The sequence below is a fragment of the Methylocapsa palsarum genome (assembly GCF_900114285.1).
Classification (GTDB): Bacteria; Pseudomonadota; Alphaproteobacteria; order Rhizobiales; family Beijerinckiaceae; genus Methylocapsa; species Methylocapsa palsarum.
The window spans coordinates 114,418-172,088 of sequence record NZ_FOSN01000004.1; the positions used below are offsets into that span (position 1 = coordinate 114,418).

The 57,671-nt window shown below is 63.3% G+C and carries 50 protein-coding genes (2 of these 50 only partly in view); 29 read left to right on the forward strand and 21 right to left on the reverse strand.

Features of this window, described 5'->3' with window-relative positions:
- From gap to BM177_RS06335, 10 genes are all read left to right on the forward strand, one after another.
- Positions 1 to 301, forward strand: partial view of a type I glyceraldehyde-3-phosphate dehydrogenase gene (gene gap / locus BM177_RS06280; protein ID WP_091679997.1) — the final stretch only. 707 nt of this gene lie to the left of the window's left edge; the window shows 301 of its 1,008 coding nt (coding positions 708-1,008); its start codon lies beyond the left edge, outside the window; its stop codon occupies positions 299 to 301.
- The gene (locus BM177_RS06285) at positions 298 to 1,518 is read left to right on the forward strand and encodes a phosphoglycerate kinase (RefSeq protein WP_091680000.1); all 1,221 of its coding nucleotides are present in this window, start codon (positions 298 to 300) and stop codon (positions 1,516 to 1,518) included. Before gap ends, BM177_RS06285 begins: the two co-directional genes overlap by 4 nt.
- Positions 1,519 to 1,806: 288 nt before the next feature.
- A complete protein-coding gene (locus tag BM177_RS06290; protein WP_091680290.1) occupies positions 1,807 to 2,664 on the forward strand; it encodes an outer membrane protein assembly factor BamD in 858 nt (285 codons plus the stop codon).
- A gap of 97 nt (positions 2,665 to 2,761) precedes the next feature.
- Complete coding sequence (gene recN / locus BM177_RS06295) at positions 2,762 to 4,450, forward strand: DNA repair protein RecN (protein ID WP_091680003.1); 1,689 nt, start codon at positions 2,762 to 2,764, stop codon at positions 4,448 to 4,450.
- Between the two features lie 372 nt (positions 4,451 to 4,822).
- Complete coding sequence (gene ligA / locus BM177_RS06305) at positions 4,823 to 6,934, forward strand: NAD-dependent DNA ligase LigA (protein ID WP_091680010.1); 2,112 nt, start codon at positions 4,823 to 4,825, stop codon at positions 6,932 to 6,934.
- Between the two features lie 200 nt (positions 6,935 to 7,134).
- The gene (locus BM177_RS06310) at positions 7,135 to 7,389 is read left to right on the forward strand and encodes a hypothetical protein (protein WP_091680015.1); all 255 of its coding nucleotides are present in this window, start codon (positions 7,135 to 7,137) and stop codon (positions 7,387 to 7,389) included.
- A 731-nt stretch (positions 7,390 to 8,120) separates the two neighbouring features.
- Entirely contained in the window at positions 8,121 to 9,578 is a 1,458-nt protein-coding gene (locus tag BM177_RS06320; protein WP_091680293.1) for a circularly permuted type 2 ATP-grasp protein, read from the forward strand.
- A 134-nt stretch (positions 9,579 to 9,712) separates the two neighbouring features.
- A complete protein-coding gene (locus tag BM177_RS06325; RefSeq protein WP_091680022.1) occupies positions 9,713 to 10,672 on the forward strand; it encodes an alpha-E domain-containing protein in 960 nt (319 codons plus the stop codon).
- A gap of 209 nt (positions 10,673 to 10,881) precedes the next feature.
- Entirely contained in the window at positions 10,882 to 11,487 is a 606-nt protein-coding gene (locus BM177_RS06330) for a ParB/Srx family N-terminal domain-containing protein (RefSeq protein WP_091680027.1), read from the forward strand.
- 337 nt (positions 11,488 to 11,824) lie between these two features.
- Complete coding sequence (locus BM177_RS06335; RefSeq protein WP_091680031.1) at positions 11,825 to 13,033, forward strand: L,D-transpeptidase family protein; 1,209 nt, start codon at positions 11,825 to 11,827, stop codon at positions 13,031 to 13,033.
- Between the two features lie 129 nt (positions 13,034 to 13,162).
- Here the strand turns inward: BM177_RS06335 and BM177_RS06340 are convergent, their stop codons facing one another.
- Positions 13,163 to 13,354, reverse strand: coding sequence for a DUF6494 family protein (locus BM177_RS06340; RefSeq protein ID WP_091680036.1), 192 nt, complete (start codon positions 13,352 to 13,354; stop codon positions 13,163 to 13,165).
- A gap of 71 nt (positions 13,355 to 13,425) precedes the next feature.
- Entirely contained in the window at positions 13,426 to 14,343 is a 918-nt protein-coding gene (locus BM177_RS06345; protein WP_091680295.1) for a 50S ribosomal protein L11 methyltransferase, read from the reverse strand.
- A 100-nt stretch (positions 14,344 to 14,443) separates the two neighbouring features.
- Between BM177_RS06345 and BM177_RS06350 the strand changes: the two genes are divergently transcribed.
- The 5 genes from BM177_RS06350 (at position 14,444) to BM177_RS06370 (ending at position 19,114) form a co-directional block, all read left to right on the forward strand.
- The gene (locus tag BM177_RS06350) at positions 14,444 to 14,803 is read left to right on the forward strand and encodes a hypothetical protein (RefSeq protein WP_091680041.1); all 360 of its coding nucleotides are present in this window, start codon (positions 14,444 to 14,446) and stop codon (positions 14,801 to 14,803) included.
- A gap of 105 nt (positions 14,804 to 14,908) precedes the next feature.
- Positions 14,909 to 15,898: a catalase family peroxidase gene (locus BM177_RS06355; RefSeq protein WP_425284373.1), complete on the forward strand. Its 990-nt coding sequence runs from the start codon at positions 14,909 to 14,911 to the stop codon at positions 15,896 to 15,898.
- Between the two features lie 48 nt (positions 15,899 to 15,946).
- Positions 15,947 to 16,594: an HAD-IA family hydrolase gene (locus BM177_RS06360; RefSeq protein WP_091680050.1), complete on the forward strand. Its 648-nt coding sequence runs from the start codon at positions 15,947 to 15,949 to the stop codon at positions 16,592 to 16,594.
- Positions 16,595 to 16,646: 52 nt separating this feature from the next.
- Positions 16,647 to 17,537, forward strand: a complete 891-nt coding sequence (locus BM177_RS06365) for an ATP12 family chaperone protein (RefSeq protein ID WP_091680055.1) — start codon at positions 16,647 to 16,649, stop codon at positions 17,535 to 17,537.
- Between the two features lie 44 nt (positions 17,538 to 17,581).
- Positions 17,582 to 19,114, forward strand: coding sequence for an acyl-CoA carboxylase subunit beta (locus BM177_RS06370; RefSeq protein ID WP_091680059.1), 1,533 nt, complete (start codon positions 17,582 to 17,584; stop codon positions 19,112 to 19,114).
- Positions 19,115 to 19,120: 6 nt separating this feature from the next.
- Here the strand turns inward: BM177_RS06370 and BM177_RS06375 are convergent, their stop codons facing one another.
- A complete protein-coding gene (locus tag BM177_RS06375) occupies positions 19,121 to 21,316 on the reverse strand; it encodes a TonB-dependent receptor (RefSeq protein ID WP_210185888.1) in 2,196 nt (731 codons plus the stop codon).
- Between the two features lie 338 nt (positions 21,317 to 21,654).
- On the opposite strand from BM177_RS06375, the gene BM177_RS06380 reads away from it, so the two are divergent.
- The gene (locus BM177_RS06380) at positions 21,655 to 23,661 is read left to right on the forward strand and encodes an acetyl-CoA carboxylase biotin carboxylase subunit (protein WP_091680063.1); all 2,007 of its coding nucleotides are present in this window, start codon (positions 21,655 to 21,657) and stop codon (positions 23,659 to 23,661) included.
- A 47-nt stretch (positions 23,662 to 23,708) separates the two neighbouring features.
- On the opposite strand, the gene BM177_RS06385 is transcribed toward BM177_RS06380, so the two are convergent.
- The 4 genes from BM177_RS06385 to guaB all read right to left on the reverse strand — a co-directional run bounded on the left by BM177_RS06385 (position 23,709) and on the right by guaB (position 29,375).
- Positions 23,709 to 25,889 (reverse strand): malate synthase G, encoded by a 2,181-nt coding sequence (locus BM177_RS06385; protein WP_091680066.1) that lies wholly within the window; start codon positions 25,887 to 25,889, stop codon positions 23,709 to 23,711.
- A 258-nt stretch (positions 25,890 to 26,147) separates the two neighbouring features.
- Positions 26,148 to 27,440, reverse strand: coding sequence for an RsmB/NOP family class I SAM-dependent RNA methyltransferase (locus BM177_RS06390; protein WP_091680069.1), 1,293 nt, complete (start codon positions 27,438 to 27,440; stop codon positions 26,148 to 26,150).
- Positions 27,437 to 27,853: an MAPEG family protein gene (locus BM177_RS06395; RefSeq protein ID WP_175492517.1), complete on the reverse strand. Its 417-nt coding sequence runs from the start codon at positions 27,851 to 27,853 to the stop codon at positions 27,437 to 27,439. Before BM177_RS06395 ends, BM177_RS06390 begins: the two co-directional genes overlap by 4 nt.
- 31 nt (positions 27,854 to 27,884) lie before the next feature.
- Positions 27,885 to 29,375, reverse strand: a complete 1,491-nt coding sequence (gene guaB, locus BM177_RS06400) for an IMP dehydrogenase (protein ID WP_091680077.1) — start codon at positions 29,373 to 29,375, stop codon at positions 27,885 to 27,887.
- Between the two features lie 53 nt (positions 29,376 to 29,428).
- Between guaB and BM177_RS06405 the strand changes: the two genes are divergently transcribed.
- From BM177_RS06405 to BM177_RS19960, 6 genes are all read left to right on the forward strand, one after another.
- On the forward strand, positions 29,429 to 30,985 hold the full coding sequence (locus BM177_RS06405; RefSeq protein ID WP_342028894.1) for an MFS transporter: 1,557 nt from the start codon (positions 29,429 to 29,431) through the stop codon (positions 30,983 to 30,985).
- A gap of 120 nt (positions 30,986 to 31,105) precedes the next feature.
- Positions 31,106 to 31,441 carry an ArsR/SmtB family transcription factor gene (locus tag BM177_RS06410; RefSeq protein WP_091680302.1) on the forward strand — a complete coding sequence of 112 codons (336 nt, stop codon included), beginning with the start codon at positions 31,106 to 31,108 and terminating at the stop codon, positions 31,439 to 31,441.
- On the forward strand, positions 31,428 to 31,895 hold the full coding sequence (locus BM177_RS06415; protein WP_091680304.1) for an SRPBCC family protein: 468 nt from the start codon (positions 31,428 to 31,430) through the stop codon (positions 31,893 to 31,895). Before BM177_RS06410 ends, BM177_RS06415 begins: the two co-directional genes overlap by 14 nt.
- A gap of 377 nt (positions 31,896 to 32,272) precedes the next feature.
- The gene (locus BM177_RS06420; RefSeq protein WP_139223537.1) at positions 32,273 to 32,866 is read left to right on the forward strand and encodes a hypothetical protein; all 594 of its coding nucleotides are present in this window, start codon (positions 32,273 to 32,275) and stop codon (positions 32,864 to 32,866) included.
- A 147-nt stretch (positions 32,867 to 33,013) separates the two neighbouring features.
- Positions 33,014 to 33,232 carry a hypothetical protein gene (locus BM177_RS06425; protein WP_091680086.1) on the forward strand — a complete coding sequence of 73 codons (219 nt, stop codon included), beginning with the start codon at positions 33,014 to 33,016 and terminating at the stop codon, positions 33,230 to 33,232.
- Between the two features lie 35 nt (positions 33,233 to 33,267).
- On the forward strand, positions 33,268 to 33,444 hold the full coding sequence (locus tag BM177_RS19960; protein ID WP_175492518.1) for a hypothetical protein: 177 nt from the start codon (positions 33,268 to 33,270) through the stop codon (positions 33,442 to 33,444).
- Positions 33,445 to 33,519: 75 nt separating this feature from the next.
- Here BM177_RS19960 and BM177_RS06430 read toward each other — a convergent pair whose 3' ends face one another.
- The 7 genes from BM177_RS06430 to BM177_RS06460 all read right to left on the reverse strand — a co-directional run bounded on the left by BM177_RS06430 (position 33,520) and on the right by BM177_RS06460 (position 42,742).
- Positions 33,520 to 34,251 carry a YoaK family protein gene (locus BM177_RS06430; RefSeq protein ID WP_175492519.1) on the reverse strand — a complete coding sequence of 244 codons (732 nt, stop codon included), beginning with the start codon at positions 34,249 to 34,251 and terminating at the stop codon, positions 33,520 to 33,522.
- A gap of 13 nt (positions 34,252 to 34,264) precedes the next feature.
- Complete coding sequence (locus BM177_RS06435; protein WP_091680094.1) at positions 34,265 to 34,966, reverse strand: RlmE family RNA methyltransferase; 702 nt, start codon at positions 34,964 to 34,966, stop codon at positions 34,265 to 34,267.
- Positions 34,963 to 36,525 carry a DUF1254 domain-containing protein gene (locus BM177_RS06440; protein ID WP_091680097.1) on the reverse strand — a complete coding sequence of 521 codons (1,563 nt, stop codon included), beginning with the start codon at positions 36,523 to 36,525 and terminating at the stop codon, positions 34,963 to 34,965. The genes BM177_RS06435 and BM177_RS06440 overlap by 4 nt, the downstream gene beginning before the upstream one ends.
- Before the next feature lie 404 nt (positions 36,526 to 36,929).
- Positions 36,930 to 38,057: a Ppx/GppA phosphatase family protein gene (locus tag BM177_RS06445; RefSeq protein ID WP_425284374.1), complete on the reverse strand. Its 1,128-nt coding sequence runs from the start codon at positions 38,055 to 38,057 to the stop codon at positions 36,930 to 36,932.
- A 202-nt stretch (positions 38,058 to 38,259) separates the two neighbouring features.
- On the reverse strand, positions 38,260 to 41,007 hold the full coding sequence (locus BM177_RS06450; protein WP_244532162.1) for a caspase family protein: 2,748 nt from the start codon (positions 41,005 to 41,007) through the stop codon (positions 38,260 to 38,262).
- A gap of 375 nt (positions 41,008 to 41,382) precedes the next feature.
- Positions 41,383 to 42,024 (reverse strand): uracil-DNA glycosylase family protein, encoded by a 642-nt coding sequence (locus BM177_RS06455; protein ID WP_091680104.1) that lies wholly within the window; start codon positions 42,022 to 42,024, stop codon positions 41,383 to 41,385.
- Positions 41,999 to 42,742 (reverse strand): MBL fold metallo-hydrolase, encoded by a 744-nt coding sequence (locus BM177_RS06460; protein WP_091680308.1) that lies wholly within the window; start codon positions 42,740 to 42,742, stop codon positions 41,999 to 42,001. The genes BM177_RS06455 and BM177_RS06460 overlap by 26 nt, the downstream gene beginning before the upstream one ends.
- Positions 42,743 to 43,181: 439 nt before the next feature.
- Here BM177_RS06460 and BM177_RS06465 point away from each other — a divergent pair, with 439 nt between their 5' ends.
- A complete protein-coding gene (locus BM177_RS06465; RefSeq protein ID WP_091680109.1) occupies positions 43,182 to 44,756 on the forward strand; it encodes a sensor histidine kinase in 1,575 nt (524 codons plus the stop codon).
- A gap of 322 nt (positions 44,757 to 45,078) precedes the next feature.
- Entirely contained in the window at positions 45,079 to 46,611 is a 1,533-nt protein-coding gene (locus BM177_RS06470) for a S10 family peptidase (RefSeq protein ID WP_091680116.1), read from the forward strand.
- Between the two features lie 623 nt (positions 46,612 to 47,234).
- Here BM177_RS06470 and cobT read toward each other — a convergent pair.
- On the reverse strand, positions 47,235 to 48,299 hold the full coding sequence (cobT, locus tag BM177_RS06480; protein ID WP_091680121.1) for a nicotinate-nucleotide--dimethylbenzimidazole phosphoribosyltransferase: 1,065 nt from the start codon (positions 48,297 to 48,299) through the stop codon (positions 47,235 to 47,237).
- Between the two features lie 210 nt (positions 48,300 to 48,509).
- Between cobT and BM177_RS06485 the strand changes: the two genes are divergently transcribed.
- Complete coding sequence (locus tag BM177_RS06485) at positions 48,510 to 48,746, forward strand: hypothetical protein (RefSeq protein WP_091680124.1); 237 nt, start codon at positions 48,510 to 48,512, stop codon at positions 48,744 to 48,746.
- A gap of 54 nt (positions 48,747 to 48,800) precedes the next feature.
- Positions 48,801 to 49,586, forward strand: a complete 786-nt coding sequence (cobS, locus tag BM177_RS06490) for an adenosylcobinamide-GDP ribazoletransferase (protein ID WP_091680125.1) — start codon at positions 48,801 to 48,803, stop codon at positions 49,584 to 49,586.
- A gap of 18 nt (positions 49,587 to 49,604) precedes the next feature.
- Here the strand turns inward: cobS and BM177_RS06495 are convergent, their stop codons facing one another.
- Positions 49,605 to 50,696: a peptidoglycan DD-metalloendopeptidase family protein gene (locus BM177_RS06495; RefSeq protein ID WP_244532163.1), complete on the reverse strand. Its 1,092-nt coding sequence runs from the start codon at positions 50,694 to 50,696 to the stop codon at positions 49,605 to 49,607.
- A 43-nt stretch (positions 50,697 to 50,739) separates the two neighbouring features.
- Here BM177_RS06495 and BM177_RS20510 point away from each other — a divergent pair, with 43 nt between their 5' ends.
- The gene (locus tag BM177_RS20510; RefSeq protein WP_244532165.1) at positions 50,740 to 50,901 is read left to right on the forward strand and encodes a hypothetical protein; all 162 of its coding nucleotides are present in this window, start codon (positions 50,740 to 50,742) and stop codon (positions 50,899 to 50,901) included.
- Between the two features lie 170 nt (positions 50,902 to 51,071).
- On the opposite strand, the gene surE is transcribed toward BM177_RS20510, so the two are convergent.
- Entirely contained in the window at positions 51,072 to 51,833 is a 762-nt protein-coding gene (surE, locus tag BM177_RS06500; protein ID WP_091680312.1) for a 5'/3'-nucleotidase SurE, read from the reverse strand.
- A 236-nt stretch (positions 51,834 to 52,069) separates the two neighbouring features.
- A complete protein-coding gene (locus tag BM177_RS06505; RefSeq protein WP_091680315.1) occupies positions 52,070 to 52,996 on the reverse strand; it encodes a cell envelope integrity EipB family protein in 927 nt (308 codons plus the stop codon).
- A 208-nt stretch (positions 52,997 to 53,204) separates the two neighbouring features.
- Here BM177_RS06505 and BM177_RS06510 point away from each other — a divergent pair, with 208 nt between their 5' ends.
- The gene (locus BM177_RS06510; RefSeq protein WP_091680127.1) at positions 53,205 to 53,678 is read left to right on the forward strand and encodes a RidA family protein; all 474 of its coding nucleotides are present in this window, start codon (positions 53,205 to 53,207) and stop codon (positions 53,676 to 53,678) included.
- Complete coding sequence (locus BM177_RS06515; RefSeq protein WP_091680129.1) at positions 53,675 to 54,448, forward strand: glycerophosphodiester phosphodiesterase family protein; 774 nt, start codon at positions 53,675 to 53,677, stop codon at positions 54,446 to 54,448. Before BM177_RS06510 ends, BM177_RS06515 begins: the two co-directional genes overlap by 4 nt.
- Here BM177_RS06515 and BM177_RS06520 read toward each other — a convergent pair.
- From BM177_RS06520 to BM177_RS06530, 3 genes are all read right to left on the reverse strand, one after another.
- Positions 54,418 to 55,494: a fatty acid desaturase gene (locus BM177_RS06520; protein ID WP_091680132.1), complete on the reverse strand. Its 1,077-nt coding sequence runs from the start codon at positions 55,492 to 55,494 to the stop codon at positions 54,418 to 54,420. The two genes, BM177_RS06515 and BM177_RS06520, sit on opposite strands and share 31 nt — an antisense overlap.
- A 39-nt stretch (positions 55,495 to 55,533) precedes the next feature.
- Entirely contained in the window at positions 55,534 to 56,697 is a 1,164-nt protein-coding gene (locus tag BM177_RS06525) for a GNAT family protein (protein ID WP_091680134.1), read from the reverse strand.
- A 63-nt stretch (positions 56,698 to 56,760) separates the two neighbouring features.
- A protein-coding gene (locus BM177_RS06530) for an aminotransferase class I/II-fold pyridoxal phosphate-dependent enzyme (protein WP_091680136.1) crosses the window boundary here: on the reverse strand, positions 56,761 to 57,671 show its 3' portion. 316 nt of this gene lie beyond the right edge of the window; the window shows 911 of its 1,227 coding nt (coding positions 317-1,227); its start codon lies beyond the right edge, outside the window; the stop codon is at positions 56,761 to 56,763.

Genomic DNA, 57,671 nt, shown 5'->3' on the forward strand with positions numbered 1-57,671 from the left:
GACGCCGAACGTCTCCGTCATCGATTTCAAGTTCGTCGCCGCGCGGCCGACTTCCGCCGAGGAGATCGTCGCCGCGGTGAAACGGGCGGCGGAACAGCAGCTCAAGGGTATTTTGACCTTCACCGACCGGCCCAATGTCTCGGCCGATTTCAACCATGATTCGCATTCCTCGATTTTCCACGTCGACCAGACGCGGGTGCTCGAGGGAACCTTCGTGCGGGTCGTCGCCTGGTACGACAATGAATGGGGCTATTCGAGCCGAATGGCCGACACCGCCGTCGCAATAGGGAAGCTCATATGACGAAATCCGGTCCGACGTCCCCGTTTCCAACCCTCGACGACGCGGACATGGCCGGCAAAAGGGTCCTCGTCCGGGTCGATCTGAACGTGCCCGTCGAGAATGGCGTCGTCACCGACGCAACCCGGATCGACCGGATCCTTCCGAATATCCGCGAGATCTGCGCCAAGGGGGGAAAGGTCATTTTGCTCTCGCACCTTGGCCGCCCCAAAGACGCCCCCGATCCCAAGAATTCCTTGAAGACAGTCGCAGTCGAACTGGAGCGCCAACTCGGATCGATGGTCAATTTCGCCTCCGATTGCATCGGCCCCGTCGCAAAGAGCGCGGCGGCGGCGCTTCACAACGGCGAAATCCTGCTTTTGGAAAACACCCGGTTTCACGCCGGGGAGACGAAAAACGACCCCGAGTTCGTGAACGCCCTCGCCGAACTTGGCGATCTCTACGTCAACGACGCTTTCTCCACCTCTCACCGCGCGCACGCCTCGACCGAGGGCATCGCCCACAAGCTGCCGGCTTACGCCGGACGTACGATGCAGCTTGAGCTTGAAATGCTGACGAGCATGCTGGCGCATCCGGAACGGCCTCTGGCGGCGATCGTCGGCGGCGCGAAAGTCTCGACGAAACTCGAACTTCTCGGCAATCTGATGCGCCGGGTCGAATTCCTGTTCATCGGCGGCGGAATGGCGAACACGTTTCTCGCCGCCAGCGGCAAGGCGGTCGGCAAGTCGCTGTGCGAGATGCAGCTCGCGGATGTCGCGCGCAAGATCATGGCCGACGCCGACGCCGCCCATTGCCAGCTCATGCTTCCGATCGACGCCGTCGTCGCGGCGAAGCTTGAACACAACGCCGTCTCCCGCGCCGTCGACATCGACGACATCGGGGAAAACGACATGATCCTCGATATCGGCCCGCGCACGATCTCCAAGGTGGTCGGGATGCTCGCCTCGGCCCGCACCCTCGTCTGGAACGGTCCCGTCGGCGCGTTCGAGACGCCGCCTTTCAACATCGGCACCCAGACCATCGCCAAGGTCGCGGCTCAATTGACGAAAGTTGACGCCCTCGAGACCATCGCCGGGGGCGGCGACACCATCGCGGCGCTCAACCAGGCGCATGCCTATGACGATTTCACCTATGTCTCGACCGCAGGCGGCGCCTTTCTCGAATGGCTCGAAGGAAAGACTTTGCCCGGCGTCGAGGCCCTGCGGGGAGCGAAGCCGTAGGTTTCCGGGACTGTTCAGGTGGTCGGACCGCAAAAATACTCAAGCTGCGTCTTGGCCTTGGCCACAATCCGACCGCAGAGTAAATGCATAATGGCCGGGATTTGATAATCCTTTCCAGAGCCGTGCGGCCGTTCCAGCGGGGCGGGCACGGGACTTGTGGTTAATTCGCCGTCAACTTTTGAGCGTATAGCATTCCCCAGCGAGAATGCTGACCATCGCGTCCGGGAGAAGCGCATGAACGAGCCGACCATAGCGTCCCTGGCGGCCCAAAAGCCCGTCTCGGCGAGGATGCTGACCGTCTTTCGGATCGCGGCCGTCAGCGCTCTCGCATTGCAAGGCGCCGGGTGCTCGTCGCTCGACTCGCTGAACCCGATGAATCTCTTCAGCGGTGACAAGTACAAGCCCGAGGTGGTGCCCGAGGTTCCGGCGGACGATATCTACAACCAGGGTCTCGCCCGGCTGCAGAAGAAAGACTATTCCTCCGCCAGCAAGAAATTCGGCGAACTCGACAAGCAATATCCTTATTCGCAATGGCAGAAAAAGGGTCTCTTGATGACCACCTTCAGCCAGTACGAGGCGGGCAGCTATGACGATGCGATCGCCTCGGCCCAGCGTTACATTTCGCTGTATCCGACCTCGCCCGACGTGCCCTACGCGACCTATCTCGCGGCGATGTCTTATTACAACCAGATCCCGGAGATCAGCCGGGATCAGGAACGCGCGGCGAAAGCTGCGGTGCTGTTTGGTCAGATCATCGAGAAATATCCGAAGTCGGAATATACTGAGGATTCGCGCTACAAGCTTCAGGTCGTCCGCGATCAGCTCGCCGGCAAGGAAATGCTGGTCGGACGCTATTATCTGAACCAGCGCAATTTCCCGGCCGCGATCAACCGCTTCCGGGAGGTTCTGGCGAAATATCAGACCACCCGCCACGCCGAAGAAGCCTTGATGCGGCTGACCGAGGCTTACCTCGCGCTCGGCATTCCCAACGAGGCGCAGACCGCCGCCGCCGTTCTCGGGCATAATTTCCCCGATTCGATCTGGTACAAGGACGCTTACGCGCTCTTGCAGACCGATGGGCTTCAGCCCCACGAAGATCAGGGGTCGTGGATCTCGAAGTCCTTCCATAAACTGGGACTTGGCTAAAAACCGAGACCTTGGCTAAAATCCGGAAACTTGGCTGGAAGCGCCGGTTCACGGCGCATCGGGGAAGACTTATCGACCCGGGGAAGACTTCGACCCCATGCTCGTGCAGCTCTCCATCCGCGACATCGTCCTGATCGATAAACTCGATCTCAGCCTTGACCTCGGCCTGACCGTTCTGACCGGCGAGACGGGCGCAGGAAAATCCATATTGCTCGACGCCTTCGCCCTGACGCTTGGCGCGCGCGGCGACGGCTCCCTTGTCCGGCATGGCGCGCCGCACGGCGAAGTCACGGCGGTGTTCGAACTCGCCGCGGACCATCCGGCGCTTGCCGCGGCGAAGGCTCAGGACATCGACGCCGCCGACGGGCTGATCCTGCGCCGGGTGCAATTGCCCGACGGCCGCACCCGCGCGTTCGTGAACGATCAGCGGGTCACGTCGCAGACGTTGCGCGCGATCACCCGCGAGCTCGTGGAAATTCACGGGCAGCACGACGACCGCGCGCTCGTCAACGAGGCGATGCACCGCCAGCTCATCGACGCCTATGGCGCTCTGTCGCCGGACGTGGCGCAGGTCCGCGCCGCTCACGCGCGGTTGCGCGGCCTTCACGTCGAAATTCGCGGCGAGGAAGCGAGGCTCGAGAAGGCGCGGGCCGAGGGCGACTTTCTCCGTCACGCCTTCGCTGAACTGACGAGCCTCGCGCCCGAGGCTGGCGAGGAAGAGGCGCTCGCCGCGCGCCGGACCGGTATGATGCAGGCCGAAAAGGTCGCAGGCGACCTGCGCGACGCATTTGAGGCGGTCGCGGGCGACGGCTCGCCGCTTGCGGATCTCTCCGCCGTTCTGCGCCGCCTGGAGCGCCGCCAGGCCCAGGCGCCCGAGTTGATCGCCCCCGCGACGAAGGCGCTCGACGACGCCCTGACCGCGCTCGACCTCGCCGGACAGGCGCTCGAACAGGCGCTGCGCGACGCGGCGTTCGACCCGCGCGAACTGGAGCTTGTCGAGGAGCGGCTCTTCGCCCTGCGCGGGGCGGCGCGCAAATATTCAGTGCCCGCGGACGCGCTGTCGCAACAGGCCGAGGCTTTCGCCGCCGCTCTCGCGGATCTCGACGCGGGCGAGGCCAAATTGAAACGCCTGCGGCTTGAGGCCGAGGCCGCCGAAGCCGATTATTCAGCCAAGGCGGCGAGTTTGTCGATTGCGCGGAAAGCCGCCGCCGCCGGGCTCGACGCCGCCGTGACCGCCGAACTTGCGCCCCTGAAGCTCGAAGGGGCCAAATTCACCACCCATATCGGGACCGAGGCGGCGGGCCCCGACGGAGTCGATCGGGTCGAATTCTGGGTGCAGACCAATCCGGGGACAAGGCCCGGCCCGTTAATGAAAATCGCGTCGGGCGGCGAACTCGCCCGCTTCATGCTGGCCCTCAAGGTGGCGCTCGCGGATCGCGGGTCGGCGCCGACGCTCGTCTTCGACGAGATCGACACCGGCGCCGGCGGCGCGGTGGCGGACGCGATCGGCCAGCGCCTCGCCCGGCTCGCCGCGCGCGTGCAGGTGCTCTCGGTCACCCATGCGCCGCAGGTCGCGGCCAGGGCGAGCGCGCATTTCCGCATCGTCAAGGTTTCGGCCAAGGATATGAACAAGAGTTCCGCTGGAAAAGAACGGACCGTGGCGACGCGGGTGCACAGCCTCGACGACAGCGCGCGGCGCGAGGAAATCGCGCGCATGCTGGCGGGCGCCACCATCACCGACGAGGCGCGGGCGGCGGCGAAGCGGCTGTTGGAGGGCGAGAGGTGATTGCGCGGGCTGCTGGAGGCCTGCGATTTCGAGGGGCCGACGAGCGAGTTCGCGCGAGGTGCGTTTCAAAACCTCGCTGGAGGCCGCCATCAGCCGTTGACGATCTTTCTTGGAAGATTGATCGGATTAACAATTCTGCTCTTTTCGATTTCCATGATTTCCACCGCCGGACACGCTGGTCGCATTCTTTGAATGGTTTCGTTTCGATCAGCTCTTCTTTCTCTACGCGGGATGATGTTGGCGCTCGGCCTCTACCTTACCTATAAGACCCTCGACCTATAAGACCCTTGTCGCGCGGCGGCTGTGACTTCGCTGCGTCGTGACATGGAAGAGCGCCCTGGCGATCGAGAAGTTCATGCTGACTTTCGCTTTATGAAAAAACCGGCTCCGCTCGAACGGCTCGACGAAACGCAGGCCCGCGCCGAGCACGCGCGCCTCAGCGAAGAGATCGCCGGCCACGACAGGCGCTATTATTCCGAAGATGCGCCGGTCATCTCGGACGCGGCCTATGATGAGCTGCGCCGGCGCCTCGAGGCGCTCGAGGCCGCCTTCCCCCCCCTTGCGACGCCCGGCTCCCTGACTAGAAAAGTCGGCGCCGCCCCTTCGGAAAAATTCGCCAAGGTCCGCCATGCGGTCCCCATGCTGTCGCTGGGAAATATCTTCAGCGACGACGAGGTCGCCGACTTCGTGGCGCGCGTGCGCCGGTTTCTCGGGCTCGGCCCGGACGATCAGCTCCCCGTCACCGCGGAGCCGAAAATCGACGGCCTGTCCTGCTCGCTGCGGTTCGAGCGAGGCCGGTTCGTTCAGGCCGCGACGCGCGGCGACGGCTTCGAGGGCGAGGACGTCACCGCCAATGTGCGGACCATGGACGAAATTCCAGAAATTTTGAAAGGCGCTCCGCCGGACATCCTCGAAGTGCGCGGCGAGGTCTACATGACCCATGCCGATTTCGCCGCCCTGAACGCGGCGCAGGCGGCAGCGGGCAAGACGGCGTTCGCCAATCCGCGCAACGCCGCGGCCGGCTCGCTGCGCCAGCTCGATCCGGCGATCACCGCGCGGCGCCCGCTGCATTTCTTCGCCTACGCCTGGGGCGAAATCAGCGCCCTGCCCGCTGACACCCAAACCGGCATGATCGCGGCGTTCAAACGCTACGGCCTTCCGGTCAATCCGCTCACGGCGCTTTGCCATTCGGCGGACGAAATGCTCGCACATTACCGATCAATCGAATCCATGCGGGCCTCGCTGGGCTACGATATCGACGGAGTCGTGTACAAGGTGGACAGCCTTGCCCTGCAGCACAGGCTCGGCTTCGTCTCGCGCTCGCCGCGCTGGGCGAGCGCGCACAAGTTTCCGGCCGAACAGGCGACGACGGTGCTGCGCGACATCGAGATCCAGGTCGGCCGCACCGGCGCGCTGACCCCTGTCGCGCGGCTCGATCCGGTGACGGTCGGCGGCGTCGTCGTCGCCAATGCGACGCTCCACAACGAAGACGAGATCGCGCGCAAGGATATCCGCATCGGCGATACGGTGAAGATCCAGCGCGCCGGCGACGTCATCCCGCAGGTCTTGGGTCCGGTGCTCGACAAGCGGCCCGCAGGCGCGAAGCCCTATGTCTTTCCGCAGGTCTGCCCGGTTTGCGGCTCGGCGGCGATCCGCGAAATCGACGAAAAAACAGGAACCGCCGACGTCGTGCGCCGCTGCACCGGGGGCCTCGTCTGCCCGGCGCAGGCGATCGAGCGCCTGAAACATTTCTGCTCGCGCAACGCCCTCGACATCGAAGGTCTGGGCGACCGGCAGATCGAGCAATTCTACCGCGAGGGGCTGATCAAAACGCCGGCCGACATCTTCACCCTCGCGGCGCGCGACGCGGCGTCCCCGTCGAGGCTGAAGGATCGCGATGGTTATGGCGAGACCTCCGTCGCCAATCTCTTCGCGGCGATCGAGGCGCGGCGCGCGCCGCCCTTGAACCGCTTCATCTTCGCGCTCGGGATCCGCCACGTCGGAGAGACCAATGCGCGCCGCCTCGCCCGCCATTTCGAAACCTTCGAGGCGTTGCGCGCAGCGGGGAGAACCGCGGGCGAATGGTCGGACGCCCGCGCCGAAATCAACAACATCGAGGGCCTCGGCGAAGTCGTCGCGGAAGCTGTCGCGGATTTTTTCGCCGAGGCGCACAACGAAGAGGTTCTCGACGCTCTCCTTGACCATGTCGCGCCGCAGCCGATGGAAGCCGTCGTATCCTCAAGCCCCTTTTCCGGGAAGACCATTGTCTTCACCGGCTCGCTGGAGCGCATGACCCGGGACGAAGCCAAGGCTCTCGCCGAGCGGCTCGGCGCGAAAGTCGCCGCTTCCGTCTCGAAAAAGACGGACCTCGTCGTCGCCGGGCCGGGCGCCGGATCCAAACTCGCAAAGGCGGCCGAACTCGGCGTCAAGACGATCAGCGAAGAGGAGTGGGTGAAGCAATCGGCGCCGTTTCACTTCACTTAAGCAACGATCCGGCGCGAATGTCATTCGCCTTGATTGTGATTCGCCGCACTGCAGACCTCGCCAAATAAGTCAAACTCAAATGAAGGTGTCGAGAGACCCGGTCGAGCCCAAGACTAGGGAGGACCGACGTAGGTCAAACGCCAAACATCCTATTTTAAATAGATAAAGCTGCACGCATCAGCGCGCAGGAGGGTAACGCCATGGATATCTGGGATTTTCTAAAAGACGAAAGCAACAGAACTGTCATTGATTGGGTTTGCACGGATATCGGCCATCTGATTGAGTGGCTCGCAGCCGGAGTCTGTATTGTGCTTGCGTTTCTGATCAAGGCAATTGCTTACGCCGTTTGGCAGGTTTTAACTTCGATCGTCAAAGGGCTGTATACGGTTCTTACCGATACAACCGCGGGTATTTTCAAAGTGTTTTCGCGTTCGCGGGCGACAGGATCGCTTTAAGAAAGCTGTGGCGAAGCGCCTAAAAATCGCTCGCTTTACCTCCGGCCCAACCTAATTTGCGTCGCGCCGTTGCCGACCTTAAACCACAGACGACCTGAAACGACCCCCGCCCCTACGACAGGCACGATGGCCGACGATCAGGTTCATCAGGCGGGCCTTGGCTTCAGGCTGTATGTCTTCATCCGCCTGAAGTTTGGGCCTCAATCTATTTCTTTTTTGTTTCGGTCAGCCTGACCACGGGCGGCGCGGCTGCCGTCACCTTCGGTTTCTCTTTTTTCGGCTTCTTGGCTTCCCGATTGCTGCGAACCTGGCCTTTGGCCATGACGTCTCTCCTCTGGCGAAACCCTGTCGCTTGAGGCGACGCGTCCGGGCTCTACCGGTGACTGCCGCCAGAACATGCAACAAGGAGAATTGTCGAGCATCTTGAGCTTTGCTTCCGGCGCGTCTGCTCCGAAAACCAGCACGTGGACGCCGGAGGATAAGCGCTTTGCCGGCGCAAGCAAGCGGCAAGCGGCGACGCCGTTCTTTTCGCGCTCGAACGACTTTGCGCTTGCAGGCCGCGCCTCGAGCGGTAAGGATGCGGCTCTGTGAACTGGTATATTAAATGCTTCCAAATCGCTTATCGTTCAGCCTCGGTGAGGGCCGGACGATCTGATTGCATCTCATCACTCTGATTGCATCTAATCACAAAGGAGCACCCGCGGTTGCGAGACGAAATGTGCTTCGATGAAATGACATTGGCGGACGGCGAGGTCCGGCGGGTTTACAGCAAGATCGCCCGCTGGCTCGCCAATACGCCGGCGGACAGGCTTTCGTCTCGCCGCGCCCAGGCCGAACTCTTGTTCCGGCGGATCGGAATCACCTTCGCCGTCTATGGCGAAAATGATTCCCAAGAGAGGCTGATTCCGTTCGACATCATCCCGCGGGTCATGCTGCGATCAGAATGGGCGGCGCTCGAAGCGGGCCTCGTCCAGCGGGTGAAGGCGCTCAACCTGTTTCTCGGCGACGTCTATTCCGGACAGGAAATCCTGAAAACCGGGCGGGTGCCGTCGGATCTGGTTTTGCAAAACCCTCAATTCCGAAAGGAAATGATGGGGCGGCGCGTCCCGCATGACATCTACGTGCATATCGGCGGCATCGATGTGGTGCGCACCGGCGAAAGCGATTTTTACGTTCTGGAAGACAATGTCCGCACGCCGTCGGGCGTCTCCTACATGCTTGAAAACCGCGAAGTGATGATGCGGCTGCTGCCGGATCTGTTCGCCGAGCATCGCGTCGCTCCGGTCGAGAATTATCCCGACCTGCTGCTGGCCTCCCTCCGTTCGGTCGCGCCTCTGTCCACACGCGGCGAGCCGACGATCGCCGTGTTGACGCCGGGACGATTCAATTCAGCCTATTACGAACATTCTTTCCTCGCCGACAAACTCGGCGTCGAGCTCGTCGAGGGCCGCGATCTCCATGTCGACGACGACTGCGTCTATATGCTCACGACGCAGGGTCCAAAGCGGGTCGATGTGATCTACCGCCGCATCGACGACGATTTTATCGACCCCGAAGTGTTCCGCCCGGATTCGATTCTCGGGGTCCCCGGCCTGATGCGAGCCTATCTCGCTGGCAACGTCACGCTGGCCAACGCCGTCGGCGCCGGCGTCGCCGACGACAAGGCGATTTACACCTACATGCCCGAGATCATCGATTTCTACCTCGGCGAAAAAGCGATCCTGAACAACGTTCCGACGTGGCGCTGCCGCGAAGCCGACGCTCTCAAATACGTGCTGGAGCATCTGTCCGAACTCGTCGTCAAGGAGGTCAATGGATCCGGCGGCTATGGCATGCTGGTCGGACCGCACGCCTCCAAAGCGGAAATCGAATTGTTCGCCGCCAAGATTGCCAAGGATCCCGATAATTTCATCGCTCAGCCCACCCTCGCCCTCTCAACCAGCCCGACGTTCTTTCCCTCGGGGGTCGCGCCGCGGCATGTCGACCTCCGCCCCTTCATCCTGACCGGAAAGAACGATATCCGAGTCGTGCCGGGGGGATTGACCCGGGTCGCCCTCAAGGAAAAGTCCCTGGTGGTCAACTCGAGCCAGGGCGGCGGAACGAAAGACACCTGGGTCGTCGACGACAAGATTTTCGAGGACGCCCGTCAGACTCAAGGCTCGATGCAAGATCAAAGCGCGGTCGCATGATCGCCGGCATCGGGCCGGCGCCCGCAAACGCCGCGACGCTTCGCCCTGAACGTCCCCGGAGACCAGACCTTCGGCCTTGAACCAACCCGCGGCCGGGCTTTTCCGGCCAGATCCATTCGCAACAGAGGCGTTCAATGCTTTCCCGCACGGCTGACAGTTTGTTCTGGATCGCGCGTTACGTCGAGCGCGCCGATTTTCTCGCCCGGATCGTCGAAGCGACGCAACGCCTCGCGACGCTTCCCGCGAGTTATTCGGGAATGGGCACGGAATGGGAAAGCGCGCTCGAATCCTCTGGCGCGGCCGAGGGGTTCCGCGCCACGCACAAATCCGTCGACGAAGCGAGCGTTGTCGAATACCTCACCTTCGCGGCCGACAATCCCACCTCGATCAGGAACTGCATCGAATTCGCGCGGACCAATGCGCGAGCCGTGCGCACGGCCCTCACCGTCGAGGTCTGGGAGGCGATCAACGGCGCCTGGATCGAACTCGACCGTTTCGCCTCGCGCAACGCCGGGCGGGCGCGCTATGATCGCGAGGATCTGTCGCAGTTCCTGGAATTCGTGAAGAAAACCTCGCTCGACTACGATGGTTCGGTCTATCGCACCATGCTGCGCAACGACGCCTATTGGTTTTCGCGCCTCGGCCTCTTCATCGAGAGAGCCGATAACACGGCGCGCATCCTCGACGTGAAATATCATGTTCTCCTGCCGGAAGACGAAGCGGTCGGCGGCTCGCTCGACTATTTCCAGTGGACGGCGATCCTGCGCGCGGTGTCGGCGCTGACCGCCTACCATTGGGTCTATCGGGAGAACGTCAAACCCTGGCTGATCGCCGATCTCTTGATCCTCAAGATCGAAATGCCGCGCTCGCTGATCGCCTGCTACGACAACATCGTCTATTTTCTTGACGCGATCGGGCGGGAATACGGCCATGTGGGCGCGTCGCAAAAGCACGCGCACAGCGTGCTCTCGCGGTTGTCCCATTCCACAACCAAAGAAATTTTCTCCACCGGCCTGCACGAATTCATCACCGATTTCGTCGAGAACAACGACCGGCTTGGAAAGAACATCAATCAGCAATATCTGGTCTATTGAGGCCTTGCCGGGATAAACACGGATTGATCGAAATGATCTCGAAATAGCCCGGCCTGCCGAAGCCCGCGCCGCAAAATTGGGGCCTTCGTCGTCCTGGCTTGAAACTCTCGCCCGCAAGGAACTCTCGAAGAAGCCGAGAAATTGGACCCCGCTCCCTGCCCATCATACGATGGACGCATTCGCCAGATGATTGGCCTGCGGAGTGTGGAATGGTCCGAACTGATGCGCCTTTGCTGTTGTTTCTGATCCTGACAGCGTCGGCGGTCCTGCCGTCTAGCGCCATCGGCGCCCCGGACAGGCCCCCGCCCTGCGCAGACATGACCGATTCGGGGAAAAACTGTTCGTGCGATCTTCGCTCGCTGCGCCCGCTGCAAGGCGCGATCGGCCTGTACGAAGTCGCGCACAAGGAGAAAAGGATCAGCGAGGATCCCTCGAAGGCCGAGGACAAGCTGAAGAAAGATCCGATCAAGGTCGTTCGCGGTCCAAACGGCGATCTGTTCATCGTTGACCATCACCATGGCGCATTGGCCTGGCTCGATGCGGGGTTCGCCAGCAGCATCTGCATCATCCAGCATCCGGAATTGTCCACGGATCCGGCGCTTTTCTGGGACCAGCTCGCCGAAAAGAAACTGGATCACCTCGAAGACAAGAACGGCGTTGCGATCCCGCACGAAAAACTGCCGCGGACACTTTTCGAATTGCGGTCAGAAGACGACCCTTACCGCTCGCTTGCGGGTCTGATGCGAAAGGACGACGGGTTTTGCCGGGATTCAAGCACCCCGAATTCGCCGAATTTCGTTGGGCGGATTTCATGAGGGAGAGGCCCGAGCTTCCCGCCAGGGAGGTAGCCGCCTCGCCCAAGGACATGCTTCCAAAGGCTCTCATACTCGCCCGGAGTCCTGCGGCGAAAGACGCCGATCTTCCGGGATATAACGGCTGCGACGGCGCGTCGCATTGTGCGAAATGCCCGGGCTCCGGAGACGAATGAGGCGCGAGGCGCCGACAGGCGAGGCCTTCGCACGCCTCGCCGGCGACGCGTCCCGGCGACAGTGCTTGACCTTATCGATATTATCGCCCGAAATGGCGCGCTGTTCCTCAACGCTTGAGCATAGTCCTTTTGGCTCTGGAGCTATTTCTCGATCGCATGACTTCATGCGGTCGGAAAGCGCTCCAGATCCGATTTCGCCGGGAGAGCCGCGCGGTTTGCCACCCAAGGTCATCGTCTGCGCCATCGCCTGGATCCTCGCCGCTGCGGCCTTTGGCGCCTCAGCGGAGCGCGCCCATGCGGCCGAAGCCTCCAACGGCGAGGCTCCGATTCCGGCGGCGACGCTCGCCCTGATGGCCGCCCGCGAAACGACTCCGGCGGCGCCGGTTCTGATCCGGTCATACAAAAAAGAAGCGGAGATGGAGGTCTGGAAGCTCTCCCGTAACGGCTGGTACGTGCTGTTGAAGACCTTTCCGATCTGCCGCTGGTCGGGACAGCTCGGGCCGAAAATCTCGCAGGGCGACCGGCAGACCCCCGAGGGCTTCTATTCCGTTGGCCCGAAGCAGATGAATCCGAACTCCCACTATTATTTGTCCTTCGACACCGGCTACCCCAACGCCTACGACCGGGCCCACGGCGGTTCGGGCTCGTACCTCATGGTGCACGGGACATGTTCGTCGGCCGGCTGCTATGCGATGACCGACAGGGGAGTCGGCGAAATCTACGCCATCGTCCGGGACGCCTTGCGGGGCGGACAGGCGGCTTTCCAGTTTCAGGCGTTTCCGTTCCGCATGAGCGCGCAGAACATCGCCAGGCGCCGCTCCGACCCGAATATCGAATTCTGGCACCAGCTCAAGGAAGGTTCGGACCGTTTCGAGGCGACCGGGGAAGAAGCGTCCGTCGCGGTCGCCGCGGGCCGTTACGTGTTCGGCCCATCGAAGGATCCCGCGCGGGAAGCCTTGGCGAAGGCGCGTCTTGTCAGGGAGGCCGCGACCGTCCGCGCCCTCATCGCCGAGGGCAGTCCCGCGATCAAGACCACATATTCGGACGGCGGTCAGCATCCGGCCTTCGCCGCTCTCGCGCGCCAGGGCGCAAATCTTGGCGAGATCAGCCGGCCCGAGGCTCTCGCCTACGCGGGGATCGAAGAGGTCGTCACCCCGCCAAAGCCAAAGTGGCGGCCCTGTCTTGGACAAGGCGCTTGCGCGCCCCTCGCCCTCAGGCTTCCGGTTGCGGCGGACGCCAATCCCGCGCTCGCCAACGTCGAACCGGCGGCGCTGGCGCGATCGCCGCTCGGGTACAAGGTCGAATTGCTCGGACCGTCGCGTTCGCTGATCGGCGGGTCGCAGCCGATCCTCTCCGCCAATCTGACTGATTAGAGCATATTCCGACCGGATTGAATCAATCCAATCGACAAGAATATGCTCAAGCTTTTGACTCTGGAGCGATTTCTGATCGATCGCATGACTTCATGCGATCGGAAAGCGCTCTAGACGGGCAGGCCGCGTTTAGGTCAGATCGATCGTCTCTTCGACGACATGATGAAGCGGCGTATTCTCAGCGGTAAGCGTCATGCGCAATTTCAACTCGTTGCTTTCGAGCTTGCCTTCGCGGACGATGCGCTCGATCTCCCTTTGCGACGTGACGCCGACCACTTTAAGAAACTTGCGCACCGCAATATTGAATGCATCCTCATCCATCGAAGCTCTCCCTCTTCGCGGGCCGACTCGCGGCGCGCCCTTCATCGATATGGGTTTTATCCGGCCGGTTTTCAGCACCGACACATGAGAAGGGTCGCCCACCCTTCAAGATCGATTCGCTCCCTCAGGACGACGCCCTGAACGCCATAGGCCGCGACGACGCCGGCGACGTCGGGACCGATCAGACCGGAAAGCACGATATCGGCGCCGGGTTTCGACAATCGCGAAACGGCCGGCGCAAGGCCACGGAGCGGACGCGCCAGAATATTGGCGAACACCAGATCGTAAGGCGCGCCGCCGCGAAGTTCATTGTGATCGGCGCCGCGCGATTGTACCGGGCGCACGAAGCCTGCAACGCCGTTGAGCTTCGCATTCACGGCGGCGGCGGCGACCGAAATCGGATCGATATCGCCAGCGTGAATCCGCCGCCTGAACAGGCGCGCCGCCGCGATCGCGAGGACCCCGGACCCTGTCCCGATATCGAGGATGGCGTTTGGTCGACGACGCCGGGCGACGCGGTCGAGCATGAGAAGGCAGCCGCGCGTCGTGCCATGATGCCCGGTGCCGAAGGCGAGCGCGGCGTCGATTTCGATGGCGATTTCGTTGACCCGCGCGAGCCCCCGCGCATGCGAACCATGAACAACAAAACGCCCGGCCCGCACAGGTTGCAGGCCTTCCAGGGACGAAGCCACCCAATCGCGCTGATGAATCCGCCCGAAGCTCGCCGCGGCCGCAGCGTCAGCGCCCGCGACAGCCGCGATCAGAGCGCGGACATTGGCTTCGTCCGGCGCCGGGCCGAAATAGACCTCGACGACCCAGGGGCCCGTCTTCCAGTCCCTGGAGCTCGGCGCCTCCTCGAAAGCGGCGGCGGCGGTGTCGGCCGGATCGAACGTCTCGACGACGATATCGGCGATATTACGGGCAGTCGCCTCGTCGCACACAAGGCGCATGACATGAGCGGCGTTGTTTGGCGGCAGACCTTCGAGCATGGCGGCGGTTAGCATGAGCGCGCGCAAACGGCAATTCATCGACGCGCGACGCTTGCGAGCCCGCGCCTCAAAGGCATTCCGCCGCGCATAAAATGCGCCTATGTTCACGCTTATGGACGCTTACGTATTTTCCGGTCGGTTTGCCCTCCGTGCGGCGGCGTTGCTGCTCGCCTCTTCCGCTTGCGCGGCCGAACCGGCCTCGCCGCCGAAGCCGGAGGCTCCGCCTCCCTCGATGCAGGCGTTCGGGGCCGCGAACGCCAACTGCCTGGAGTGGACGAATTCCTGTCTCGTCTGCGTGAGGCTCGCCCCTCCCGGGGACGCCGGGACGGCGGAAGGCGCCGAGACCACGGAAGGCGCCAAGACCCGGATAGGCGGCGAAGCGCCGGACCAGGGCGTCGCCTGCTCGACGCCGGGAATCGCCTGCCAGCCGAAAGAGATCAGCTGCGTCGCCATGCGGTGACCTCGTCTTGACTTCAGGGGTGGCGGCCCAATTTTAGGCGTAGGGCGCGTCTTCGGTCAGGCTTACGGATGCGCCGCGGCGGCTTCGCCGGGCTCGATGGGAGGAATGTGCATGCGGAATTTGAAGGCTCTCGCCACAGCGGCGGCGATGGTGACGCTGATAGCGGCAAAACCTGCGTCCGCCGGCGACCCGGAGGCCCCCGTACAGGCCGTCGACGCCATGAACAAGCTTTTTGGCGCGCATCCCGGATTTCGCGCCAATCACGCGAAGGGCGTCGTGGCGGAAGGAAGCTTCAAGGCCTCGCCGGAAGCGGCGGCGTTGAGCAAGGCCGCCATTTTCAGCGGCGCCGAGATCCCTGTCATTGTGCGTTTTTCGGACGCCACCGGCGTGCCGAATATTCCGGACGGGTCGGCCAACGCCAATCCGCATGGCGTTGCGATCAAATACCGCCTTCCGGGCGGCGACGAGACAGACATGGTGATCAACTCGCTGAAGTTCTTCCCCGTCGCCAATGTTGAGGATTTCCGCGATCTGCTGGTCGCCCTCGGCGACAGCCCGCCCGGCGCGCCAAAGCCGACCAAATTCGAGCAATTCGCCGTCGCCCATCCAAGCGTAGCCGCCGCGGGGGCCACCGCGAAGACTCCGGCGAGTTTCGCCGACGAGGAATATTTCGGCATCGACGCCTTTGTTCTGGTCAACAAGGCCGGCGCGAAACAGGCGGTCCGCTATCAGCTCAAGCCTGCAAAGCTTGTCCATCTCGACTCCGCCGAGGCCGCCAAAAAGGCTCCGGATTTTCTGATCGACGAATTGAGCGAGCGGCTCGCCAAAGGTCCGGCGACGTTCCGCCTTCAGGCGCAGCTCGCCAGCCCGCAGGATCAGACAAAGGATCCGTCCAAACCCTGGCCGGACGACCGCAAGATCGTCGATCTGGGCGTGCTGACGCTCGATAAGGTCTCGCCGGACAGCCTCGCCGCGCAGAAGGGGCTTTCGTTCACGCCCGGGCGCATCATCGATGGGATCGAACTTTCCGATGACCCGCTTGTCGAGTCGCGGGACGCCGCCTACGCGGTGTCCGTGTCCCGGCGGAACCCTTAAAGGGTGAGCGGCGGACCTTCTCTGCAGCGCCGCCATTCGGGAGAGCGCGTGAAGCTCGTTATTTTTGACGTCGACGGCACGCTCGTCGACAGTCAGGAGATCATCCTCGAAGCGCAGCGCCGCACCTTCTGCGCCCATCGCCTCGAACCGCCCGGCCGTGAAGCGGCGCTTTCGATCGTCGGACTCTCGCTGATCGAGGCGTTTACGGTTTTGACCGATGCGAAAGGTCCCGTGGAAAGCCTGGCGCAAACCTATCGCGAAGCCTGGGGCGACGTGCGCAGCGAGCCGCAGTTTCAGGATCCGCTTTATCCGGGCGCCCGAGAGACCTTGGCGGCGCTCGCCGGGCGCGCCGATATCGTTCTCGGCATCGCCACCGGCAAGTCCCGGCGCGGCGTCGCGCTTCTGCTCGAGCGTTATGGCTGGAAAGACTGGTTCGCGACGATCCAGACCGCTGACGATCATCCCTCCAAACCGGCGCCAGACATGATCCTGGCGGCGATGGCGGAGACCGCAGCCGATCCGGATCAGACCTACATGATCGGAGACACAAGTTTCGACATGGCGATGGCGGCGGCGGCAGGCGCTCACCCGATCGGCGTTTCCTGGGGATATCATGCCGCCAGCGACCTCAAGGCCGCGGGCGCGGAGCGCATCGTTGGGGATTTCGAAGAATTATTGCATATGTTGACCTCTTGATGGTCCGGGCGGAGCCAGATCTTCCGGCTTTGCGCCCTGCGAAAGGCGCCTCATGAGCCCGAAAGTTTCAGGCGAAAAGATCCCGGACGGCGCGGCCCCAAGCGGCGCGGCCCCGAGCGAAAAACCCGTAAGCGAAAAACCCGTAAGCGAGGTGGGCGAGGCGTCCCGCCTTCCCCCGATCGATCCGGTCGCGATGGCCAGGCGCGATCTTAACGGCGGTCTGCCGAAACGATTCTACAAGGAGGCCGCGGCTCAGGAACAGGACGGCGCCTACGCCGTGCTCCTCGACGGCAAGGGCGCGAGAACGCCGGCCCGCAACAAACTGGCCTTGCCGACACTCGCGGCGGCGAAGGCCGTCGCGGAGGAATGGTCCGCGCAGGAAGAGTTCATCAATCCGCGAAACATGCCGCTGACGCGGCTGGTCAATTCGGCGATCGACGGGGTCGCCGCGGAGATCGAGCCAACCGTTGCGGAGATCGCCCGATACGCCGGGTCCGATCTCGTCTGCTACCGGGCCGGGGAGCCAGAAGCGCTCGTCAGGGCGCAGTCCGCGGCCTTCGATCCGGCGCTCGCCTTCGCGCGCAAGACGCTCGGCGCCTTGTTCATCTGCACGGAGGGCGTCGTCCATGTCGAACAGCCCGAGGCCGCCCGCCGCGCTGTCCTCGATGCGGTCAAGGCGATCGGCGCCGATCCGGCGTCGGGACCGTTCGCGCTTGCGGCGCTGCATGTGATGACGACGCTCACGGGTTCGGCGTTGCTGGCGCTCGCTGTGGCCCATGGCGAATTGAGCGCGCGCGAAGCCTGGGTGGCCGCGCATGTCGATGAGGATTATCAGATGAAACTGTGGGGCGCCGACGACGAAGCGCTGGGGCGGCGGGCGCGGCGGTGGAGCGAAATGCAGGCGGCGGCGCAATTGCTGGAATGCGTCCGGGAGCCCGATTAAACCTCCATCAAACGCCCTCGAACGTTCCCGGACATTGGCTCCCCATGAAACACATTCTGGAACAGCTCGCCGCCCGCCGCGCCGCAGCCATCGCCGGCGGCGGAGAACAGCGGACAGCCGCGCAACATGCGCGCGGCAAGCTCACGGCGCGCGAGCGCATGGAGTTGCTCCTCGATCATGGTTCGTTCGAGGAATTCGACATGTTCGTCCAGCATCGGGCGACGGATTTCGGCATGGACAAGCATCATGCGCCGGGCGATGGCGTCGTCACCGGCTGGGGCACCGTCAACGGCCGGACCGTCTTCGCCTTCGCCAAGGATTTCACGGTCTTCGGCGGCTCGCTCTCCGAAACCCATGCGCAAAAGATCAACAAGGTCCAGGATATGGCGCTGCGCAACCGCGCGCCGATCATTGGCCTTTTTGACTCAGGCGGCGCGCGGATCCAGGAAGGCGTAGCGGCGCTCGGCGGCTTTGCCGAAGTGTTCCAGCGCAACGCCCTGGCCTCCGGCGTCATTCCGCAGATTTCGGTCATCATGGGACCTTGCGCGGGCGGCGACGTCTACTCGCCGGCGATGACCGATTTCATTTTCATGGTGCAGGGCACAAGCTACATGTTCGTCACCGGGCCCGAGGTGGTGAAGACCGTCACCAACGAGACCGTCACCGCGGAAGAACTCGGCGGCGCGCCGGTGCACACGACGCGGAGCGGCGTCGCCGACGGCGCCTACAACAATGATGTCGAGGCGCTCCTGCAGATCCGGCGGCTGATCGACTTCCTGCCCTCGTCCAACACCGCCGCAATTCCGGAATGGCCGAGTTTCGACGACGGCGGACGCTGCGAACCTTCGCTCGACACGCTCGTTCCCGAAAACCCGAGCCGGCCCTATGACGTCAAGGAACTCATCGTCAAGATTGTGGACGAAGGCGATTTCTTCGAAATTCAGGACGCTTTTGCGCGCAATGTCGTAACCGGATTCGGCCGGATCGAGGGCCGCACCGTGGGCCTCGTCGCCAACCAGCCGCTGGTCCTCGCCGGGGTGCTCGACTCCGACGCGTCGCGCAAAGCGGCGCGGTTCGTGCGGTTCTGCGACTGTTTCAGCATACCGATCGTCACCTTCGTCGACGTTCCGGGGTTCCTGCCTGGAACCGCGCAGGAAAGCAACGGACTGATCAAGCACGGCGCCAAATTGCTCTTCGCCTACGCCGAGACGACAGCGCCGAAGGTCACGATCATCACCCGCAAGGCCTATGGCGGCGCCTATGACGTAATGGCCTCGAAACATCTGCGCGGCGACGTCAATTTCGCCTGGCCGAGCGCGCAGATCGCGGTCATGGGCGCGCGCGGCGCCGTCGAAATCATTTTCCGCCAGGACATGAACGATCCGGCCAAGATCGCGGCGCGCACGCGCGAATACGAAGAGCGGTTCTTATCGCCGTTCGCCGCGGCGGAACGCGGCTATGTCGACGAAATCATCATGCCGCGCGAAACCCGCAAGCGCATTGCCAGCGCACTGGCGATGTTGCGCAACAAGGATCTGCAAAATCCGTGGCGGAAGCACGATAACATTCCGTTGTGATTGTCTTCAGAACCGCTGGGACAGGCCGGCGAGGAAGGTTCGCCGGAGGCCATATTGCGACGCTCCGACGCCGACGCCTGTCCCGTCGCGAATTTCATAAATTGCGTCGCCAAGATTCAACACGTCAAAGCGTAATTCGGCCGCCTGCTCGAGACCCAGATCGAGCTTCTGCACGACGCTGGCGTTGAATGTCGCATAGGCGGGCAAAGAAGCTCCATTCGGAACGTTGTCCGTACTGGCCCGCAAGCCGCTCTGCGCGACAGCGTCAATCGAAACCTTCGTCCGATATTTCGTTCCCATGTTGAACGTGTAGGCGGCCCCACCTGATCCGGTCCAGGTCTGATCGTGATCGAGATGAATATAATGTTGCGCGATATAGGCGAGTTCGTCCGGCGCGAAATTGAATTGCGCCGAAACAATATTCGTCCCCAGCGCGCGGGAATAGGCCGCGTTGGCGTAAACGGAGAGGGGACCATCGTCATATGCGATCGAAAAGGTCGCGCCGCCGACATTGGCGTTGGCGTAATTGAAGGCGGTCAAAATGATCGGAGCTCCGAACTGGCCCTCGTCAAGCAGGTTGACCGCCTGCTTGTAATATCCGTCGAGATTGACTGTCAGATGCGGCATGACGACCTGGCTGAAGCCAACGTCAAAGTAATTCGACCGCTCCGCTTTCACGATCGAATCCTGCGTCACGGAGGGCGCCGCCGTCGTGTTGACGAACAGCGCGACTGACGTCGGCGAGACGAGTTCGAACGGAGGGGGGACGAAATAGCGCGAGTAGCCGGCGTGGAACACCGTTCCCTCGAGCGGTTTCCATACAATGTTGACGCGTGGGCTGATCTGGCCCTCGTTCGTGTATTGATTAACGGCGTCGGCCCGCAAACCATAGTTGAGCGTCAACGTCGGCGCGATGCGCCATTCATCTTGCAGGTAGAGGCCGCCAAGCCAGCCGAATTTGCTTCCATTGTCGACAATTCCGAAAGGTACGGCTGACGTCTGCGCGCCGGCGTCGTCCACCGGCAAGACAAACGAGGTCGTGTTATAGGCTGTGCGTTCCAATTGACCGAGCAAGCCAAAGCGCAGGGTGTGGCTGTCGTTGATGCGCCAGCTGGCGTCGATCTGCGCGCCCTCGGCAAGATTCGACCGCCGTGCGTAAGGCGTCACGCCATTGAACAGCAAATCACCGAGGGAGTCGGGCGCAAATCCCAAAGCGCTGTTGCGGACAAACGCCGAGGCTTGCAGGTTGATGTCGCCCCAATTGTTGAGGTCGATGCGCTTTTGTAGCGAGAGGATGCCAAATTGCGTCGACTCGGACTGGTTTTCATTGAGGGCGGAGCTGTTGAACGTCGACAAGCCGTTGACGTTCAGACCAAGTTGCGGAACCTGCCCCGGGTTGTTCGGAATTTGAAAACGGCCGTCGAAGGCGCCGCCGATCATGCTGACCCGCGTGTCCGGATCGAGGACGCCGGAGAGATAAGCAAAACCGTGGAGTTGCCGCGTCGCGTCGTGGAGCGCATTGAAAGTGCTGGCCGGATTCTCGATCCCGCGATTATTCTGAAGGTAATCCCCGGAGACATACCAATCCACCGCTCCATTGCGCCCGCCGTATTCGACGCTCGGTTGAAGCCATCCGAAGCCGCCGCCGTAGATTGAATAAGCGAGTCCTGGATTGGTGATCCCGGTCTTGGTTTGAATGTCCAGAACGCCGGCGGTCTGAAAGCCGTATTGCGCTGGAAGGGCGCCCGTGAGCAGCGACATACTGTTGGCGAAGCGGGTCTGCAACGCCTGGCCGAAAACCGAGAGTCCTTCCGGCAATTGGACGCCATTGATCCGGAACTGCACATTGGCGTGATCGCCGCGGATATGCACCTGCCCGAAACTATCCTGGGCGACGCCGGGCGCCTGAAGCAGAATCTGATTCAGCGGCGCGTTCTCTCCTTGAGGAATCGTCCGCAGCGCCTCTGGACTGAAAGTGTAAACGCTGGCGCCAAGGCTTGGCTGGATCGAGAGCCGCGCTTCATCAAGCCGCGCGGCCGTGGCCACCACGGCGTCGAGCTCAAAGACGGTCGCGTCAGCGCCCGCAGACTGTCCGGCGGCAGGCGTCTGCCCCGCCGCGCCAGCGGGCGTGAGCGTCAGGACGACGGCGAAAGAGGCGGCCAAAGAGGCGTATTTGACAACATTATGAATTCTGTCTGGCACGACGACATCCAAGGCGCGAGGAAACCCGATATTGGTATGTTATAATGTAACATCAGATGAGTCCAGCCCGGTTCCCGCCCATGCAAAAAGCCGCTTTTTAACGAGGGCCGCCGAAAACATTCCGGTTGATGACGTACTGGACGCTGGTTTCCCGCTTCCCAAGAGCATATTCCGATTGGATTGAATCGATCCAAGGATATGCTCAAGCTTTTGGCTCTCGAGCGATTTCTGATCGACCGCATGATTCCATTCGGTCGCAAAGCGCTCGAAGACCGGCGCGGCGAGCATGACAAGCGGCGGCGCAAAAGGCGTTTCACCTTAAAATCCCAGGGCCTTTGATGTTCCAGAAAATATTGATTGCGAACCGGGGAGAGATCGCCTGCCGCGTGATCTCGACCGCGCGCCGCATGGGACTCGCCACGGTCGCGGTCTATTCGGAGGCGGACACAAGCGCTCTCCATGTCACGATGGCGCACGAGGCGATCGCCATCGGCCCGGCGCCCGCCGCTCAATCCTATCTCGACATCGGCCAAATCATCGCCGCCTGCAAAGCGTGCGGGGCGGAGGCCGTGCATCCCGGCTACGGCTTCCTCTCCGAGCGTGCCGATTTCGCCCGCGCGCTGGAAGCCACGGGGATCGTCTTGATCGGGCCAAACCCGACGGCCATCGAGGCGATGGGCGACAAGATCCAGTCGAAAAAATTCGCGCAGGCCGCCGGGGTCTCGACCGTTCCAGGCTCTCCAGGCGTCGTCGAGGATCTCGATGACGCGATCAAAATCGCCGCCCTGATCGGCTATCCTGTGATGATCAAGGCCTCGGCGGGCGGCGGCGGCAAGGGCATGCGCGTCGCGGCGGCGGAAAGTGAACTCGCCGAGGGGCTGGCGCGGGCGCGATCGGAAGGGAAATCCTCGTTCGGCGACGACCGCGTCTTTATCGAGAAGTTCATCACCGACCCGCGACACATTGAAATTCAGGTGCTCGGAGACAAATACGGCGCCATCATTCATCTCGGCGAACGGGAATGCTCCATCCAGCGCCGCAATCAGAAGGTGATCGAGGAGGCGCCCTCCCCGTTCATCGACGAGGCGACGCGGCGCGAGATGGGGGCGCAGGCGGTCGCGCTCGCCAAGGCCGTCCAATACGATTCGGCCGGAACGGTCGAGTTCGTCGTCGGGCAGGACAGATCGTTCTATTTCCTCGAAATGAACACGCGCCTCCAGGTCGAACATCCGGTGACCGAACTCGTCACCGGGATCGATCTTGTCGAGCAGATGATCAGGATCGCCGCCGGAGAAAAGTTGCGGATCCGCCAGGAGGATGTGCATCTGCGCGGCGCGGCGATCGAGTCCCGGATCTACGCCGAAGACCCGACGCGCAATTTTCTGCCCTCCACGGGAAGGCTGACAACCTACCGGCCGCCGGCCGCCGGCAGGATTGACGGCGCCGACGTCCGCATCGACGCCGGGGTGGTCGAGGGAGACGAAATTTCGATCCACTACGATCCGATGATCGCAAAGCTCGTGACTCATTCCGGCGACCGTCCAGCCGCGATCGAGGCGCAGTCCCGCGCCCTCAATCAGTTCGTGATCGAGGGCGTGCGGCACAACATTTTTTTCCTCGCCGACGTCATGGAGCGCCCGCGCTGGAAGACGGCGCGGCTCTCGACCGCCTTCATCGAGCAGGAATATCCGCGGGGATTCGCCGGGCGCGACCTCGCCCCCGAAACAGCCCGCCGGCTCGCGGCGGTCGCCGCCTCGATCGACCACACGATGAACGAGCGCAAACGCCTGATCTCGGGCCAGATCCGCGCCGGCAGCCGCTTCCGCTTCGAGCGCGAACGCTGCGTCCTCCTCGATGGCGCGCCCTTTGGCGTGAGACTCGAAGAGGGAGACGGCGGCCTTCTCGTTTGCTTCAAGGAGAGCGCCCACGCGCTTTTGTGCGCGTCGAACTGGGTCCCCGGACAGAAGGTCTGGAGCGGAGACATCGACGGCGACAAGATTTCTGTCCAGGTGAGGACCATTCCGAATGGGCATATCCTCGCCCACGGGGGCGCCGTCGTCGAAGCGCACGTCTACACAAGACGCGAGGCGGAACTGTTCGCCCTCATGCCGCGGAAAAGGACTGCGGACGTTGCGAAGGCGCTTCTTTGTCCGATGCCGGGCGTGCTGAAGGCCGTCTATGTCGCGCCCGGCCAGCCGGTCAAAGCGGGCGAAGCGCTCTGCGTGGTCGAAGCGATGAAAATGGAGAACGTTCTGCGCGCCGATGAGGACGCATCCGTCAAGACCATTGTCGCGACGGAAGGCGACACGCTCGCTTGCGATGCGCCGATCATGACGTTCGAATAGCGCGAACGCAGAACCGCCGCCCGGTTTCGCCGCGGGACCTCTTGGGCTCAGCCAGAGTTCGAGATTTGCCCGCTTGCGGCCTTGGCCTCGCGGCGGCGCTGGGTGAGAATGGCTTCGGTATAGCCATTGGGCTGTTCCCGCCCCTTGAAGATCAGGTCCGCCGCCGCCCTGAACGCAGGCCCGTCGAAACCAGGCGCCATGGGCCGATACAGCGGGTCATCGGCGTTCTGACGATCGACCACCAGCGCCATCTGCTTGAGTCTTTCCATGACTTCGTCCGGCGTCACCACGCCGTGATGCAGCCAGTTGGCGATGTGCTGGCTGGAAATGCGCAAGGTGGCGCGGTCCTCCATCAGACCGACGTCGTGAATATCCGGCACCTTGGAACAGCCGACGCCCTGATCGACCCAGCGTACGACATAACCAAGGATGCCCTGACAATTGTTGTCGAGCTCCTGTTTCACGTCTTCCGCCGCCCAGTTCGCGCGGCTGACCGGGATGGTGAGGATATCCTGCAGGCGGGCCGGCGGGCGTTTGCGCAGCTCGGCCTGACGGCTCGGGACGTCGACCCTGTGGTAATGAATCGCGTGGAGGGTGGCCGCGGTCGGCGACGGCACCCAGGCGGTGTTGGCGCCCGCCAGGGGATGAACGATTTTCGTCTTCAGCATGTCGGCCATACGGTCGGGCGCGGCCCACATTCCCTTCCCGATCTGCGCCCGCCCGGGTAGCCCGCAGGCAAGGCCGGCGTCGACGTTCGAGTTCTCGTAGGCGCCAAGCCAGACCGAGCCTTTCATATCGTCCTTGCGGATCATCGGGCCGGCTTCCATCGACGTGTGAATCTCGTCGCCGGTGCGGTCGAGAAAACCGGTGTTGATGAACACGACGCGGTCGGCCGCCACCTGCAGGCAGGCCTTGAGGTTGACGGTGGTGCGCCGCTCCTCGTCCATGATTCCCATCTTGAGCGTATGCCGGCGCAGGCCCAGCATGTCCTCGACGCGGCCGAAAAGATCGTCCGCGAGCGCGACCTCGCCGGGCCCATGCATCTTCGGCTTGACGATATAGACAGAGCCGCTTCTGCTGTTGCCAGGCCGCCCTGCGGCCTTGAGATCGTGGATTGCGATCAAACTCGTGACTGCGGCGTCGAGAATGGTCTCGGGAATGGGCTGCTCCGCCGCGTCGAGCACAGCGTCGGTGATCATGTGATGACCGACATTGCGGACCAGCAGCAGACTGCGCCCGTGCAGAATCATCGGAGCGCCGTCCCGCCCGATATAGGTCCGATCGGGTGAGAGCCGCCGCTCGACAAGCAGCCCCTTCTTCTCAAGGGAGGCGGTAAGCGAGCCTTTCATCAGGCCGAGCCAATTGCGGTAGACGGTCACCTTGTCGTCGGCGTCGACGGCCGCGACAGAATCCTCGAGATCGCAGATCGTGCTGAGCGCGGACTCGAGAATGACGTCCGCGACCCCGGCCTTGTTCTCGGCGCCGACGAGACTGCTGTGATCAATTTCGATTTCGACGTGCAGCCCGTGGTGGCGCAAGAGCACGATATAAGAATCAGGCGAGACCCTGCGCCAGCCAGCGAAACGGCCGGGGTGCCGCAAACGCGTCTCCAATCCGTTGTCGAGCTTAGCCACGAGTTCGTCGCCCGCGACCTTGTATTCAATGACTGATTTGTGCGAGCCGCCGGCGAGCGGCGCGATTTCGTCGAGAAACGCCCGCACCCAGGCGACGACCTTGTCGCCGCGCACCTTGTTGTAGCCTTTGCCGCGTTCCGCGCCGTCGGTCTCCGGGATCACGTCCGTCCCGTAGAGAGCGTCGTAAAGACTGCCCCAGCGGGCGTTGGCGGCGTTCAGCGCATAGCGCGCATTGGAGATCGGGACGACAAGCTGCGGTCCCGCCACCCGCGCGATTTCCGCGACATTGTCGGTGCGGATGGAAAAATTGGCCGGCTCTCGCGTGAGGTAGCCGATTTCGCGCAGGAAACTTTCGTATTCCGCCAGATCCGTGGGCTGACCGAGGCGGGCGCGGTGATAAGCGTCGATCTTCTCCTGAAGCTCATCGCGGACCTTCAGCTGCTCGCGGATGCGCGGCGCGAAATCCTTGATGAGCCCGGCAAGTCCGGTCCAAAACCGTTCGGCGCTAATCCCCGAGCCCGGCAGAACCTCATCGGCGATGAAGGCGCGCAGAACGCCCGCGACTTTGATGTCTCCGATCCGCTCGTAATCCATCGTTTTCTCACCGGTTCGAGATTGAACACTCCTCCAGTGACGCGTTTCCTCATTGGTCTTTTTTTATTTGACTCCCTCGGCCGGCGGATATCGCGGCTTCCGAAGCACAAAGACTATAAGCCGAGCGCCGGGCAAAGCAACGCATCCGCTCAAGCCGGCACCTCCCCTGTTGGGCGGCGCCCCTTCAAAACCGAATCCCGCTCCAGCGCCAGTCATACAATTCAAAAGCCGCGCAGCAAGTTCCTGCCCGAAAACGGGCTATTCCCGCGTGAGCAAAGCGATGAAAAATCCGTCAGTTCCGCTTGTCAGCGGGGTCAGGCGCAGGCCGTAGCCGAAAGGAGAAGCAAAACCATCGAGTTCCGGCAGACCCGCCTTTTCCGCCATCAGGCGCGGCGGCTCGCTCCTGTAATCTGGATGTGCCGCCAGAAAGCGCTTCAGCCGGTCTTCGTTCTCCTCCCGCAAGACGGAGCAGGTGACGTACAAAAGCCGCCCCTGCGATTTGACGAAACGGGCCGCCTCGTCGAGCGCCTGGTCCTGTTCGGCGATCCGCTGCTCCAGCGCGCCGGGCCGGATGCGCCATTTGGCGTCAGGATTGCGCCGCCAGGTGCCTGTCCCGGTGCAGGGCGCGTCGACCATCACGAGGTCGCATTTTCCCTCGAGATCGGCGAGGACGTCCTGATCCCGGCGCGGGGCGCGGACCTGGACGTTGCGCGCGCCCGCCCGCTCCAGCCGTTTGTAGATCGGCGCGAGCCGGCGCGCGTCGGCGTCGGTCGCGTAAATCTGTCCCTTGTTCCCCATCATCGCGGCGATCGCTAGGGTTTTGCCGCCGGCGCCGGCGCAAAGGTCAAGCGCTTGCTCTCCCGCCTGCGCGTGACTGCACAGCGCGGCGAGCTGCGATCCTTCGTCCTGAATTTCCACCCGGCCCTTGAGATAGTCCGGTTCGGCGGAGAGCGCCGGACCGCGCCCGTCAGGAGTCAGGGGCAAGCGCAGGCCATCGGGGGCGAGCGGCGCCCGTCCGGCATGAAGATGAGCGAGGCTCGTCAGCGCTTTTTCGCGGGTCGTCTTCAAGGTGTTGACGCGCAGGTCGAGCGGCGCGCGCAACGCCAGCGCGGCGGTCTCGGCGACAACGGTCGCGCCGAACACGGCGGCGAAGGCCGATTCGAGCCATTGCGGAAAATCGCCGGCGACCGAAGGCGGCGCATCGGTCAGATCAGGCGCGGCGAGATGCGTGGTTTCCGCCTCGCTTAACGGCGCGGGCGCATGGCCCTCGCCGGAACACAGCGCCGCGATTTCCGTGACGCTCAGGCCGCGCGCCTGATGGAGGGCGCCGAGCATGATCGCCCGCGCGGAATCCTCGCCCATGATGAAGGCGGACGACGAACGTCGCCGGAGCGCGTCGAAAACGAGCGAGCCGATCGCGGCCCGATCCTTCGAGCCGGCGAACCGGTGGGAAAGGCCCCATTCCTTCAGGACGTCGGCGGCGGGGCGCTTGCGCGCCTCGATGTCGGCCAGAACCTCGATAGCCGCGGCGACGCGCGCGCCGGGCGTCACAGCAGGATGCGGTAGGCGAAGAGAGCCCACATCAAGAGGAGATCGACAAGGCCGACAATGAAGAGCAGGCCACGCAGCGGCACGTAATTGGAGGTGACGAAGACGGTGGCGTGCGCGATGCGGGTGAGGACGAACGCCCACGCCATGACGACAAAGGCGAGATCGGCGGCTTTGGTAATGATCGCGAGCACCGCGAGGAGATAAAACAGGACCGGGGCCTCGAACTGGTTTTCGAGGCAATCGCCAAATCTTTGCACGGGCTCCGGCCATTTGCTTTGGCGCAGGGCGATCTCCTGCCAGCGCACGTCGCCTTTCCGCATCAATGCGGAGCGCTCCTTCGCCATCAGGATGAAGATAACGAACGTCAACAGAACCTGCACGAAAACCGGCAGCAGAACGGATTGTATACTCATCTGGCCCCGCGTTGGAAAGAAGACCGGCGAACTACCCGCCGGTCGGATAGTTCGGGCTCTCCCGCGTGATCGCCACATCGTGCACATGGCTTTCGCGCAGGCTCGCCGCGGAGATGCGGACGAAATTCGCGCGCGCCTGAAACGCCTCAATATCGACCGCGCCGACATAGCCCATGGCGGCGCGAAGGCCGCCCGCCAGCTGATGCAGGATCGCGGCGAGCGGTCCGCGATAAGGCACCTGTCCCTCGACTCCTTCGGGCACGAGTTTCAGGTGGTCCTTGATGTCCTGCTGGAAATAGCGGTCGGCGGAGCCGCGCGCCATCGCGCCGACGGATCCCATGCCGCGATAGGATTTGAACGAGCGGCCCTGATAGAGATAGACCTCGCCCGGGCTTTCGTCGGTCCCGGCGAACAATGATCCGATCATGACGGCGTCCGCCCCCGCCGCGATCGCCTTGGCGAGATCGCCCGAATATTTGATGCCGCCATCGGCGATGACCGGGATATTTGCGGCCCTGGCGGCGGCGGCGCATTCCATGATCGCGGTCAGCTGCGGCACGCCCACCCCGGCGACGATGCGGGTGGTGCAGATAGAACCCGGTCCGATGCCGACCTTGATCGCGTCGGCGCCAGCGTCGATCAGCGCCTTTGCGCCGTCGGCCGTCGCGACATTGCCGGCGACGAGCGCGACCTTGTTCGAGGCGAGCTTCAGCCGCGCGACCTGATCGAGCACGGATTGCGAATGCCCGTGCGCGGTGTCGACGACGATGCAATCGACCCCCGCGTCGATCAGCATCAGCGCCCGGTCGAAGCCGGCGTCGCCCACCGTCGAGGCGGCCGCGACCCGCAGGCGCCCTTCGGAATCCTTGCAGGCGAGCGGATGCAGCGTCGCCTTTTCCATATCCTTGACGGTGAGGAGGCCGACGCAGCGGAAATCCTCATCGACGACAAGGAGCTTTTCGAGGCGGTGCTGGTGCAGCAGGCGGCGCGCCTCGTCCTGGCTGACGCCCTCGCGCACGGTGATCAGTTCCTTCGTCATCAGCGCCGAGACCGGTTCCAGCGGATTGTCGGCGAAGCGCACGTCCCGGTTGGTCAGAATGCCGCAAAGCCGCGCCGGCTTGCCGCCGGGGCCGCGCTCGACCACCGGAATGCCCGAAATACCGTGGCGCCGCATCAGCGCAAGGGCGTCGGCGAGCGTCTCGTCGGGGAAAATGGTGATCGGATTGACCACCATGCCGCTCTCATAGCGCTTGACCTTGCGGACCTCTTCGGCCTGCTCGCCCGGATCGAGATTGCGGTGGATGACGCCGATGCCGCCCGCCTGCGCCATCGCGATGGCGAGACGCGCCTCCGTCACCGTATCCATCGCCGAGGACATGATCGGGATGTTCAGGCTGATCGTCGAAGTCAGCCGGGTCTTGAGTTCCGCGGCGCCGGGCAAAACCTCGGAATGCCCCGGAAGCAGCAGGACGTCGTCGAAAGTGAGCGCCTCGCCGAGCGAGGGGCGGATAATGGAAGTCAAAAGCCAACTCCTGCAGCGCCTCTGGCTGAGGCATCGCCGCCCCGGCCCTTGAGTTGACGACGGCTCTTAGCACGCCCGCCGCGGCGCGCAAAGGCGGCTTTGGCATATCTTTTGATGACGCCGGACGTTATTCCCTGCGCTTCACCCCCGCGCCAGCCCGCCCCGAACGCCGCAAGGATCCCTCGCCTTTGCCCCGCTATATGATTTCCGCCCTCGTCGTCGCCTGCGCCATGTTCATGGAGCAACTCGACGCGACCGTCATCGCGACCTCGCTGCCCGCCATCGCGCTCGACCTCAACGAGGATCCGATCTCGCTCAAGCTGGCGATGACCTCCTATCTCGTCTCGCTCGCGATCTTCATCCCGGTCAGCGGCTGGGTCGCCGACCGGTTCGGCGCGAAAAACGTGTTCCGCGCCGCCGTTCTGGTCTTTACCCTCGGCTCGATCTTCTGCGGCCTCTCGCGCAACCTGCCCGAACTCGTCGGCGCCCGCATCATCCAGGGTCTTGGCGGCGCCCTGATGACGCCGGTCGGCCGCCTCGTGCTGATGCGCTCCGTGGAACGTCGCGACCTCGTCCGCGCGCTCTCCTTCGTCACGATCCCGGCCCTGCTCGGCCCCATCGCGGGTCCGCTGCTCGGCGGCTTCATCACCACCTATTTCCACTGGCGCTGTATCTTCTGGATCAACGTGCCGATCGGCGCCCTCGGCATGGCTCTCGCCACCTTCTACATCGACAACGTCAAGCCGGACGCGATCTGGCCGCTCGATTTCAGGGGGTTCTTTCTCTCCGGCGCGGGCCTCGCCGCGATGCTGTTCGGCCTCGCCACGGCCGGACGCGGCCTCGCGCCCGTCGAGCTTTCCCTCGCCCTCACCGCCATTGGAGCGCTGACGCTGGCGGCCTACGCCGCGCATGCGCGCCGGGCGCCTTTTCCCCTGCTCGACCTCAAGCTATTTTCGCTGCGGACCTTCCGCGCCAGCGTTCTCGGCGGCGCGCTGTTTCGCGTCGGCATCGGCTCGATCCCGTTCCTCCTGCCGCTCATGCTCCAGATGAGCTTCGGCATGAACCCGTTTCAATCCGGGTCGATCACCTTCATCTCTTCGGCGGGCGCAATGGCGATGAAGGGCACGGCGCCGCATATTTTGCGCCGGTTCGGCTTCCGCTGGGTCCTGATCGTCAACGCCCTCCTCAGCGGCGTTTTTCTCGCCGCCTACGGGCTGTTCTGGCCGTCGACGCCGATCCTCCTCATGATGGGCCTCTTTCTCGTGGGCGGCTTCATCCATTCGCTGGAGTTCACCAGCCTCAACGCCATCGTCTTCGCCGAGATCGGGCACGAGCGCATGAGCCAGGCGGTGAGCCTCGCCTCGGTCGGCCAGCAATTATCGCTGAGCCTCGGCATCGCGGCGGGCGCGGCGGCGCTGCAGGGGATCGCCGCGCTGCATCCGGGCGCCGACGTCTTCGCCGCGGAAAACTTCCGCTGGGCTTTTCTCATCATGGGGCTGGTGTCGATGAGTTCGGCTTTGTCGTTCATGCGCCTGCCGCCCGACGCCGGCGCCGACATCGCCGGACGAGGCGCGACGCAAACGGACGAGATCGAGGCGGCGGGGGAGTAACTACAACATTCATTGATCGCGCGAAGAGACTATCGCGAGTTCGAGAATCATGGACCTCGGGCGAGAGACGCCCCCTTTTTTGGATTGACATGCAACTATTTAGTTGCCTATTATCCTGACGTGTTCGCTGATGAAGATAAAGTGTTCAAGGCGCTTGCCGACTCCAACCGCCGTTTCCTGCTCGATCGCTTGCGCGAAAAAGGCGGGCTGACGCTGGGAGACTTGTGCGAGGGCCGCGACATGAGCCGCCAGGCGGTGACCAAACATCTTGTTTTGCTGGAAGCGGCGAATCTTGTCGTCACCAGGAAACAGGGACGCGAAAAGCTGCACTTTCTCAATCCGGTTCCGATCCAGGAGATTTACATGCGCTGGATCGGCAAGTTCGAGCAAAACCGCCTTCAGGCGCTGCACAACCTTAAACAGGCCCTTCAGGAGGATGCCGATGACCAAGTCTGAATTCGTCTATGTCACCTATATCAGGACAACACCTGAAAAGCTGTGGGACGCCCTCACCAACAGCGAATTTATGAAACAATATTGGTTCGGCATGTCTTGCGAGAGCGAGTGGACGGCAGGTTCGCCGTGGCGATTGCAATTTCCTGACGGACACGTCGCCGACGCAGGCGAAATTGCCGAAAGCGATCCGCCGAAACATCTCGCCATCAGGTGGCGCAACGAATGGAAACCCGAGCTGAAAGCCGAAGGTTATTCGCTGTGCGTTTTTGAAATCGAACCTGAGGATGGCGCCGTCAAACTGACCGTCACTCACAGCATGGACAGGGCCGCATCGAAATCCGTCGAAGCCTTTTCCGGCGGATGGCCGAAGGTTCTGTCCAATCTCAAATCGCTCCTCGAAACGGGGCAGGTTGTGGTCAGCCGAACAGTGGATTGCCGGGGCGAGGCGGCGTAAGAATGCTTCCGTGACAAGGCTTGAACATCAGCCTCGCGGCGGCGTGGCGACGGAATCGTCGCGCGGCGGCCGGGCCAACGTATTCGCGGCAGGACTTCCGCTGGACATCCGTCGGTCATGGGGCTGGTGTCGATGAGTTCGGCTTTGTCGTTCATGCGCCTGCCGCCCGACGCCGGCGCCGACATCGCCGGACGAGGCGCGACGCAAACGGACGAGATCGAGACGGCGGGGGAGTGAGGAAGTTTCTGAGATGTGCAAAAATCAAGAGTTATGCACAAACATCCGACCCTTGATGGGAAAGTGGTTTTTCAGCGCAGGAATCAGGTGTGAATGTTTGGCCATACCTGCTCAAAATCCCACCACATAGATTGATGGCCATGCTCCGCCCCCTCGCCCTTTTCGCCATCCTCGTGCCCGCCGCCGCGATGGCGCAATCGCCGCCGCCTGACCCCGCCGCGCATCAGATGACGCATGAGCAGATGATGATGCACATGCATCACATGGCCGGGTCCAACTCTTCCAACCCCATCCCTGCGCAGCCCGGGCAGGACGCCTTCGCCGCCATTCAGGAAATCGTCGGCCTTCTCGAAGCCGACCCATCAACAGACTGGTCGAAGGTCGATATCGACGCGCTGCGCGCCCATCTCGTCGATATGAACAACGTCATCCTCTCAGCCGACGACAAAAACGAGAATGTCGAGGGCGGAATGCGCTTTACGATCACGGGCGCGGGCGCCGTCCGCGACTCCATCCGCCGCATGGTCATCGCCCACGCAGGCGCCATGGACGGCGCGGACGGATGGGGCCTCATTGCGTCCGAGATCGCGGACGGCGCCATGCTCATTGTGCGCCCGCCAGCTTCGGAGGCCGCCAAACTGCGCGGCCTCGGCTTTTTCGGCCTCATGACGCGCGGCATGCACCATCAGATGCATCATCTGATGATCGCCCGGGGCCAGAACCCGCACCCTTAAGCCGCTGCGCATTTCCCCCGCGCCGAAGCGCGCCCGGCCTCACGTTTCCCATGTGCATCCGCGCACCGCAGCCCGGCGCGGGCCGGATTATCACATGATCACACCGGGCGACGAGGCCCGAGGCGAACAAACTCAAAGGGGAATACAATGAAAACTCTGAAAATCGCACTGTTCGGCGCCGCGCTTCTCTCGACCGCCGCGATCTTCGCCGCCGCCGCTCCCGAGGGCAACGGCAATGTGAACACCGCCTCCTATGTCGCCCCCGAGGGCAATGGCTCGATCAACATCGCCTCCTCCGCCGCGCCCGAAGGTCACGGCGCGATCAACACCGCCTCGCTCGAGGCGGAGAGTCACGACCCGGCGTAATTTCGGCGCGACCCTCATCGATCGAGACGCCAATCATGAGTCTGTTCTTCAAGATCGCCCTGGTTCCGACGCTCCTGACAGGGCTGACCCTGTTCGGCATGAACGCGACGGGCCTCTCCCGCAGAAGTCCTTCTCCAATTGCGATGACAGGCGCGCCGTTCGAACACGCGGACGCCGCGTTTCTCGCCGATGGCCTTTCGATCCCGAACTGACGATACGGCCCGTCCGACTTTCCCTTGGCCTCCCGGCCCGACTTGGCCCCGTCAGGAACGACGGGGCCATTTTTTTCAGGGCGACGCGTCAGGCCGAATCGCCGGGTTTCCAGCGCCCGGCCCGGCGCGCCGTAGAAAAGCCAAGGCGCCCAGCACCGCCAGTAATGGCAGAAAGACGACCGACGGCTTGTGCGCGGCGAGCAGGCCCGCAAGGACGGCGCCGGCGCCATAGCTCAAGACGATGCCGGCCTGGCGCAGGGCGGCGCAGGACAATGCGCGCGGGCGCCGGTCCAGCGCTTCGGCCACAGCGGCGGCGATCGAGGTCAGCGTGCTGGTGAACACGACCGTGGAGATTCCCGATCGTCCCACGAGCCGCGCCGCCGCGCTTTGAACTCCCATCGCAAGGGACGCGATCCCGATCAATCCATACGCTCCCGCGCCGTGAGACGGCGGGCCGCCAAGCCGCCAGCCCGCCACGAAAGCGGCGAGAAGGCCAGTTTCAATCGCGAGCAGCAACACGACGACCCGCGACGCGGGGCGTCCGCGCGCGGCGAGATCGATGCGCGCGGCAAGGGCGGCGCCGACGAAAAAACCTGCGAAGGCAGTCAGCGGGCTCGAGGCCGCAACGAGGTCTCCGCGCCCGAGCGCGAGGCCGAGCAAGGCCGTATTGCCCGTCATCGCCGAGGGGAACACGGCGGCGAGATGAAAGAACGCAAGCGCGTCCATGCTCCCGGCGGCGAGGCCCAGCAGCGCCAGCCCGGCGTCGGCCGCGTCGAAGCGTTCACTGGCGGAGGCGGCGTCTTTCATGGCGGCGCTCCGGTCACGCGGGCGGCCCGCGAAACCCCGTCGCCAGCACATAAAGCTCGGCGGAATCGGCGCGGCTCGCCTGCGGCTTCACATGGCGGACGCTCGCGAATTCGCGTTTGAGGCGGGCGAGGAGTTCGCCTTCCGTGCCACCCTGGATGACCTTGGCGAGAAAGGCGCCGCCGGGCGCCAGCGCGCCGCAGGCGAAATCGGCCGCGAGCTCGACAAGTCCGACGATCCGCAGATGATCGGTTTTCTTGTGGCCCGTGGCGTTCGCGGCCATGTCGGACAAAACCACGTCCGCCTTGCCGCCAAGCCACTCGGTGAGGAGACGCGGCGCAGTCTCATCCATGAAATCCATCGTCCTGAATTCGGCGCCCGGCAATGGCTCGATGTCGAGAAGGTCGATGCCGATCACCCGTCCCCTGCCCTGCTCCGCGCCGATTGTTTTCGCGGCGACCTGCGACCAGCCGCCGGGGGCGGCGCCAAGATCGATGATCTTCTGGCCGGGTTTCAGGATCGGGTAGCGCTCGTTGATCTCGATCAGCTTGAAGGCGGCGCGGGAGCGATAGCCCTCGCGCTTCGCCCGCGCGACGTAAGGGTCGTTGAGCTGGCGCTGAAGCCACAGCGTCGAGGACAACGAGCGCTTGCGCGCGGTCTTGACCCTTGTCTTGAGGGAACGCCCGCCTTCGCGGCCGGAGGATGGCGGTTCGGTCACGGGCTTTTTTCAACCACGATAGGAGGAAGGGGATAGGCGTCCGGCTCCGTCTGCGAACGCAGCAGCGCCGCGCCGGGAGCATAGGCGCGCAGGACCAGATAGAACGCGCCCTCCGGCGCGGGGAGCCAGTTCGTCTCCTTGTCCTCGCCGGGGCTGTCTTTCTGGATGGCGATGGTGAGCGACCCGTCCGCGTTGAGACGCATCGCCGTGTCGTCGCTGCCGAGCGAATAACGGTGAATCGGATTGGGAACCGTGTAATTGTCGGCGAGACCGTAAAGCGTCAGCGACCAGAATCCAGGTTCGACGGTGGGCGGCAAGACCTTGAAGGTCACCGTGTAGCGCTTGTCTCCGGACAGGCGTTCGCCGTCGTTTCCCTCAACGCCGCCGATGTAGATCGCCTCGCGCGGCGTATTGGCCGTCAGGCCGTTTCGTGCGGTGACCGCCCTGTTGTAGTAATCGACGCCGAAATCGCCGATCGTCGGCGCTGGCGTCACCCAGCCGTTGCGGAACGACCCGTTCGGGAGCAACGACAGCGCCTTTCCGGTGAACGCCGCGACCTTGCGCATCGATTCGAGAACGACCGGTTCGACCTTGGCGCGGTCGAACGGCTGGCCGGGCGTCAAGCCGAGCGGCCTGAAAAGCGGCAGAAGCGCTTTCATCTGATCCTGCGGCGGAGGATTTTCGATCAGCGCGGCGGCGAGGATTTCCCAGAACTGGACTGGATCCCTGAACGACAGCGCGCTGACCGGAAGTTTCGAATCGGCGAATTCCGGCGCGGCGTAATGATAAACCGGCTGCAAAGGCGCCGGCTTGCCCGTCGCCGCCGAAAGGCCCTGAACCGTGATGGCGTCGAGCACCTCCTTGGCCGCCGGCAGATCGGCGCGATCGCGCACGTGCACCCGAGGCTGCACCAGCACCCAGCGCGTCGGGCAATCGATGCGTTTGACATTCGCCGGCAGCTTGCCCTTCCATCTAGGCCCCACGAGGGCGAACCTGCCTCCCTTGTAGCCGGTGGCGACGCCGCCCGCGTAAGCGAAGGCGTTGGTCCAGAAATCAACGATCTCGACCATGTAATAGCGCCCGTGAGAATCGGGGACCTGGAGAATGACCGGCTCGGCGGACAGATCGAGGAAGCCGAATCCATACAAGGTGTTGACGTTCGGCGTGACATAGCCAGCTTCCCGCGAAAGCTCCGGCGTCGAAATGTCGTCCATGCGCCAGATCGTGTTGGCTAGCGCCCTGGCGTTCGGCCCGACAGCATCGTTGTAGCGAAGGCTGTACATCGTCACGAGGGGAGCGCCCCATGTCGCGGCGGTGAGTCCCAGTGCGTCCGAATAAGCCTCCAGCGCTTTGGTCCGCGCCGCCTCCGTCTGCGAAAATGCGGCTTTCTTCTCCAGTTCGTATTCCAATTCGGGGGGCGGCGGCGCGATTTGCGCGTATGCGCAAGTTGAGCAACACAAGATGACGGCCGTCAACAATCCGATGCGAAATGAATCCGCGCCAGCCTTCCGAGCTTGAGCCGCACGCACGCGCGCCAGCATTTGTTGGGCGACGATCATTTCAATCCTTCAAACTAAATCCGTCGCGTTCCCGGCGTCGGGATTTCTCCCGCCTCGGCGCCAGAGCATATTCCGATCGGATCGAATCAATCCAATCGACAAGACTATGCTCAAGCTTTTGACTCTGGAGCGATTTCTGATCGATCGCATGACTTCATGCGATCGGAAAGCGCTCTGGAGCATATTCTGATTGGAGTGAATCGATCCAATCGACAAGACTATGCTCAAGCTTTTGACTCTGGAGCGATTTCTGATCGATCGCATGACTTCATGCGATCGGAAAGCGCTCTAGACGTCAAAATTTCAGATTCAATGGGTTGTGTCGGGGAGGCAGGCGCGCCAACGCAAGACCTTCGGTGCATTGAAATCAACGTTGAAAACGTTTTTATATTCGATCCTATCAATCAAATCGGCTGCTTGAAGCTTATCTCGTTCGCCCCGGCGCGTCCATGCGAGCAGGCGGCGCGGCTGCTTCCTCTTTCGCTGACGGAATCGGCGCTGATCAGCTGATGCAAAATTCCCTCGCGCAGCCCCCGGTCCGCGATGCGGACCCGCTCCGCCGGAAAGGCGCGGCGGATGGCTTCGAAAATCGCGCATCCGGCGAGAACGAGATCGGCGCGGCCGGCGCCTATACAACCATTGGCGACGCGGTCCTCGTAGGTCATGCCGCGCAGGATTTTGATGCTGTCATCGACATCGGCCGAAGACATCCACAAGCCGTCGACCCGATGGCGATCGTAACGGACGAGGCCGAGAAATACGCCTGCGATGGTCGTCACCGTGCCGGACGTGCCGAGGAGATGAAAACGTTTGCAATGGCGCCTCTCGCCGACCCTCTCGACGAAGCCGGCGAGTTCGCCGGAGACGTGGCCGATCATCGCCTCGAACACGGCGCTGGAGACCTCGAGGCCGCCGAATTTTTCCGCAAGAGTGACGACCCCAAGGGGCAGCGAGACCCAGCAGCGGACCCGTTCAGACAAAGGCGCGTCTGTCGCGCGGCCGCCTCTCGGCTTCCCGACGCTTGGACCGAGCCAGACAAGTTCGGACGATCCGCCGCCGATGTCGAATAAGAGCGCGCCTTCCGCGGCGGGATCGGCGAGCGATATCGAACCTGCGGCGGCGAGATGGGCTTCGGTTTCGCGGTCCACGATTTCGAGTTCGAGCCCCGTCGAATCATAAGCCCGCTCAAGAAATTCGGCGCCGTTATGGGCCATTCGGCACGCCTCGGTCGCGACAAGCCTCGCCCGGGTGACCCCGCGGAGGTCGATTTTCTGCCGGCAGACCTGGAGCGCGCCAATCGTGCGCTCGATCGCCGCCGGGTTGAGCCGCGCGGATTTCGAAAGCCCTTCACCAAGGCGGACGATCCTGGAAAATGAGTCGATGATGCGAAATCCGGCGCGGCCGCCGCCCGACGGTCGTGCGATCAGGAGACGGCAATTGTTGGTGCCAAGATCGAGCGCGGCGTAAACATGATCCTCGCCCGGACGATGATGCGACGCCAGAAACCGCGCAGGCTGGACGATCTTGCCCACATCGTTTTCTGGTGAGGTCGGCCCCGGAAGGATTGGCCCAGAAGACAAGTCAGCGCTTTCCACTGGGCCCAATTCAGAACTCCTGGCGTCGCCATGCGATCTTCAGATTGAAACTCTAGCGGCGGACCTCTCGGCTAGAGGAAAGTGTAACAACCCTTCAGACGAACGCCAAGCCCTGGCGGCCTGGCGCGTCGCGGCGGCGCTATTGGACCGGAGCCCCTGGCGGCGGCTTCGTCCCCGAAGGCGGCTGCGGCTTGGCCGGCGGCGGAGCCTGTTTCACCTGCTGCGGCGGTGGAGCCTGCCTCATTTGCTGCGGAGGCGGAGCCTGCCTCATTTGCTGCGGAGGCGGAGCCTGTCTCATTTGCTGCGGAGGCGGAGCCTGTCTCATTTGCTGTGGCGGCGGAGCCGGTCTCATTTGCTGTGGCGGCGGAGCCGGTCTCATTTGCTGTGGCGGCGGAGCCGGTCTCATTTGCTGCGGAGGCGGAGCCTGTCTCATTTGCTGCGGAGGCGGAGCCTGTCTCATTTGCTGCGGAGGCGGAACCTGTCTCGGCTGCATCGGCGGCGGCTGAATTTGCCTCGCCTGCGGCGGCGTTGCTTGCCTCACTTGCGGCGGCGAAGGCGCGACCGGCGCCTTGGGGGCGCTTTGTTGCGGCCTCGCCAATCCATTCGCCGGATTTGTCGGCGCGGGCTGGTCATGCGGTGCAAGAGCTGGCGCGAGGGTTCTTGGGGCCGACGGCGCGAGTTTTCCATTCGCTGAACCGGCGCCGGGGGCATTGACCCCGGAGGCGTGAGGCGGCGGGGCGGCCGCAGGAAGTCCTTTTCCCTGTGGCGATTGATGGCCTGTCGGCGCAGTGAGGCCGGGCAAAGCAGCGGGCGCGCCCGGCGCGGCGGGCTTCGCTTCGGTCGGCGCGACGGCGCCTGCGGGCGGAGCCGGCGCGGGTGGGGCGGCCGGCAGGCCAGGCTTCAACGCCGGCGCATGCCCTTGAACGGCCGCTGGCGGCAGCCCTGGAGCGGCCGTTGGCGGAAGCGCCGTGCCATGAGGCAGTTCATGGGTTGGCCCCGTGATGGGCGCGCCCGGCGCGGCGGGCTTCGCCTCGGACGGCGCGACGGCGCCTGCCGGCGGAGCCGGCACGATCGGGGCGGCCGGCAGGCCAGGCTTCAACGCCGGCGCATGCTCTGGAGCGGCCACTGGCGGAAGCGCTTTTCCCTGAGGCAGTTCATGGCTTGTCCCGACGGCGGGGGTCCCCGGGACAAGCGGCTTTGCCCCGGTCGGAGCAGCGGCGGCCGGCGGCGAAACCGGCGCGATCGGTGCGCCTGCCGGCGGCAGGGTCCCGCCAGGCCCGACCACTGGATGGAGCGGGCCAGCGCCCGCGGGCGCGACGCCTCCGGGGCCTCCAGCCGCGGGACGTCCCGCCTGTCCAGGGGGTTGAATCGGGAGCGGAGCCGCGGTGACGGGCGCGCCTGGCTGGGCTTGCGGCCCGCCGGAGCCGACCGGCTGCAGCGGCGCCGGAGCCACGGAACCTGGGCCTGATTGAGCCGCTCCAATCGGCCTTTGCTGGCCGAAATTGGGCTGCACGAGGACCCCCGGCCGGTAATCCGGCCGTCCCACCGAAACAGGGATTGGAATCGGGATCGGGATCGGCAGGAACCCCGGCTCGGGCGGCGGCGGCGGCGGCAGGTCGACGAACACCACAGGCGGCGGCGGCAGAAAGTAGACCGGCGGCGGCGGAGGCGGCGGATAGCCCCAGGAGTCGAAGACGAGCACCGGGCGGTCGATGATGACGTATTCCTCCTGGGGCGGCGGCGGCAGGCCGCCGAAATCGTAGGCGTCGAACCGCGGCGGCGGTTCAAGCGGCGCGGACAGATAGATCAGCCGGCGGCGGGCGTCCGGATAGTGAGGTCCGTGCGGATAGCGGCGCATATAGGTCCAGCAGGCGTCCGGCGTGTTGGCCTCGACCGTGCGCCGCCACGTCAACGCTTCCCGCCGCGCCGCCAGCAAGGCGCGAACGCGGCCGGCGAGAGGATCGCCCGGATAGGCCGCGAGAAAATCCTGATAGCCTGCGAACGAATCGCGCTCGATCGCGGCGGCGTAGGCTTCCGAGGCGACGGGAAATTCCCGGATCGGGCGGACTCGCAAGGCTTCGCTCGCCTGCGCGGCGGCGGGAGGCGGAGCGTCGGGAGCGCCCGGCAGCAGGACAAGCGGGGGGACGATCTTGGCGGCGTCCCAGGGCACGAACGCCCCCTTCGTCGTTTCATTGACCCGAAGGCGGACCCTTGCGAACGTTTCATCGATGGGCGCGCCGCCTTCGCGCAGCATCTCGGCAAGGGCCCTCGCGTAGGCGCCATAAGGCGCGGGCTCGTCAGGTGCGATGGTCCCCGGGGCGGCGTTGAAGGCGTAAAGCGCCCCTGGATCCGCGTCGACGAGGGCGAGGCCGCCGGCAAGCGGCTGTCCCTCGGCCGCGAAGGTATTTTTTCGCGCGGCGTCGAGGACCAGAATTCGCGCCCGCAGCGGCAAAGCGCCGAGGGCGCGCGAGAAGTCGGAGATGCGGAGCGCCTCGATCGGAACGTCCGCGTCATGCTTGATGATCGCTTCGACGGGAGCGAAGTAATTCTCGCCTTCGTATTGAAGCCCCAGCCCCGAAAGGTAGACAAACACGACCGCCTGTGGCCCGGCCTGCGCCGCCTTCGCGAGGAAATCGCGAAACGCCCGGCGAAGCGCTTCCTGATCGAGATTGGCGGCCCCGGTGACGTCGAAACCGGCCGCACGCAAACTCTCGGCGACAAGGCCCGCATCGTTGGCCGCCGTGGCCAGCGGCTGGTTCACATAATCCGCGTTGCCGATCACCAGCGCGAGCCGCGGCTCGGCTGGCTGGGCGAACGCCCTGGTCTCGACCGCGCCGCAAAACACCAGGCTCGCGATCACGAGGCCGCAAAGAGGCAATCGAAGCATTGCTTGAAATCCTGACATTCTTGCTTGAAATCCTGGCATTAAAGAACTGACCGCCGCGCGGTCTTTAAACAGAACCAGCGGCGCTGAATGCGCGATGAACGCTGTGGCGATTGATCGGGGGCCGGTATGGCGAATTCAAGATCTGGCGCCAGAGCATATTCCGATCGGATTGAATCAATCCAATCGACAAGAATATGCTCAAGCCACTCACTCTGGAACGATTTCTGATCGATCGCATGAAGTCATGCGATCGGAAAGCGCTCGAGCATATCCCGATGGGATTGAATCACTCCAATCGACCAGACTATGCTCAAGCTTTTGGCTCTGGAGCGATTACAGATCGACCGCATGACTTCATGCATCGGAAAGCGCGCTCTAGCGGATCGCCTCCTCGACCTTCAGCCTGAGGACCGGAAGGACGTCCGACTCGAACCAGGGGTTGCGTTTGATCCAGCCGCTGTTGCGCCAGGAGGGATGCGGCAGCGCCATGATTTGAGGCGTCCCGTGGGCGAATTCGCGCCAGCGCCGGACCGTTTCATCAAGGGTCGCGGCTTTCGCCAGCGGGCGTCCCAGACGCGCGAAATGATAGTTCTGCGCGAATCGCCCGATCGCCAGAATACAGTCGAATCGGGGAGCGGCCCGCAACAGATCGTCGTGCCAGGCGGCGCGGCATTCGCTGCGGGGAGGCAGGTCTCCCTTGTGATCATCGTGACCCGGAAAGCAAAAGCCCATCGGAATGATCGCGACCCGCGTTTCATCATAGAAAATGTCGCGCGAGACGTTCATCCATTGCCGGAGCCGGTCTCCCGAGGCGTCATCGAACGGCAATCCGCTGGCGTGAACCCGCGCCCCCGGAGCCTGGCTCGCGATCAGAAGGCGCGCGGTCGGCGTCACCCGCAGGACCGGCCGGGGCTCATGGGGCAAGCGCGTCCTCATCGGCGCGTCGCGGCAGATCCGGCAGGCGCGAATGCGATGAAGCGTCGCGTCGAGATCAACAGTCGATGGTTTGTCCGTCATAAGCGATCACGAGCCCCGCCTGCTCCATTTCGCCGCAAAAGGCCATCGCGGACTCGCTCATATGGGTCACAAGGACAACCTTGGCGGACAATTCCGGCAGATTGGCCTTGAGAGTGGGCCAATTCATATGGTTCGGAGTCGGTTCGGCGCCCGAGAAACATTCGACGATGAAAAGATCCGCCGCCTCGGACAGATCAATCAAGGCGGGCGTCCAGGCCGTGTCCCCTGAATAAGCGAAAACGCTCTTGCCGTCGGAAAGGCGCACGCCGGTCGCCAGGGCGCGGGTCATATGCACGACCTCGAACGTCTCCAGGGAGAATCCGGCGACCTCGGTCTTGCGCCGCGCCAGAAGCTCTTCGACGGTCCAGGGGAAACGCCAAACCATGCTCTTCGAGCCTGGAAACGACGTTTCGAGGACGGCGTCCAGCTTTTCCTTCAGGCCCGGCGGCCCGATGATCTTGAGGGGCTTCGTCCGCTGCTCGACGAATTGGCAATCGTACAGGAGAAACGGAAGCCCGCCGAAATGATCGCCGTGAAGGTGAGAAATGACTACAGCGTCGATGCTGTCGAATCGCAGGCCGAGCTTCTTCCAGGATCCGATCGACCCTGCGCCAAAATCGACAATAACGCCGAGACCGCCCGACACGATCTTGAAGCACGTATGCGCTCGCCCGCCGCTTCCGAACGCGTCGCCCGATCCAACGATTGTAACTTTCATCAAATTCCCGCGCCGGCTCATAAAGTTCAATCGCGACCGCCTTAATTTGAAGGGCGACGCAACGAAGCCGACCCTGACGCCCGTTCTCTGATAGCTTCGCTTCCAATTCGACAGGCGGAAGGGATCGACATCTCTTCGTCTGCCATTTTGCGGCAGGCATTTCCAGCCAGGCTTTCCTATGCGGCGCAGTTTGCCTCAGACTGTCGCCGCGGCGCGTGCGAAATCGCACATTTAAAACCTCGGCCATGGAGCCGTCTTGAAACCCGGACGGAAGGAGCCGCCTTAAAAGGGTCCGTCTCGCTCGAGCCCGGAGAACGTTTCGTCAGCTTCGGACCGGCGAGACGTGCGATGACTTTGATCGATTTTTCGAGTCAGGCCTTAAGATTTTTTCATCACCTTCAATTGGATTCCAGCAGGCTTTCGAGCGGCGCTTTTACGGATGACTGACATTACCGCAGAGACGATCCCGTTCGGGCGAGACGGCGGACCAAGGCCTTCTGCGCGCCCCAGCATCGCCGGGAAAAGCTTCGCCGGCAACGAATTCACCAGGTTGACGCGACGCTCCCACGTCGGCCCAAAGTCGCGGAAAACGGCCGATGGGAGCCGCGACGTCAAACTGCTGAGGCTGTACGCGCAGGGCCGCAGATCGTCCGCGCCAGCGATGGCCGCGCTCAGCTGCGTCGTCGCAACGATCGCCATCCGGTGGATCGACCTCCCATCCGCGGCGCTCTGGGCGATCCTCGACATCGCCGCCCTGGTTTGGGCCTATCGGCTCGCCAGCAAATTCCTTTCGGAGCCGAAGATCGACTCAGGACGGCGCTGGCGTCGCGATTTCGTCCTCGCTGAAGCCGCCCGAGGCGTGACGATGGCGATCATCGTCTTTCTGATTAGCCAGACGGGAGAGGCTTCGGTGCGATTCTGCGTCCTTGTCTTGTTGCTGCTGGCGTGTGCGATGAACGCGACGGTCACGGCGTCGATTCCCGCCGCGGTCTCTGCGGGACTGGCTCCGGCCGGACTGGCGATTCTCTGCCTGTTGCGTCCCTTGAGCCTCGGCGACGGCGCGGCGCCGGTCATCGCTCTGGGCTTCGCCACGCTGCTCACCTTTGCTCTCCTCGCCCGCAAGCTTCATTCGACATTAGTCGAGACATTGAGGTTCGAAGCCGAAAAAGACGAGCTTATCGCGCAATTGGAGCAAACGAAGGCAAACAGCGATCTGGCCCGGCGCAGGGCCGAGGACGCCAATCTCGCCAAGTCTCAATTCCTCGCGACGATGAGCCATGAATTGCGGACGCCGCTCAACGCCATTCTAGGATTTTCGGAAGTGATGAAAGGCGAATTGTTCGGATCGCACGTCGTGCCCTCGTACAAGGAATATTCGAACGACATTCATGCGAGCGGCCAGCATCTGCTCATGCTGATCAACGAAATCCTCGACCTGTCGAGGATCGAGGCCGGCCGGTTCGACCTGAAGGAGGAGCCGCTCGCGCTCGCGCCCCTGGTCGAGGATTGCAGGCGCCTCCTGGACTTGCGCGCGAAACAGCGGAGCATCATCGTCGAGGAATTCGCCGAGCCGACCCTCCCGCCCCTCTGGGCCGACGAGCGCGCCGTCCGGCAAATCACCCTGAACCTGTTATCAAATGCGATCAAATTCACGCCGCACGGCGGTTCGATCAGGATCCGGATCGGCTGGACGGCGAGCGGCGGCCAATATCTGGCGGTCCGCGACAACGGCCCAGGAATTCCACAGGACGAAATCCCCATCGTCATGTCCTCGTTCGGACGCGGCTCCCTCGCTCAGAAGAACGCCGAGGAAGGCTCGGGCCTCGGCCTTCCCATCGTCAAGGGCCTTATCGAACTGCATGGCGGCACGTTCACGCTGAAATCAAAAGTGGCGGAAGGAACCGAAGTGATCGTGATCTTTCCGCCGAGCCGGGTCTTGGCCGCGGCTTCTCTCCGGACCCAGGAGATCAGCGCCAAACCCCGCCATGGCCGCCGCCTGTCGACGGCCGCCTAGAGCGCTTTCCGATCGCATGAAGTCATGCGATCGATCAGAAATCGCTTCAGCATCAAATGCTTGAGCATATTCTTGGCGACACCGGCCCCGGCGAGGGAAGGAAATGGCTCGCCAATGGCGCAGGCCGAAGCGGCGGCGATCCCGCGGACCTTCATCCCCTTCCCGATCCCGCAGCTCTGATGCTACATCAGGGGCCGGTTCTGCGGAGACTCCTCCCTAAGGATGGTTTTGCTGGCGCGCGCATGCGCCGGGGGCCACATCGTTATACCGTCCAGATCATTCATTCACCATCAAGGTCATTCATTCAGCATCAAGGTCATTCATGGCTTCCATGTCTTCAACGCTCGCCACGGCGCTTTGTCTTTGTTGCATCGCCGTCGGCGCGTCAGCCGAAGCGCCCGACGCTGCCACGACGGTCCGCCCTGCCCCTCCCGAAGCGGCGCAACCGGCGCCGACAGCGCCGCCCAATCCCCTTCCGGCCCCCGTCACGACGTCCCACGCGATCAACCCGCCCGGACGCGCCCTTCGCTTCAAGGCGATCGCCGGAGCTATTCGGCTCAGCGAAGCGCAAACTGGAGCGCCCTTGGCGGATGTCGCCTATGTGGCGTTTGTTCTCGATGGCGGCGATGCGGCGAAGCGGCCGGTCACGTTCGCGATTAACGGCGGGCCGGGCGCGAGTTCCGCGTGGCTCAATCTCGGAGCGATGGGGCCATGGCGCCTGCCGCTCGAGGCGGCGCCTGCGTCGCCGTCGGCGCCCGCCGCGCTGATCGAAAACGCCGATACGTGGCTCGATTTCACCGATCTCGTTTTCATCGATCCGCCCGGAACCGGCTACAGCCGGATTCTCGCCAAAGGCGATGAAGCGCGCCGCCAGCTTTACTCGGTTTCCGGCGACATCGACGCGCTGGCCGTCGCGATCCGCAAATGGATCACGGCCAACAACAGGCTATCCAGTCCGAAATTCATCGTCGGCGAGAGCTATGGCGGCTTTCGCGGCCCGAAGCTCGCCCGTCGGCTCCAGGACGGCGAAGGCGTCGGGATACGCGGGCTCGTGCTGATCTCGCCTGTGCTCGACTTCAGCTGGTTCGAGAGCGCGAACAATCCCCTGACCTACGTCACCCGGCTGCCGTCCCAGGCCGCGGCCGTCCGCAAGCTCGACGCGACAGACGGACGCTCAGCGCTCGCCGACGTCGAAGCCTATGCCGAAGGCCCCTATCTGCTGGATCTCTTGCGCGGCGAGCGCGATCCGGCGGCGCTCGCCCGGATGAGCGAGAAGGTCGCGGGTTTCACCGGTCTCGATCCGGCGTTCGTGCGGCGCCTCGGCGGGCGCCTCGACAGCGCAAGCTTCGCGCGCGAGCGCGGCCGCGACGAAGGCAAGATCGCCAGCGCCTACGACGCCAGAGTCAGCGGTTTCGACCCTCAGCCTCACGCCGCGTCGAGCGATTATTCGGACCCCGTTCTCGACGCGGTCAAAACGCCGCTCGCGAGCGCGATGGCCGATCTGACCGCCCGGCGGCTGAACTGGCCGATCGAGGCCCGCTATGAAATTCTCAACGAAAGCGTCGCGCCGCAATGGGAATGGGGCGGACATGGACGAAGCCGGTCCGAAGCGCTCACGGATCTGAAGCGGGCGATGGCGATCGACCCGCAACTGCGCGTCCTGATCGTCCACGGCGCGACCGACGAGGTGACGCCCTATTTCGCCTCGAAGCTGCTGATTGATCAGGTGCCGACGTTCGGCGACCCTGATCGCCTGCGGCTGAGAGTCTACGGCGGGGGCCACATGGTCTATTTTCAGGACAAATCCCGCGCCGCCTTGCGCGAAGACGCCAAAAACCTGATCGAAGGGCGGTAGGGCGACATTCGTCCCATCGGTGGTTCCGCGAGTGAGTTTGGATGCGCGCGACGTAAAGCCTGACATCGGACCGCAATTGTGAATCAGAGTCTTGCGGGCAGACCAGACGGAACCATAGCAAAAAGCCCTGTCCGAGGATGGCGTCGCGTCATAGCCTTGTGCTTGACAAATCGGCAATATGACTGTTTTACGGTTGTAATCACGTTGGACCGCGAAGGCTCACGCTAACGTCGTCGCTGACGACTCCCCGCGCAAGATATCCTATTCTGGCAAGACAATCCGGGTAAGACAATCCGGGCTAATTCGGATCAAGGACGTCGCCATTCTTCGATTTCTCACATTCGTCAATCTCTAAAAGGAGAAAGCCGATCATCCCGCTCCCTGTCGTCATCTTTGTGTTGCTATTGCTCGGCGCCAGCGGCGGATATTACGCCTATGCCGCCTATGGCAGATCAGGCTTGGGCGGCGCGATCGGCTCTGTCCTCGTCGTTTTTCTGCTCCTCTGGATGCTTGGAGCATTGTCAATCTAAGCAAGCGCGTCCGCGCCATCGCTGGGTTGCGCGCCTCGATCAGCTCCTGCGTTCTCGCCGCAACTTGGCCGCCCGTCGCGCGGGGCCAACTTATCAGGCGTCGGAGGTCTCGGATCGGCCTGGGACTTTCGCCTGGGCAAATGTCGCCATGTCGGAATGGCAGGCGATCGCCGCCTTGAACAAGGCGGCGGACAAAGCCGCGCCGGAGCCTTCGCCGAGCCGCATCCCGAGATCGAGCAGCGGGCGCTTGCCGAGACGTCGCAGAACCTCGCCATGCGCGCCCTCTTCGGAAAGGTGCCCCGCCACGCAATGGTCGAGGGCGGACGCATCAAGGGCGTGGAGAATGGCTGCTGCGGCGCAAACCACATAACCGTCGAGGATCACCGGAACCCGCTCGATTCGCGCCGCCATGATCGCCCCGGCGATGGCCGCGATTTCGCGCCCGCCGAGACGGCGCATCAGCTCGAGCGGATCCGCAAGAAAAGGCCTGTGCAGCGCGACGGCGGCTTCGACCGTGGCGATCTTGCGCGCGAGAGCTTCTGCATCGGCTCCCGTTCCTCGGCCCACCCAATCCCTGGCGGCGCCGCCATAAAGTCCGTGGTAGATCGCCGCCGCGATGGTGGTGTTGCCGATGCCCATTTCGCCGAGGCAAAGCAAATCGACGCCGCCGTCGATGGCCTCCATGCCATAGGCGAAGGTGGCCGCCGCCGCCGCTTCCTCCAGAGCCGGCGCCTTGGCGATGTCCAGCGTCGGAATGTCGAGGGCGAGGTCGAACACTTTCAGGCCAAGGCCGAATGAAGCGCAGATCTGGTTGATCGCCGCGCCTCCGGCGGAAAAGTTTTCGACCATGGCCCTGGTGACGGACGCCGGATAGGCGGAGACGCCCCTCGCCGCAACGCCGTGATTGCCCGCAAAAACCGCGACCAGCGGGCGGTCCATCGTCGGCTCCGGCTTGTCCTGCCAGGCCGCGAGAAACTCGACGAGCTCCTCCAGCCGGCCGAGCGATCCGGGCGGCTTTGTCAGCTCCGCCTGCCGCGCTCGAACCGCCGCGATGGCGTCCTTTGAGGCGAGCGGCATCATTGGAATGAGATCACGGATGGCTTGAAACGGCGCGCCGGAAGGCGGCTGAGAGGAGGAGGACTGAGAGGAGGAGGACATGGCGGCCTGACGATGGAAACAGTCCCGTCACGCGGGACGAATGGAAGGAAACGAACCTGAACTATGGGGCTATTGTCGATCCGCGCGGCGTCTTGCCTCACCTTTTTTTGCATATGCGATATTGCACTGCAGCATAAGACGCCCCAAGTTAACGACAACGGAAATATGGAGGACGCAACTCAGTTTGAAACACGATTGGAGACAGACGATATGACACGCAAGCTTTCGTTCATCGCCGGGGGCTTTTTCTTCACCGCGACCGCCCTCGCCATCGCCGCATCCGCTCAGTCGCCGACTGTGCAGATCAAGGCGTATACTCCCGCGGCCGCCGTCGAGGCCTCCGCCGCCGAGATCCCTGGCAAAGTCTATTGCTATAACGGCGCGAAGCGCGATCAGGTCAATGTTTATAGAGGCTGGACCTGCATCCTCGAGCACCATCCTCTCTAGATCGGCCTGACGTCCCGCCTCGACAAAGCCGTCCGGATCATTGATTGAGAAGCGATGCGCTTCGGCTCGACGCTTCTCAGCGATGCTCTGCTCTGCCTGCGGTTCGCCACGCGCCTCCCGGTTCCAGGCATCGAGGACCAATCGTTCGCCACCTTTCCGCGGGCGATCCGGATGCTCCCTTTGGCCGGAGCAATGGTCGGCGCATTGGCAGGCGGCGTCCTCGGGCTCGCCTCATTTATCGGGTTTCCGCCTCAGATCGCCGCTCCGCTTGCGATCGCCGTCCTGATTTTGTCGACTGGCGCGCTCCATGAAGACGGTCTCGCCGACTGCGCCGACGGGTTTGGCGGCGGCGCGACGTGCGAGCGCAAGCTCGAAATCATGAAAGACAGCCGAATCGGCGCTTTCGGGGCCCTGGCTCTGGCGCTGACATTGTACCTGCGTGCGGCCAGCATCGCCTCGATCCTCGACCAAAGCCTTGGCCTCGCCTGCGCCGTCCTGATCGGCGCCGCCGCTGTTTCGCGCGCAGCCGCGCTGATTCCGCTTGTCTGGCTGCCTCCGGCGCGCAAGGAAGGCGCCGGCTTTTCCGCAGGCCGGCCAGCGCCGGGCGCAGCGATCGCCGCCGCATGCCTTGGAACTTTGTTCGCCTTGGCTCCGGCATTGGCGGGCGCGTCGTCGCCAAGGCTCTTGATCGGTATCGGCGCAGCGGCGGGAGCCGGGTTTGGGGCGTCGCTACTGGCGAAGCGCCAGATCGGCGGTCAAACCGGCGACGTCGCCGGCGCCGCCCAGCAAATCAGCGAGGTCTTGTTTTACCTTGTCTTCGCCGCGAACCGTCTCGCCTGAGCAGGCTTTGGGGGAAACTCAAAGGCCCGCCAGATATTGCGTCGGATCGACCGGGGTCGCGCCCTTGCGCAGTTCGAAATGGAGTTGCGGAGACGCGACGTTGCCGCTCTGGCCCGATTTGGCGATCGTCTGCCCGCGTTTGACGGTTTCGCCGCGCTTGACCTCGATGTCGCCGTTGTTCGCATAGGCCGAGACAAATCCGTTGGGATGCCGGATCAGGATCAGATTGCCGTATCCTTTCAATTCGCTTCCGGCATAGGCGACCACACCGCTTTCGGCGGCCTTCACGGAAGTTCCCTCCGGAACGGCGATATTGATCCCGTCGTTGCCGCCAGGCTTGAAGGCCTGGATGATCCGTCCGCGCGCGGGCCAGCGGAATTCAGGATTGGCCGGATCTGTCGAAGCGGCTCCCTTGTTTTCCGGCGCGTCCGGGGCGGCCTTGGGTTCGGCCATCGCGGTTTCGGTTTTTTCGGGCTTGAGCGCTTCGGGTTTGGAGCCTTCGGGCCTGGATTTTGCCGGCGCCTGCTGCTCCTTCACGATCGAAGCGGTTTTCCGGGCGGGCTCTACAGGATGCGTTTCGCTGACGGCGACGGCGGCTTTCTGGGCCGGTTTCGCGTCCGCGTGGGCGATGACGGCTTTGGGCGCGGGAGCGGCCTTCACCGGCGCCGCGGCGACTTTGGCCGCGGGCGCCAATGCGGCCGGCGCGGCCGCGATCGCCGGGGCGGCGCCTTTCAGGAGCTTGACCTGTCCCGCAGCAGAACGCACGGGCGCGGGGGCGTTCGCGACGGTCTCAGCGACGCGCGCTCCGCTCGAGGCGGCGAGCGAAGCGTTGTAGACCGGGATGACAATCCGAGAGCCCGGTTGAATTTGCGCCGCCGAGGTAAACCCGTTCGCGCGGACAAGGGCGTCGGTTGGAATGCCGTAGCGTTTGGCGAGGAGTTCCGCGCTTTCCCCCTGGGCGACGGAGATCGGCGTCCCGCCTTCCGCAGACCAGCCGGCGACCGTCTGGGCAGGGCGCGCGACATTTCCGGCGAGCTTCGGGCTCTGAACGACTGGCGACGAATGGCTCTGCGCCGGAGCGGACAACGGCCGCGATTGCACCGGCGACACCGGAGCCGATCCCGGGAACCCCGAGCCCGCAGCCGCGGGGTCGATGCTCGATGTCGGCAAATCGGCGCTCGACGATGTCTCAAAAGGATTTTTGAACGGGTCGCTCAAGCGGTCTGAACTGGCGCACCCCGCGAGCGCACTGGCGGCGAGTCCCGTCATGGCCAGACGAAACGCGGAACGTGAGCAGAAATTGGAAAAAGAATGACTCATGACGCAACCCACTGACGCAGTAGCTCTCACCTCCGATTAAATGGGGTTTGAGTTAAGGGAGCGTTTAGATGAACAATCATTCAAGAAAAAACTGTGCAAATTACCGAATAACCGGATCGGCTTTGGAGGCCGGTCCAAGCAGCGTCCGGCGAGGATCCGTGAGGATCACCCAAGCGCCTGCGCCAGCCGCTTGAGAGAATGTTCGTCGGTCAGATCGAGCTTGAGCGGAGTGACGGAGATCTTTTTTTGCGCGAGGGCCTCAAGATCGGTTCCTAGCCCCGGCGTGAGCTGATGCCGATCGAAAGAAATCCAGTAATAGGGATTGCCGCGTCCGTCCGCGCGCGCGTCGATGTTGACGAGATAGCCGCGCCTGCCCTGAAAGGTCACCGCGACGCCCGTCACCTCGCTTGGCGAACAGGCCGGGAAATTCACGTTCATGATGACGTTGGGAGGAATTCCCCCGGCGAGAATTTTTTCGATGATGGAAGGCCCATGCGCTTCCGCGCAGTCCCAGAACGCTCCCTCCCGGCCGCCAATGGGTCCATAGGCCAGCGACAATGCGATCGAGGGAAATCCCAGAAGCGCGCCTTCCATGGCGCCGGCTATGGTGCCGGAATAGACGACGTCTTCGGCGACGTTCTGGCCGCAATTCACGCCCGACAGGACGAGGTCCGGCGCGCGTCCTTCCAGAATACGGCGCACGCCCATGATGACGCAGTCCGTCGGGGTGCCTTTTACGGCGTAGTGGCGTTCGGATATCTGACGCAGGCGCAAGGGATCGTTCAGCGACAGCGAATGAGCGACCCCCGACTGATCGCTTTCCGGCGCGACGACAATGACATCGTCTGTCAGCGCCCTGGCGATTTTCTCGAGGGTCGCGAGGCCGGGCGCGTGAATGCCGTCGTCGTTCGTCACCAGAATGCGCATCCAGCATCGCTCCCGCAGATACATTTGTGAGGCCTGCCCCGCAGCGGGACAGAGGCGTCCGCCGCCGGGGGCGGACGCTTCGCCAGTTCGGATTCATCTTTTGAAAAGTCGGCGGCCGGCGCCACGTCTAGCAGACCCGTGGGCTTTCTTCATCGGGCAATCATCGCAACGCCGGATAAAGGCGGCGCGCGCGCGATCAGGACGGCTTGTCCGATGAGACGTGAGACGCGTTCAGCCTATTTCCCGCAATCAGGCTGACTCAAAAGCTCGAGGCTGGACATTTCGCCGGCGAGAACGAAATCGCCGTAATCCAGCCGCAAGGCGCGGGAGATGCCGTTTTCATAGAGATCGAACGACAGGGTGTAGCTTGGACCGTCGTCTTTCTTGCCGCTCTCGAAATAGCTGATGGAGACCGGCCAGCGCCGCATTTTTTCGAGCTGGGGAATGTGCGCCGCCTTTTCAACGGCCGGAGCGGCGATGGGATGCCCTATATAGGTTGTGGTCTCGTAGACTTTTTCGCCGGTCTCCGATCCGTCGTAAACCTTGGCTTCCAGAAGGTTTTTTCCGTCCGCAGCCGCTGCCAGAATCCGCCTCAGATGCTCCGTCGGAAAGGCGATCTCGGACTCGACGCTGAATTTGCTGCGCTTGGGCTTGGCGAGATTGACCAGCAACGGACCATTGGCTGTCTTTGAGGCCTTGCCGTCAACCGAATCGGCTTCGGCGCTATCGACGCTGGTCTGCATCTTGAAGTTGAAATTCTTGCCCTCGGGGTCTTCGAACGTCGCCGATTGCATGTCCGACACGCGGGTCGGCCCTTCGGCCGGCTGCAACTCGGTGAACTGGCGGAAATTCTGCACATAGCCTTCGCAGGCCGAACCGGTGAAATCGAAGGCGATGCGTCCATGCGCGGCGGTCGGGCTTTTTGTCCCCACGGATTTGGCGAGGGTCAATTCGTAAACGGCGCGGTGCGGCGCGAGCGAGACGGAATGGACCTGCTCCGTCTTCGACGTCGCGGAGGGAGGATTTGGCGGGATCGAATTGGCGGCGATACCCCCGGACCCGAAGGGGCAGATCGCCACGAGGGAGAAAGCGGCGAGCGTCCGCCCGACGCGGCCGAAAACCTGAAAACGAGCCTGAGGGAACCGAGCTTGGGGAGCGATCATTCTTGGCTTTTCCTCGAAGTGCGCCGCGGCCGGCGCCGGGAATTTGTCATCGTCTCGGCGCAAAGATTACCAATTCGTGCTGCAAAGCGTCAAATTAGAGTTAACGCCCCCCAACTGCAACCTGAGCGGCGCGATTTACGCGCTGTGGATCTCGCCGACTTGAGATACAAGGGTCCGGCGCAACACTCAAATCATAGGGAAATCTTTCATGGACAAGGTCGAGGCGAAACTGGCGGCTCTGGGCGTATCGCTTCCGACCCCCGCCGCTCCTGTCGCAAATTATGTCCCTTTTGTGATCTCCGCCTCGATTCTCGTAATTTCCGGACAGCTCCCGCTTGGCGCGGACGGGAAGCTTGATCCCGCCCATACGGGCAAATGCGGCGGAGATGTCTCCATAGAAGATGGGCAGGCCGCCGCGCGCCGCTGCGCGATCAACCTTCTGGCGCAGGCTAAAGCGGCGCTCGGCGATCTCGACAAAATCTCCCGCTGCGTTCGCCTCGGCGGTTTCATCAATGCGGCTCCGGAATTCGTCGCGCTCCCCGCGGTGATGAACGGCGCTTCGGATTTCATCGTCGAAGTTCTCGGCGAGAAGGGCCGGCATGCCCGCTCAACCATCGGAGTCGCCGAATTGCCGATGAACAGCGCCGTCGAGGTCGAGGCCATGTTCGAGATCGAACGCTGACCAGGCGGGCCGGCCCCTGGTCCCTCAATGCGCCGGACTGGCTGACGGCGCGCCCGATCGCCCATCGCGGACTTCACGCCAGGGCGACGGGACTCGTCGAGAATACAATCGCGGCGGCTGAAGCCGCGATCGGCAAGGGGTACGCCATCGAATGCGACGTGCAGCGGACCCGGGATGGCGAAGCCGTCGTTTTTCACGATTTTACCCTTGATCGCCTGATGCGCGCGAAGGGAGACGTCGCCGCCTTCAGCGCCGGCGACCTCGCCGGTCTCGCCCATAAGGAGTGCGACGAGGGGATCGCGACTTTATCCGGCTTCCTTGCGGCGGTCGCGGGCCGGACGCCCGTGATCGTTGAAATCAAAAGCCGGTTCGACGGCGATGTCCGCCTCGCGGCGCGCGCGCTGGCGGCGATCGCGGACTATGCGGGTCCCGTCGGCCTCAAGACCTTCGATCCTCGTGTCCTCGCCTGTCTCCGCGCCCAAGGCGCCTCGCGTCCGCTCGGCCTTGTCGCCGAAGCCTGCTACGAGACCGGCGAATGGCTTGAACTGGCGCCGCAGCAGCGCGCCGCGCTCCGCGAGCTGCGGCATTTCCCCGACACGCGTCCGGATTTCCTGTCCTGGAACGTCAATGATTTACCGCACGCCGTGCCGATGCTGTGCCGTGCCGGAATCGGAATGCCGGTCATGACCTGGACCGTGCGGTCGCCGGAGGACAGGTCGCGGGCCGAACTGTGGGCGGATCAGATCGTCTTCGAGGGCTTCGAGGCCTGACTCGATCGAGCGTCGGTCCGTTCGCCAATCCGGCGAAGCGCGGCTGAACTTCGATCGACCCGCGTATAGAGCGTGTAACCGGGATCGAAGATGAACTTGAACAAAAGTCCAACCCAGGACTCGTGAGTTTTCAGATCGTCGTAGAATTCCGGCGCCATTTGCTTCAGTCGCGGCAGCCTGGTCCAGGGCACGTCGGGAAAATCGTGATGTTCGTTGTGATAGCCGATGTTGAGCGCGACGATGTTCATCGGGCCGTAATAATCGAAGGTCTCCTGCTCGGGATCGCTGGTGAAATGCTCCTGGACCCAGCGCGCGCCGAGCGGATGCAGGCCGCCGACTGAAAACCAGAACGACGCGAACAGGTAGAGCAGCGCATTGGGGCCGAATAAAAAGACAACCGCGAGATCGTAGAAAATCACGCAGACCGTGTTGATGAAGGTCCAGCGGCCCCACATCGGCACTGTTCCCCTGAGCCGTCCGAGACGGGTCACCTGAAACACCGCGAAAAAGAACATCCAGGCGGCCTTGCCGTACCAGGTCCGGCCAAAAACCCTCGCCTCCCAATGACTTGGCAGATCGGCGTCGTAGTCGTAATCGCCAAGATGGGAATGATGCTTCATGTGGTAGCAGCGAAAGCCCATCGCGGTCGGGAAGCCGTTTGGCAGATCCGCGAGAATCGCCGTCCATTTGTTCCAGGTTGGGCTTTTGAAGACGCAATTGTGCGAAGCGTCGTGGATGATCACGAACAAGGCGTGGTTGGCGAAAGCTCCAACGCAAAAGGCGACGGCGATGGCGAGCGGCCAATAGGAAAGGCCAAGCCAGCCTAGCCAGGCGGCGATCAACGTCTGACCCGCCGTCAGCCCCAGCGTGATCACGGCGGTCAACGGATCGTAGCCGGCGAGCGCGGCGACGTCCGGATGCGCCTTCAGGATCGCGCGCCGGCGAATGGGATGCGGCCGAGGCTCGGCCTTGGCGATGAAGTCGGTCCGCGTCGCGGGCGCTTCGGCGGCCGCGTCGAGATTCAGGCCGAGCGAATTGATGTTCATAGGGCGTCCCCTTTGGGCGCTATCGCTCCGCCATGACGATCATGGCGCAAGCGCCGCAATTCCGAGCCGCTTCTCGTAAACGCGATGAATCTTGTCGATTTTCGCGCCCGCGGCCTCGATCGGCCGCCGCATGCCGGCGTTGTTCTCCAGAACCCAGCCGAACTCGACATGTTCGATGGAACTCTGCCGGCTGCGGCGCCGGATTTCCTCGATGAACGCAAGTATAACGGCCCCGCCCGCCGCCTTGCGGTGGAGGGCGCGACGGATGCCGAAAAGTGCCAGCCGCCCCGATTTGAACTTGTGGTTCCTGATCCGCGAGATCATTCGAAAGATGCCGAAGGGGAGCAGCTTGCCGCCAAGATCGCCGGTGATCTCGTGCAGATTAGGCAGGACGACGCCAAAAGCCTGAGGCTCGCCGTCAAGTTCGATCATGAACCCGCCTTCAGGCGGCATCACCAGTTTCAGTCCGTCCGCGGTCGACATGAATTCGTCGTAGGTGAAAGGGGTGAAGCCCCAATTCTCGCTCCACGCGTCGTTGAAAATGTCGAGAATGATCCTGGCCTCGTTGGCGAGATCCTTGAGATCCAGGGTTCTGATGCGCAATCTGTCGCGCCATTCCGGCCGGTCGATAATCCTGGGACCGTCAGCGCGGTCCCTTTCGCTGACGTCGTAGCGGTATGAAATCAGATCGCGGGCCTTGGCGTAGCCGCAGCGCTCGAGAGCCCCCGGCAGATAGTCGGGATTCCACGGCATGAACACCATCGGCTCGGCGTCGAAGCCCTGGACCAGCACGCCGACCTCGCTGTTGACCGACGGCGAGAACGGCCCATGCACGACTTCCGCGCCTCGTGCCTGCAGCCAGTCTTCCGCGGCCTTCATCAGCGCCCCGACGACAAAATCGTCGTTGATCGCGTCAAGGCAACCGAATTGCGCGCGCGAGGCGCCCAGCGGCGCATGATCTTCGTCGTACATCTGCGCGAAAATTCGTCCGACGAACTTGCCGTCCCTGCGGGCGAGAAAGGCCTGCGACTCGACCAGTTTATAATGAGGGTTGAGCCGCGGCGAAAAGGAGGTCCACCGCTCGGCGTCGAGCGGCGGGGCAAATCCAGGCTGATCCTTGTATAAAAGGCGCGGCAGCCGGCAAAAGGCGAGGAAGTTTCCAAGCCCCTGAGAGGGAATGACGTCGACCGCGCTCTTCAGCATGAATGGTTTCTCATCGCCCCGCCCGGATGCAAAGCCGCCGGTCCGGCTCCGGGCAAGGCCTGATCAAGTCGCGACGCTGAGAGCGCGGGCGGGCGCTGCATGTTCGCTTTTCCGTTTCGCCAGAAGGTCGATCACGCCCCTGATTTCCGCCTCCGTATGCGTGGCGGACAAGAAAAAGCGCAGGCGCGGCTGATCCTTGGGAACCCCGATCTGGATGATCGGCGGCACGTAATAATACTGGCTCAAAAGCAATCTCGAGGCGGCGAGCGTTTCGAGACTGTCCGAGAACAGGATCGGCACGACGCCTCGTCCGATCGCAGGGCCCGTGTCGAGACCGGCCTCGTGCGCGAGATCCATGAACAGTTCGGCGTTCTCGCGCAAACGGCGCAGTCGCCACGTCTCTTGCTGCATGAGCTGCAAGGCCGTTTCCGCAGCGGCGGAAATGACCGGAGACAACCCGACGCTGTAGACAAAACCAGGAAGCGTGTAGCGCAGCCAGTCGATCACAGGCGCCTTGCCGGCGACGAAGCCGCCGCAGGACGCCAGCGTCTTGGACAGCGTTCCGATGATGAGATCGACCTGCTGCGGATCGACGCCTGCGTATTCGCAAAGACCGCGTCCCTCGCTCCCAAGAACCCCGATCGAATGCGCTTCGTCGATCAACAGCCACGCGTTGCGCTGCTCCTTGATCCTGACGAGGCGGACGAGGTCGGCGACGTCGCCGTCCATGCTGTAAATGCCTTCCGCGACGATCAGAACGTTGCGGAAGTTTTCGCGCCGTTCGCGCAGCAGAAAATCGAGGTGGTCAAGGTCGTTGTGGCGGAAAACGACGGTTTCCGCCACCGCGCTTTTTGCGCCGCTCAGAATGCTGTTGTGCGACAATTCGTCGATGAAGAGCGCGTCCCGCGATCCAAGAATATGCGAGATCGTCGTGACGTTGGTCAGATAGCCGCTGACGAGGGTCAGCGCTGAAT

Bases quoted from the DNA above. Each gene is read 5' to 3' on its own strand.
- BM177_RS06285 (WP_091680000.1), top strand. From the start codon at position 298: ATGACGAAATCCGGTCCGACGTCCCCGTTTCCAACCCTCGACGACGCG.
- BM177_RS06290 (WP_091680290.1), top strand. From the start codon at position 1,807: ATGCTGACCGTCTTTCGGATCGCGGCCGTCAGCGCTCTCGCATTGCAA.
- recN (WP_091680003.1), top strand. From the start codon at position 2,762: ATGCTCGTGCAGCTCTCCATCCGCGACATCGTCCTGATCGATAAACTC.
- ligA (WP_091680010.1), top strand. From the start codon at position 4,823: ATGAAAAAACCGGCTCCGCTCGAACGGCTCGACGAAACGCAGGCCCGC.
- BM177_RS06310 (WP_091680015.1), top strand. From the start codon at position 7,135: ATGGATATCTGGGATTTTCTAAAAGACGAAAGCAACAGAACTGTCATT.
- BM177_RS06320 (WP_091680293.1), top strand. From the start codon at position 8,121: ATGACATTGGCGGACGGCGAGGTCCGGCGGGTTTACAGCAAGATCGCC.
- BM177_RS06325 (WP_091680022.1), top strand. From the start codon at position 9,713: ATGCTTTCCCGCACGGCTGACAGTTTGTTCTGGATCGCGCGTTACGTC.
- BM177_RS06330 (WP_091680027.1), top strand. From the start codon at position 10,882: ATGGTCCGAACTGATGCGCCTTTGCTGTTGTTTCTGATCCTGACAGCG.
- BM177_RS06335 (WP_091680031.1), top strand. From the start codon at position 11,825: ATGCGGTCGGAAAGCGCTCCAGATCCGATTTCGCCGGGAGAGCCGCGC.
- BM177_RS06340 (WP_091680036.1), bottom strand. From the start codon at position 13,354: ATGGATGAGGATGCATTCAATATTGCGGTGCGCAAGTTTCTTAAAGTG.
- BM177_RS06345 (WP_091680295.1), bottom strand. From the start codon at position 14,343: ATGCTCGAAGGTCTGCCGCCAAACAACGCCGCTCATGTCATGCGCCTT.
- BM177_RS06350 (WP_091680041.1), top strand. From the start codon at position 14,444: ATGTTCACGCTTATGGACGCTTACGTATTTTCCGGTCGGTTTGCCCTC.
- BM177_RS06355 (WP_425284373.1), top strand. From the start codon at position 14,909: ATGTGCATGCGGAATTTGAAGGCTCTCGCCACAGCGGCGGCGATGGTG.
- BM177_RS06365 (WP_091680055.1), top strand. From the start codon at position 16,647: ATGAGCCCGAAAGTTTCAGGCGAAAAGATCCCGGACGGCGCGGCCCCA.
- BM177_RS06370 (WP_091680059.1), top strand. From the start codon at position 17,582: ATGAAACACATTCTGGAACAGCTCGCCGCCCGCCGCGCCGCAGCCATC.
- BM177_RS06380 (WP_091680063.1), top strand. From the start codon at position 21,655: ATGTTCCAGAAAATATTGATTGCGAACCGGGGAGAGATCGCCTGCCGC.
- BM177_RS06385 (WP_091680066.1), bottom strand. From the start codon at position 25,889: ATGGATTACGAGCGGATCGGAGACATCAAAGTCGCGGGCGTTCTGCGC.
- BM177_RS06395 (WP_175492517.1), bottom strand. From the start codon at position 27,853: ATGAGTATACAATCCGTTCTGCTGCCGGTTTTCGTGCAGGTTCTGTTG.
- BM177_RS06415 (WP_091680304.1), top strand. From the start codon at position 31,428: ATGACCAAGTCTGAATTCGTCTATGTCACCTATATCAGGACAACACCT.
- BM177_RS06420 (WP_139223537.1), top strand. From the start codon at position 32,273: ATGCTCCGCCCCCTCGCCCTTTTCGCCATCCTCGTGCCCGCCGCCGCG.
- BM177_RS06425 (WP_091680086.1), top strand. From the start codon at position 33,014: ATGAAAACTCTGAAAATCGCACTGTTCGGCGCCGCGCTTCTCTCGACC.
- BM177_RS19960 (WP_175492518.1), top strand. From the start codon at position 33,268: ATGAGTCTGTTCTTCAAGATCGCCCTGGTTCCGACGCTCCTGACAGGG.
- BM177_RS06430 (WP_175492519.1), bottom strand. From the start codon at position 34,251: ATGAAAGACGCCGCCTCCGCCAGTGAACGCTTCGACGCGGCCGACGCC.
- BM177_RS06440 (WP_091680097.1), bottom strand. From the start codon at position 36,525: ATGATCGTCGCCCAACAAATGCTGGCGCGCGTGCGTGCGGCTCAAGCT.
- BM177_RS06450 (WP_244532162.1), bottom strand. From the start codon at position 41,007: ATGCTTCGATTGCCTCTTTGCGGCCTCGTGATCGCGAGCCTGGTGTTT.
- BM177_RS06455 (WP_091680104.1), bottom strand. From the start codon at position 42,024: ATGACGGACAAACCATCGACTGTTGATCTCGACGCGACGCTTCATCGC.
- BM177_RS06460 (WP_091680308.1), bottom strand. From the start codon at position 42,742: ATGAAAGTTACAATCGTTGGATCGGGCGACGCGTTCGGAAGCGGCGGG.
- BM177_RS06465 (WP_091680109.1), top strand. From the start codon at position 43,182: ATGACTGACATTACCGCAGAGACGATCCCGTTCGGGCGAGACGGCGGA.
- BM177_RS06470 (WP_091680116.1), top strand. From the start codon at position 45,079: ATGGCTTCCATGTCTTCAACGCTCGCCACGGCGCTTTGTCTTTGTTGC.
- cobT (WP_091680121.1), bottom strand. From the start codon at position 48,299: ATGTCCTCCTCCTCTCAGTCCTCCTCCTCTCAGCCGCCTTCCGGCGCG.
- BM177_RS06485 (WP_091680124.1), top strand. From the start codon at position 48,510: ATGACACGCAAGCTTTCGTTCATCGCCGGGGGCTTTTTCTTCACCGCG.
- cobS (WP_091680125.1), top strand. From the start codon at position 48,801: ATGCGCTTCGGCTCGACGCTTCTCAGCGATGCTCTGCTCTGCCTGCGG.
- BM177_RS20510 (WP_244532165.1), top strand. From the start codon at position 50,740: ATGCTCGATGTCGGCAAATCGGCGCTCGACGATGTCTCAAAAGGATTT.
- surE (WP_091680312.1), bottom strand. From the start codon at position 51,833: ATGCGCATTCTGGTGACGAACGACGACGGCATTCACGCGCCCGGCCTC.
- BM177_RS06505 (WP_091680315.1), bottom strand. From the start codon at position 52,996: ATGATCGCTCCCCAAGCTCGGTTCCCTCAGGCTCGTTTTCAGGTTTTC.
- BM177_RS06510 (WP_091680127.1), top strand. From the start codon at position 53,205: ATGGACAAGGTCGAGGCGAAACTGGCGGCTCTGGGCGTATCGCTTCCG.
- BM177_RS06520 (WP_091680132.1), bottom strand. From the start codon at position 55,494: ATGAACATCAATTCGCTCGGCCTGAATCTCGACGCGGCCGCCGAAGCG.
- BM177_RS06525 (WP_091680134.1), bottom strand. From the start codon at position 56,697: ATGCTGAAGAGCGCGGTCGACGTCATTCCCTCTCAGGGGCTTGGAAAC.